Below are 54864 nucleotides of genomic sequence, written 5' to 3'. Positions count from 1 at the left end.
CCGCCGCCGCCCCGGCCGAAGACCCGAACTGGTAACAGGCTCAAGCAACACACAGATGGGGTCAGAGCCCTTTCCCGCCGGGAAAGGGATCTGGCCCCTTCTTGTTTCCGTTCGTGTCGACCATGGTCGACACCCACCAACAGCAGCAGAGATCTGTCGAAGGCGGGGTGGGTCCGGTTGCGGGGGTGTCCGCGGCATGGATGCCGCGGCCAAACCCCCAAGGACGGGTTTACGGCGTCCCCCGCAACCGGACCCACCCCGCCATCCCACCGAATGCCTGCTTCTGCTGTTGCTGTTGCTCCAGCTGTTGCTGCTGCCCTGGCTTCGGCGGGTGCAGGGCGCAGCCCTGCCGAATCCCATTACACTCCAGAGAGATTTCCCTGCTGGAGAGAGCAATGAAGCGAGTAGCACTGGGCCTGCTGGCCTTGTCAGTGTCGAGCGCACTGATGGCGGCCACCCCGAAATTCGATGGCGCGCGGATCTCCGCCGACGTCAAGGAACTGGCCTCCGACGCCTACGAAGGCCGCTCGCCGGCCACCGCCGGCGAAGAGAAGACCATCGCCTACCTCAGCAAGCAATTTGCCGACGCCGGTCTGCAGCCGGGCGGCGACCTCAAGGACGGCAAGCGCCTTTGGACCCAGGCCGTGCCGCTGCGCAAGGGCGACATCGTCGGCACACCGCAGCTGGCGCTGCACCAGGGCGGCAAGACCGTTGCGCTGGAGCAGGGCAAGCAGATTGCCGTGCGCGCCGCCATGAACGGCGCCAGCAACGTTGACATCAGCAAGGCCCCGCTGGTGTTCCTCGGCTACGGCGTGAAGGCCCCGGAGCGCAACTGGGACGACTTCAAGGGCGTGGACCTGAAGGGCAAGATTGCCGTCGTACTGATCAACGATCCGGACTTCGAAACCGGCCAGGGTGATTTCGACGGCAAGGGCATGACCTATTACGGCCGCTGGACCTACAAGTACGAGGAAGGCGCGCGCCAGGGTGCACTGGGTGTGCTGATCGTGCACGAGACCGCACCGGCCTCCTATGGCTGGGCCACCGTGGCCGGTTCCAACACCAACACCATGTTCGACGTGGTGCGCGACAACCCGGCCGAAAGCCACCCGCTGCTGGAAGGCTGGATCCAGCGCGACCTGGCGGTGGAGCTGTTCCGCTCCGCCGGGCAGGACTTCGAGGCGCTGAAGAAAAAGGCGCAGCAGCGCGACTTCACCCCGGTGCCGCTGACCGGCGCCAGCCTGGACGCGAAGTACGCGGTGAAGACCGAAGTGATCACCTCGCACAACGTGGCCGCACGCCTGGAAGGCAGCCGCCATCCGGATGAGACGATCATCTACAGCGCGCACTGGGACCACATCGGCGTGGGCGAGCCGGACGCGCGCGGTGACCGCATCTTCAACGGCGCACTGGACAACGCCAGTGGTACCGCCTCGCTGCTCGAGCTTGCCCGTGGCTTCGCCAAGGAAACGCGCCCGCAGCGCTCGCTGCTGTTCCTGGCGGTCACCGCCGAGGAGAAGGGCCTGCTGGGTTCGGAGTACTACGCCACCCATCCGCTGTACCCGCTGGAAAAGACCGTGGCGGTGATCAACATGGACGGCATGGCGCCGTTCGGCCCGTCGCGTGACTTCGGCATCTACGGTGCCGCGCGTTTCGAGCTGCTGGACCAGCTGAAGGACGTGGCCAAGGGCTGGGACATCCGCTACACGCCGGACCCGAAGCCGGAAGCGGGCCTGTTCTTCCGCTCCGACCACTTCCCGTTCGCCAAGCGTGGCGTGCCGGCACTGTCGTGGTCGGCCGGCCAGGACTGGGTGGACGGTGGCGTGGCTGCGGGCAAGAAGGCCTCCGAGGACTACACCGCCAAGCGTTACCACCAGCAGGGCGACGAATGGCAGCCGGACTGGGTGTTCGCCGGTGCCGCCCGCGACCTGGAAGTGCTGTACACGCTGGGCAACCAGCTGGCCAACTCCCGTGCCTGGCCGAACTGGAGCAAGGACGAGTCGTTCCGCGCCGTGCGTGACGCCAGCGCCGGCCAGCGCAAGTAAGGGCGTTCGGTAGTGCCGGCCGCTGGCCGGCAACCGCACTCGGTCCGGGCAACCGTCCCCTGAGTCAGGGGGCGGCGCCATAGGCGCGGGGATGTGGGTGCTGGTGAGATGGGGCCCACGGCTTGCGCAGGCGAGCCGTGGGAGCGCCAGCGCGAATGCGCAGGCGCGTTCCCGGCATTTCCATAGCGGCTTCCATCCGCACTTTCCGACCCTTCGTCGCAGGCCGCTTGCTTGCCCGGCCGGCCGCCCTATGCTCGGCTCACCCCCTTCCTCCAAGGCGCCGCCGTGTTCGCCAGCCTTTCACTCCTGTTCCGTCACCTGCTGGCCTGGGCTGCGGCGCTGTTCGTCGCTGGCATGGTCTGGAGCGGCATCTTCAGTGGCATGAACGATGGCCCGGGCTGGATTTTCGGCCTGCTGGCGATGTTCCTGATCATTTCCGCGCTGGGCAGTGCCATCACCCACATCCGCCGGGTCTGGCTGGTGGCCGGTCGCCTGGATGCCACCACCCTGTCCGGTCGCCAGCGCCGCCAGATCGAACTGCCGATGGACGCCGGCCACGCCTTTTCGGTGGTGGAGGCGGCAATCTCAGAACTACCCCGCGTGGAAGATGTGGAAAGCTCGGCCGGCAGCCTGCAGGTGCGCGCCTATGTGCGCCGGGTCGACCTCTGGAATGGCCGCCAGCCGTCGCGCTGGAACCTGCCGGCGCGGCTGGCGATCAAGCGCAACAGCGTGCTGGCCACGGTCACGCCGGGGCAGGGCACCAGCACCGTTACCCTGCTGTTCGAACCCGATGCCGGCTGGTGGGCCGACCTGCTGGCGCTGGACGAGGGCAGCAACTTCGAGAACGCCGAAGCAGTCACCCGCGCGATCAGTCGCCGCGTCGCCGACCAGCGCCGCGACGAACAGGCTGCGGCCGAACAGACCCAGGTGGAAAAGGAACTGTCGGTGGCGCGGCTGAACCTGCTGCATGCGCAGGTGGAACCGCACTTCCTCTACAACACGCTGGCCAACGCGCAGGTATTGACCCGCACCGACCCGGCACGGGCCGAACAGATGCTCGGCCACCTGATCCAGTACCTGCGCAGCTCGTTGCCACAGGTGGACGAATCGGTGTCCACGCTGGGCGTGGAGCTGGAACGCACCCGCGCCTACCTGGAGATCCTGCGCATCCGTATGGGCGCACGGCTGGCGGTGGAAGTGCAGGTGCCCAACGAACTGCATGGCGTGCACCTGCCGGCGATGGCGCTGCAGACGCTGGTGGAAAACGCGATCAAGCATGGCCTTGAACCCAAGCCCGGCGGCGGCACGATCTGGATCCTGGCGCGCGGCTTCGACGACCACGTGACGGTGACCGTGGCCGACGATGGGCTCGGCTTCGGCCAGGGCACCAGTGGTACCGGCATCGGCCTGAAGAACCTGCGCGAGCGCCTGCGCCTGACCTGTGGCGAGCAGGCCGGCGTGGCGATCGTCGCCAACTTCCCCAGCGGCGTGGCAGCGACGATGACCCTGCCGCAGTCGCACAAGGAGCGCAGCCATGCCGCTTGAAGCCCTGATCGCCGAAGACGAGGACCTGCTGCGGCAGTCACTGGTGGAGCAGCTGGGCCGGCTGTGGCCGGACCTCGCGCTGGTGGCCGAGTGCGAGGATGGTGCCAGCGCGCTGGAGCAGCTGGCCGAGAAGCAGCCGGACATCGCCTTTCTCGATATCCGCATGCCTGGCATCAGCGGCATCGAGGTGGCACGCTCGCTGTCCGAGCTGAGCCCGCGCACCCAGGTAGTGTTCGTCACCGCCTACGACCAGTACGCCATCGATGCGTTCGAGCAGGGCGCGATGGATTACCTGTTGAAGCCGGTCAGCGACGAGCGCCTGCTGGCCACCCGCGAGCGCATCCTGTCGCGGCTGCCATCGACGCGCCAGGACGATGCCGTGCTGGAGCGCCTGCTGCAGCGGTTGGGCCCATCGCAGGGCGCAGCCGAGCGCCCGCCACTGGCCTGGATCACCGCCAGCAACGGGCGCGAGACGCAGCTGATCATGCTGGAAGACGTGGCCTACTTCCGCGCGGACAACAAGTACACCACCGTGGTCACCGCCACCGGCGAAAGCCTGCTGCGCACACCATTGCGCGAGCTGCTGGAAGTGCTCGATGCGCAGCACTTCCGCCAGATCCATCGTTCGACCATCGTCAACATGAAGGCGGTGGCGGCGGTCAGCCGCGACGATACCGGGCGCGGCGTGCTGCGCCTGCGCGGGCGCACGGAGACGCTGGTGGTCAGCCAGCCGTTCATGAGCCTGTTCCGCGGCATGTAGCCGCAGCAGCATCCCCTTCACCGAGGAACGAACATGCCCCGACTGTTGATTGCGTGCATTGTCGTGCTGGCGTTGGCCGGCTGCGAAAGGTCCCGCAACACCTCGATCACGCGCACCCACGCCAACGGCGTGGACACGCTGTACAGCAAGGCTACCGTCGTCGATGGCGAGGCTCGTTTCCAGTGCATTGCCAGCAGCAGTGGTGCCTGCCACTACCTGGTGCTCGATCCGGGCTGCAGCCCCGATGCGGCGTGTACCGCACCGCCGCTGCGCCGGTTCGCAGTTGCAGCAGGCAAGACCGAGGCCATGCGTGGCCTGCCCGACGGCTTCCGCCAGTGCGTCAGCCAGGACCCGATAGAACACTGCCACCGTGAGTGATCACGGTGGCAGTGTGGGTCCCCCCGCTTCCCTGAAGGCTCAGTAGGCAGGTTGCAGTGTCAGGTCGTGATGGTGCTCGGTCTCGCCCACATGGTTGAGGCGGCCGACCAGTTCGGAGTGCTGCTTCATCCGGCCGATCTCGGTCATGATGCGGATGTCCTCGTGGCGCAGTTCGCGCCTGGCGGTGACCGCCTGCTTGTAGTCCAGCACTTCCGGGTAGTGCTCGGCCAGGTCCAGCGCCTCGGCCACGTGTTCGACGCTGTCGGCCTTGGAACTGATGCGGGCGCGACTGTTGAACGCCTTCATCCAGCGCTCGAAGCCGGCCTGCTGATCGAACATGTTGGCCATGAACCAGATCACGAACAGGATCGAGACCCACGAGCCGAACACGATCACCACGCGGGTGAAGGTGATATGGAAGTCATCGCGCCACAGGTAGTTGGCGATCAGGCCCAGGATCAGCAGCGAGGCCGCCTGCCAGCCGACGATCGAGGCGATCAGCCACTGGCACTTGGCCTGGGCCAGCACCGCCACTTCATCGCGGATCTGCTGCTCGCTCAGGTTGCGCCAGTGCGCCACCTGTTTGTCGAACGGGCTGCTGTAGAGCTCGTTGTCGCGAAGCAGAATTCCCAAACCCTTGAACAAGGCAATCATGGCTGGCTCCTTGTGGAACGTGCGTCGATCAGCATTGGACGGTGTGGCAGGTCCAGTTCTAGCACTTCCAGCGGGCCGTGCAACGGGGGCAATGCCAAGCGGCGCAAGGGTTTGCCCGGCGGGGGTGAAAATTGATGCATTGCATCATCGCAGTCGCAGCCTGCGACAGGATGTCGCAGGGTGAAACGTGCTGCGGCCGCACATGAAACCGTCGCTGAGCGGGGAGGCTCGCCGCCGGAGGCGTGATCGCCGAGAATCGGAGCCAACCGCGCAAGACGCGACTGTTCTTCCGCCTTTCCTGGACCTGTGATGCCGGCTCTGCTGCAGCGACTCTCCCGCCCCGTCACCGCGCCGATCCGACGCTGGGTACTGGACGCCTTCCCGCGCGGCCAGAGCGGCATCGATTACGACCATCCGCAGGGCGACCCGGGCTGGTTCGGCCCGGACAGCGTCACCTGGCGGCTGCACGCCGAATTCCCCTCGATGCTCGCCGGTGGCCTGTGCGCGCTGATGCTGCAGACACTGCACCCACGCGCGCTGGCCGGGGTCTATGACCACTCCAATTTCCGCCAGGACCTGGTGGGTCGGCTGCGCCGCACCACGGCCTTCGTTGCCGGCACCAGCTATGCGCCCAGCGGCGAGGTGGAGGCGCTGGTGGCCAAGGTGCGCCGCATCCATGCGCAGATCCGCGGGCAGACCGCGCAGGGCGAGCCCTACGCCGCCGACGATCCGCAACTGCTGACCTGGGTGCACGTGACCGAAGCCTTCGGTTTCCTGCAGGGTTTCCGACGCTACGGGCGCGAGGTGCCGGCGCACATCGCCGATCGCTATTACGACGAGTACCGTTGCGTGGCCGAGGCACTGGGCGCGGTGGATGTGCCGCGCAGCGAAGCGGAAGTGGCGGCGTACTTCTGTGCACGTCAGCCGGAGCTGCGTGTGGATGAGCGCTCGCGCGAGGTGCTGGAGGTGCTGTCCGGCGTGCGCCTGCCGGTACCGGTGCCGGGGCTGTCGCGCGAGGTGTTCCTCGGTGCGGGCGCGGCGCTGCTGCCGGACTGGTCCGAAGGCATGCTTGAACGCAGTGGCCGCCAGCGCGCGCAGGCGGCGGCGTCTGCGAAGCTGATGCAGGGCATGGCGCCGCTGTTCCGCCGCGCACTGCCCGATGGCCTGGCCAGTCGCGCCTGTGCACGCATGGGCGCTCCGGTGGAGATCCTGCGCGAGTGGCCCGCGGTTGCCTGGTAGGTGCCAAACTTGGTTGGCACGCCCTTCACGCGGTGCCGCGGAAGCGCCAACCAAGGTTGGCAGCTACCCGCAAGTGAAACGGGCGCCTTGCGGCGCCCGTTCCGGTTACATCACCACACCTTGACCCGCTTGTCCGGGGCCAGGTACAGCTTCTGGCCTTCCTTCACCTCGAACGCCGGGTACCAGGCGTCGATGTTGCGCACGGTCAGTGCGCGGAACTGGCCCGGTGCATGCACATCGGTCAGCAGCGAGTTGCGCAGCGCCTGCTCGCGGCTCTTGCTGCGCCAGGCCTGGGCGAAGCCGAGGAAGAAGCGCTGGTCCGGGGTGAAGCCTTCCAGGGTCTGGCCCGGCTTGCCCTGCAGCGACAGCTGGTAGGCGTCGTAGGCGGTGCCCAGGCCGGCCACGTCGGCGATGTTCTCGCCCAGGGTCAGCTTGCCGTTCACATGCACGCCCGGGAACGGCTCGTAGCTGCTGAACTGCGCGGCCAGCGCATCACCGGCGGCGTTGAACTGCTTCAGGTCCTCGGCGGTCCACCAGTTGTGCAGCTTGCCGGTTTCATCGAACAGCGCACCGGCGTTGTCGAAGCCATGGCTGATCTCGTGGCCGATCACCGCGCCAATCGCACCGTAGTTCACCGCGTCGTCGGCGGCGCCGTCGAAGAACGGCGGCTGCAGGATCGCCGCCGGGAACACCAGGCGGTTTTCCAGCGGTACGTTCATCGCATTGATGGTCTGCGGCAGCATCGCCCACTCGCTGTGGTCGACCGGCTTGCCCAGCTTGGCGATGTTGCGCTGGTACTCGAACAGCTCGGCGCGCTGCGCGTTGCCCAGCGGGTCATCACGGCGGATCTCAAGGCCAGTGTAGTCGCGCCACTTCTCCGGATACCCCATGCCCACGGTCAGGCCGGTAACCTTGGCCTTGGCATGTGCCTTGGTCTGCGGCGACATCCACGACAGCGCGTCGATGCGCTTGGCGAACGCGGCGATGATGTTCTTCGCCATCTCGTCCGCGCGCTCCTTGGTCTTGGCGTCGAAGTGCTTCTCGACATAGCGCTTGCCGATGGCTTCGCCGACGGCATGGTTGGCATCATCCACGGCGCGCTTCCAGCGGTCGCTCTGCTGCGGCGTGCCGCTCAGCGCGGTGCCATGGAAGGCGAAGCGGGCATCGGCGAACTTCTTCGGCAGGTAAGCGGCGGCACGGTCCAGCGCGTGGAAGGCCAGGTAGTCCTTCCAGGCGTCCAGCGGCTCGGTGGCGACCAGCCTGGACAGGCCGGCCACGGCCTTGGGCTGCCAGACGATGAAGTCCTGCTGGTTGCCCAGCGCGGCCGCATCGAGGAACGCGCTCCAGTCCATGCCCGGCGCCTTGGCATTGAAGTCGGCCTGGGTCCAGGGGTTGGCGCCCTTGGTCACATCATTGGTTTCTTCCTGGGTGGCATGCGCCTGCGCGATCTTCGTTTCCAGCGCCAGGATGCGCTGCGCCTTGCCAGCCGGGTCGGCCACACCGGCCAGCTGCAGCATCTGCGCGATGTAGGCCTGGTACTGCTTGCGCAGCTCGGCCATGCGGCCATCGCCCAGGTAGAAGTCACGGTCGGGCATGCCCAGCCCGCCCTGCACCAGGTACGGCGCGGTGCGGTCCGGTTGCAGCATGTCCACCGAGACCCACAGGCCGAACAGGCGGTCGGTGTAGAAGTTGGTGGCGTTGAGCAGGTCGACGTCGGCGCGCAGGTCGCCGCCGAGGGCGCGGGCCAGCCCGGCCTTGTCGGCGATCGCATCGATGGCCTTCAGCTGCGGCTGCACCGGCGCCAGACCGCGCTGCTCGATGCCAGCCTCGTCCATGTAGGCGGCGTAGTAATCGCCGATCAGCTTGTCGTCACCGCTGGCCTTGGTGTTGCCGGCGGCACCTTCGAGAATGGCGCGGGTGTCGGCCAGGGTCTTCTCGGCAATGACGTTGAAGCTGCCGAAGCGCGAGCGGTCGGCCGGAATCTCGGTGTTCTTCACCCAGGTGCCATTGGCGAAGCCGAAGAAGTCGTCGCCGGCGGCGATGCTGCGGTCCATGCCGCTGGCATCGAAGCCGAAACTGCCCAGCATCGGCTTGGCCGCAGCGGGGGCGGCATCGGCCGGCGCGGTGGCACCGGCGGCCGGTTCGGCCGGGCGGTCACAGGCGGCCAGGGACAGGCTGGCAACGATGGCCAGCGCCAGGGTGGGACGGCGCAGCTTGGACATGGACTTCTCTTGCAGCGGAAAACCCCAAGTCTAATCCGCTCCGGCGCCACTGGCCGCGTCCTTGCGCCGCCCGTCCTGTGCAGGATCTGGCTGAACGCGCAGACGCGATCTTCACGCCGTCACCGGGGTGGTGCATGCTGGACCCTGGAGCCCTGCGTGGACACGGGGGAGGTGGCCATGCAGGGTGGGGTCAGGCGTCAAGAATGGCGTCCGCCGGCCGTTGAGGTCGGGGACGTGGAGGATTCGTTCGCGCATGAAGCCAGCCGACTGCACAAGGAAGATCAACCGATGCCCGCGCTGAAACGGACGTTGGCACGGCCGCTGCGCGCCATCACCTGGGGCGGTGTGCTGCTGGGCGTTCTGCTGGTGACCGGCCTGACCCTCATGCTGGTCAATGACTACCACCGCCGCCTGGAAGCGGCGCAGCGGCAGAGCCGCGCGCTGGCGGTGGGCAGCGAGCGCCTGCTGGCGCTGGAGCTGCGCAACCTGGAACGCGCCCTGTCCGGCATCGCCGCCGACGCCGTCGAGGTGTTCCGCAGTGTGCCGGTACAGGCGCCGGCCTTGATGGATGCCTCCATCGGCGGCGTGCTGCGCCGGCATGCCGAGCTGCACAGCATCGTCGTGCTCGACAGCCATGGCCGACCGCTGACGGCCGGCACGGGCGACCTGCAGCTGCCGCTGTGGACCGATCCGCAGCGCCGTGGCCTGGGCAGCGCGCTGTACATCGGCCCGCCGCAGCGGGCCAGCGATGGCGGCTGGGTGGTGCCGCTGGCGCTGGCGATGGCCGACGGGCGCTGGCTGCTGGCGCGGCTGCGCTGTGGCGAACTGCAACGCATCGTCGGCGGCCTCGATGTCGGCCCCAACGGACTGGTCTCGATCAGCGATGCCGAGGGTTACATGCTGGCCCGCGTGCCTGATCCGCACGGCACGGTGGGCCGCCGCTACGACCTGCCGCGCCGTGACCTGCTCGGCACGCAGGCGGTGGTCGAGCTGGGAAGCGTGCCGGGCGTGGTCGACGGCGTACCGCGCATCATCACCATCAGCACGCTGGAACACAGCCCGCTGGCGGTGCAGGTCGGCCTGGCCGACGAAGACGTACTGGCGCCGTGGTGGCCGTACCTGCAGGCGTCGGTGGCGATCGTACTGGCTTACATCGCGGTGTTGCTGGTGCTGCTGTACGCCGTGCGGCGCAGCACCCGCAGCCAGCAGGCCATGGCCGAGGAGCTGAAAACAGGCCACGCCGAGCTGCGTCTTGCGCACCAGGTCGGTCGTGTCTGCACCTGGTACGTGGATGAGGACGCCGCACTGCTGCGCTGGTCGCCGCTGGCGCGCGAGATCTTTGGCGTGCAGACCGATGCGCTGCCGGTTGCCGATTTCTTCGCACGCGTGCACCGCGACGATGCCGCGCGCCTGCAGCATGCCTTTGACCAGGCATTCGCCGGCAGCGCCGTGCTCGACCAGGTGTTCCGCCTGGTATTGCCCGGGGGCGAGGTGCGCTGGGTGGGCGCACGTGGGCAGCGGGTGGAAGTGGCCGACAGCGAGCGGCGCATGATCGGGGCGCTGACCGACCTGAGTGAGCGTTACCAGGCGCGCGAGCAGGTGAGCGAGGTCGAGCGCCGCTTCCGGCTGCTGTTCGACCGCAATCCTGCACCGTTCTGGGTATTCGACCCGGATACGCTGCGCTTCATCGAGGTCAACGACGCTGCGGTGCGCCAGTACGGCTACAGCCGCGACGAGTTTCTGTCGATGAGCATCCTCGACATCCGCCCGCGCGAAGGCTGGGACGAAGTGCGTGGTGCCATCCAGCGCGCACAGGTGGGCGATCCTCCGGACGCGACCGTCCGCCTGCACCGGCGCAAGGACGGTAGTGTGTTCGAGGTGCGCGCACACCTGTCCAGGCTCGATTTCGACGGACAACCCGCGTGCCTCGTGCTGGCCGAGGATGTCAGCGAACGGCTGGCCTACGAGCGTGACCTGGCCTATCGGGCACGGCACAACCCGGCCACTGGCCTGCTCAACGTGCGCGCCCTGACCGAACAGCTGGACGAGCAGCAGCAGGGCTACACCATCGCCTTCGTGCAGTTGCGTGGCCTGCAGCTTGTGGCCGATACGCTGGGCCGTGAGATCGGCGATGCGGTGCTGCAGTCGATGGCGACCCGGCTCGGTGGACTGGGGGCGCGTTGCGGCACGCTGGCATTCCAGCCGGCGGAAGACTTCGTGTTCGCGATCGGGGCCGAGCACGATACCCAGCGCGTGCTGGATGACCTGCTGCAGATCGTGTCAGCGCCGATGCGTGGCAAGGATTCACTGCACCAGTTCGAACCGCGCATCGGTGTGGCCGTGCACACTGCCGGTGACGGCCACAGCGCCGAGCAGGTGATCGGCATGGCCGCGCAGGCCGCGCACGCGGCGCGTGCCGAGGGCAACGTGGTGGTCTGGTTCGATGCGGCAGTGACCACGCGGCTGGCCGACCGCCTGCGCCTGGCCGGGCGCATCCATGCCGCCATCGACAACGAGTTCCAGCTGTACTTCCAGCCGATCCGGCACGCCAGCGATGGCAGCCCGGCCGCGCTGGAGGCCCTGCTGCGCTGGCCGCAGGCCGATGGCAGCTTCATCCCGCCCAACGAGTTCATCCAGCTGTGCGAGGACACCGGGTTGATCCTGGCACTGGGCCGCTGGGTGATCCGCGCCGCGGCGAAGGCACAGCGGCGGTTGGTCGAGGCCGGTTGGGGCGAGCTGCCGATTGCAGTCAACGTGTCGGCAGTGCAGTTCTTCAACAGCGACCTGGTGGCCGAATTCACCCGCGTCCAGCAGGAGTTCGGACTGGCCCGCGGCGCACTGCACGTGGAGCTGACCGAGAGCAGCCTGATGCGCAAGCCGGCGCAGGCGATGCAGACCATGCAGCGCCTGCACGAGCAGGGCATCAGCGTGTCGCTGGACGATTTCGGCACCGGCTATTCCAGCATGTCCTACCTGCAGCACCTGCCGCTGGACATCCTGAAAATCGATCGCAGTTTCGTCGCGGACGTGGAAACCAATCCGCGCAACGCTTCGATCTGCCGCGCATTGCTGTCGCTCGGCCACAGCATGGGCCTGACCATCATCGCCGAGGGCGTTGAAACGCCGGGGCAGCTGGACTGGTTGGCTGCGCATGGCTGCGACCAGGTGCAGGGCTACCTGCTGGGGCGGCCGGCGCCGCTGGAGCGGATCATCGACGCGCTGGATGAAGTCCCTGCCTGATCGGGGGCTTCGTATTTGCCGGCCAGCGGCCGGCAGGCACCCGACTCGGCTACACCCCGGCCTCCACCAGGTGGTCGATGAAACTGCGCACCTTCGGCGCCAGGTGGCTGCGGCTGGCATACACCGCGAAGATGCCGATCGGCGAGGCCTCCCATTCCGGTAGCACGCGTACCAGGCGGCCATCGGCCAGCGCGTGTTCCAGCAGGAAGTCGGGTTGCAGGATCACACCCATGCCGGCGATCGCCGCTTCGCGCAGCACGTCGCCGTTGTTGGCGTGCAGCAGGCTGTTCACCGCCACCTTCACTTCACCGCCGGGTCCCTGCAGCGGCCAGTGGTCGCCAGCGGCCCAGTAGCTGTAGCTCAGGCATGCGTGATCCTGCAGGTCCTGCGGCGTCTGTGGGGTACCGCGTGCAGCCAGGTAGGCCGGCGCCGCGCACAGGCTCACCCGCGATTCGCCCAGCCGGCGCGCGATCAGCGCCGGGCTCGGCTCGCGGGTGATGCGGATGGCCACGTCGTAGCCTTCCTCGACCATGTCCACCAGGCGGTCGGACAGGGCCAGGTCCAGTTCCACCTGCGGGAAGCGCTCGCGGTAGCTGGCCAGCAACGGGCCAAGGCGGGCGATGCCCCAGCTGACCGGTGCGTTGATGCGCAGCGTGCCCGAGGGTTCCAGCGCCTGCGCGCCGATGCTGGCCTCCAGCGCGTCGAACTCGGCCAGCAGGCGCACGCACTGGGCGTAATAGGCGGCGCCGGTGCTGGTGGGGCTGACCCGCCGCGTGGTGCGGTGGAGCAGGCGGGTGGACAGGCGCTTTTCCAGTGCCGCGACCTGGCGGGTGACGCCGGCGGTCGACATGCCCAGGGCCTGTGCCGCGGCACTGAAGCCGTTGCGCTCGACCACCGCTACGAACACGCGCATCGCCTCGAGGGTGTCCATTGTTGCGCCTTATGAAATAAATACCGTCAGACGATCGTATTTATCGGCTCGTGAAGTAGCAATAACCTGTATCCACTCCCTTCAAGGTGCTTCCCATGCACACCGCCCCCCCTCCCGTTTCGCCGCTGGCCCCTTACGGCGCCACCCTGCTGCGCCTGGCCCTGGGCGTGCTGTTCCTGGTCCATGCGCTGATCAAGCTGCTGGTGTTCACCCCGGCGGGCACGGCGGCATTCTTCGAATCGTTGGGCCTGCCCGGCGTGCTGGGTTACCTCACCATCGGCGCCGAGCTGGTGATCACCACTGCGCTGCTGCTGGGCATCTACGCGCGCTGGGTCGGCCTGGCCGGCGTGCCGCTGCTGCTGGGCACCATCGTCACCGTGCACGGCGTCAACGGCTTCGGTTTCGCCAATGCCGGCGGCGGCTGGGAATACCCGGCGTTCTGGGCACTGGCGCTGGTGGTGCTGTTCCTGGTCGGCGACGGCAAGTGGACCCTGCGTTCGCGCTGATCGCCGCCTGATCCTGCAACTGGAGCATTCCATGTCCCGCCTGCCTTCGTTGTACATCTCCCACGGCTCGCCGATGACCGCCCTGCATCCGGGCCAGGTCGGCGTGCGCCTGGCCGAGCTGGCGCGCGACCTGCCGACGCCGCGCGCCATCGTGATGGCCTCGGCGCACTGGCTGGGTCGGCAGCCGCTGGTCGGCGCGCATCCGCAGCCGCCGACGATCCATGACTTCGGCGGCTTCCCGCGCGCGCTGTTCGAACTGCAGTACCCGGCGCCCGGCGATCCGGCGCTGGCCGAAGAAGTGGCCCGCCGCATCGCCGCTGCCGGCCTGCCGGTGGCGCTCGAACCTCAGCGTGGCCTCGACCATGGCGCGTGGGTGCCGCTGCGGCTGCTGCGCCCGCAAGCCGACATCCCCGTGGTGCCGCTGTCGATCCAGCCGCTGCTCGGCCCCGGGCACCAGTTCGCGCTGGGCCGCGCGCTGGCGCCACTGCGTGAGCAGGGCGTGCTGCTGGTCGGCTCGGGCAGCATCACCCACAACCTGCACGACTGGGGCGACTACCAGGATGGCAAGGAAGCGTCGTACGTGCGGCCCTTCATCGAGTGGGTCGAGCAGCGCCTGGCCGCCGATGATCGCCAGGCCCTGTTCGACTACCGCCGGCAGGCACCGTTCGCCGAACGCGCGCACCCGACCGACGAGCACCTGCTGCCGCTGTTCTTCGCGATGGGCGCAGCCGGCGAGGACGGCTTCGGTGCACGCCGCATCGATGCCGGCATCGATGCCGGCTTCCTCGCCATGGACCTGTACCGCTTCGACGGGGCATGAGCCGGGGCTGACGCGCGACCGCCCCGGCCGTCGCGCTCATGGCCGCATGTGGTAGTTTTTTCCGGGTTTCCGGCGCTGGCCTTCGAGCCTCCCCGCGCGCCGCTTCCTGGAAGAAGCATGCATACCATTGAAGTCGTCCTGGCGATGCTGGTGGCCGTTGTCGCCAGCGGCTACCTGGTTCGCGTCCTCCCGTTCTCGTTGCCGCTGCCGCTGGTGCAGATCGGCCTGGGCGCGGTCATCGCCGGGGTGTTCAACCGCGGCCACGCGCTGGAGCCGGAAGTGTTCTTCCTGCTGTTCCTGCCGCCGCTGCTGTTCCTTGATGGCTGGCGCATCCCCAAGCAGGGTCTGTTCCGCGACAAGGGCGCGATCCTCGAACTGGCGTTCGGCCTGGTGGTGTTCACCGTCATCGGTGCCGGCCTGCTGATCCACTGGATGATTCCGGTGATGCCGCTGGCGGTGTGCTTTGCGCTGGCGGCCATCGTCTCGCCGACCGACCCGGTGGCGGTCGGCGCGATCGCCTCCAAGGCACCGATTCCCAAGCGACTGATGCACATCCTGGAAGGCGAGTCGTTGCTCAACGATGCGTCCGGCCTGGTCTGCTTCCGTTTCGCGGTGGCGGCGGTGATGACCGGCTCCTTCTCGCTGGCCACGGCCTCGCTGACCTTCCTGTGGGTGGCGGTGGCCGGCCTTGCGGTGGGCGTGGCGGTCACCCTCGGTGTCTCCACCTTCCAGCGCTGGTTGTGGCGCCGCTTCGGCGAGGAACCGGGTGCGGCGATGCTGGTCAACCTGCTGATTCCGTTCGCGGCCTACCTGCTGGCCGAAGAAATCCATGCCTCGGGTATCCTCGCTGCCGTAGCGGCCGGTATCGCGATGAGCTACGTCGAGCTGACCGGCCGTGTCTCCGGCAGCATGCGCGTACAGCGCGCGGGCGTCTGGAACATGCTGCAGTTCAGCTTCAACGGCATCATGTTCGTGCTGCTGGGCGAGCAGCTGCCCGGCATCGTCGAGCGTGCCACCACCACCATGAACGAGTCCGGCCACCAGAGTGCATGGTGGCTGCTGGTGTACGTGGTGGTGATCAACCTGGCGCTGATCCTGTTGCGCCTGCTGTGGGTATGGTTGTCGCTGCGCTGGAACCTGCTGCGTGCACGCCGCCGAGGCCTGGAACGCGGCGAGGCACCGAACTGGCGCATCGTGGTGGCGACCTCGGTGGCCGGCGTGCGCGGCGCGATCACCCTGGCCGGCGTGCTGACCCTGCCGTTGTTCCTGCCTGATGGCAGCGCGTTCCCGGCGCGCGACCTGGTGATCTTCCTGGCCGCGGCGGTGATCCTGTTCTCGCTGGTCGGCGCCAGCGTGGCGCTGCCGCAGCTGCTGAAGGGCCTGCAGCTGCCGGCCGATTCGGGCGAGCGCAAGGAAGAGGACCTGGCACGCCGGCTGTCGTCAAAGGCCGCGCTGGCCGGGGTCGAGCGCATGCGCCAGCAGCTGGTGATGAACCAGAATACCGAGAACGTGCAGCTGTACAACGACGCTGCCTCGCGGGTGAGCCTGCTGTATCAGCGGCACCTGGAGAAGGACAACGACGGGCCCGACGTGGACCCGGAGAAAGTGCGGCGCATGGAGCTGGGTTACCGCCAGCTGCGCAGCGCCGGCCTCAATGCCGAGCGTGAGGAGCTGTTCCGGTTGACCCGGCGCGGGGTGATCTCCGATGAGATCTCGCGGCGCCTGATCCGCAACCTGGACCTGCTGGAATCGCGCAAGCGCGAGTGACTCGGCGGCCATGCGCCGTCGAGCGGGGTCAGATCCCTTTCCGCAGGAAAGGGATCTGACGCCAGGTCGGAACAGCCGGTTATTCCGGCTTCTGGTCCAGGAAATACACTTCGACCTTGCCCTTGACCTTGATCGTCATCGGGTTGCCGCGGCGGTCGCGGGCCTTGCCGGCCTGCACGCGGATCCAGCCTTCGCTGACCGAGTATTCCTCGACGTTGTCGCGCTCGACGTCGTTGAAACGCACGCCGACGCCGCGCTCCAGCGCCTGCGCATCATGGAAGGGGCTGGCCGGGTTGATCGCCAGGTGGTCGGGAGGGGTATCGCTCATCGCTTCATTCACAGTGACGGCCACCAAGGCCGGCTTCAGCGGCACAGGATAAACCGTAGAATGCCGGCCTGCCCCAGAGGACGTTCCGCCATGCCCGACAACAGCGACTATTTCGACTTCGAGGAAGACATCCACGACTTCGACGAGGATGGATTCGAGGCGCGGGTCTGGAACCTGCTGGTGCTGATCAACCCGGGCGACGAAGAGTTGGCCCTGCAGCAGTTCAACCGCTGGCGCGAGCACCTGTCCGAGGACGGGCAGCCGCTGGAAGCGGACAGCGACTGGTTGCCGGCCCTGTTCACGGCCATCGCCTGGCAGTCCGGTTTCGAGGTCGAGCGTGATGATCTGGAATCGCTGCAGTCGGCAGTGAACGAGCTGTCGGCGCGCTTCAATCTGCAGCTGGACTGGGGCGGCGACCTGGATGACGAGGACTTCGCCGAAGACCTGGACGGCGTGCAGCTGATGTCCACCGCCTTCGACCGCCTGCGCGAGCACAACTACACGCTGTGGAGCGTGGATGCCGGCAGTGACGGCTTCACCGGCGTGATGGCGCTGACCCGCGACGACGACGCAATGCTGGCGCTGTGCTCGCTGCTGAACGTGGAAATCCGCCTGGGCAGCGACCCGTTCTGAACGGGCCGGCAGCGCTGCGCATGTAGAGCCGAGCCCGCGCTCGGCTGCAGTCCGCGTAGAGCAGCCGAGCATGGGCTCGGCTCTACAGGAGGCAAACGGCAGCGCGCCTACGGCCGGTACTGCGCCCTGGCGTTGGCAATCACCGCTTTGACCAGGTCACGATCGGTGTGCCGGGAAATCGCTCGCGCGCCAAGCGCGATCGCCTGCGTACGCAGCTCGGCCGTGACATCGTAGTGGGCACCGCTGGCCTTGTTCTGGAAGGCCCGCGGTGGGATGCCGAGCTGCGCCGCCATCGCGTGCAGCTCGGCCAGGGTGTCGGCCATCAGGTGCGCCCAGCGCTGTCCGCGCCAGGGATGCACCGCGTCATCGACGTAGACCGTCACCGCCGCGGCCGGTTCAGGCCTGCGGCTTGCTGTCGCTGTCAGCGGCCGGGCTGGCCTCGGCGTCGGCAGCAGCTTCAACCACATCGCCTTCGGCGGCCTCAGTGGCTTCTTCGCCTTCTTCGGCTTCCACGGTCTCGAACTCGGACACCAGCTTGTCCAGGTACTCGTCAGCGGTCTGGCCGGATTCGGCGGCCAGGGTGTCCAGCAGCTTCTGCAGCAGCTCGGAATACTCCAGGTTGACCTTGCGGCCTTCCTTTTCCTGCACGTTGGACAGGTGCTTGAGCATGGCCAGCATCGGCACCGGGTTCTCGGCGTTGCCCATGGTCTGACCACCGATGGCCAGCAGCCATTCGCGGCCCTGCAGGCCGATGGCGGCGACCACCTGGCCGTCTTCGTTGGTCAGCACGGCATGGTTCTGCACCTGCTGCTGGGCATTCAGGCGCAGGAACGGGCGCTTGGCCTGCTGCTTCTTGCGCTTGTCGCGCTTGGCCTTGGAGTTCTGGGACATGGGGTGGGGTCACCTGGAAACGGAAAGACCGCCATTGTAGCGGCCGCACGCAGGTGGGGTCAGATCCCTTTCCAGGGGAAAGGGATCTGACCCCGGTTCAGTGCGCCTCACCCTGCGCGGCCTGCACGTCCGGGTCGGCGGTCGGCGCCGACAGCCCCACCTGCGGGCCGGCACCGGCCAAGGCGGCAGCTTCGGCGGCCTGGGTCATCACCACGATGCTGATGCGGCGGTTGATCGGGTTCTGCGGGTCGGCCTTGTCGAACAGCACCGATGAAGACAGACCGACCACGCGGGTGATCTTGTTGTCCTCCAGGCCGCCGTCCACCAGCGCGCGGCGGGCGGCATTGGCACGATCGGCGCTCAGTTCCCAGTTGCCGTAGCCACGTGCAGCCGAATAGGCGGTGATGTCGGTGTGGCCGGTCAGGCTGATCCGGTTCGGCACGTGGTTCAGGTAGTTGGCCAGCTCGTGCAGGATCTGCTGCGTGTACGGTTTCAGCGTGGCGCTGCCGAGGTCGAACATCGGCCGGTTCTGCTTGTCCACGATCTGGATGCGCAGGCCCTCCGGGGTCAGGTCCAGCAGCAGCTGGTCCTTGAACGGCTCCAGGGCCTGGCTCCTGCTGATCGCTTCCTGCAGCTCCTTCATCAGTGCTTCCAGCTGCTGCTTGTCGCGCTGCTGCTGGTCCACCGGCTGCGGTACCGCTTCCTTCTGGTTCTGGAAGGGGTCGTTGCTGTTGCCACGCGAAATGTCGGTGGCACCGCCCAGCTTGATCATCGAGGTGCTGGCGCCGCCCGGGCCGGCCATGCCGGGCGCCGGCGTGGCGCTCTGACCGCTCAACGGGCTGGGGTTGCGGAAGTACTCGGAAATGGCCGCACGGTCGTTCTTGTTGGTGGTGGCCATCAGCCACAGCACCAGGAAGAACGCCATCATCGCGGTCACGAAGTCGGCATAGGCCACCTTCCACGAACCACCATGATGGGCGGCGTGGCCGGCCTTCTTGACCCGGCGGACGATGACGGTGGGCTTGGTCTCGGCCATGGCTTACTTGACCGTCTTCAGGTGCTGCTCGAAATCGGAGAAGGCCGGGCGCACGTTCGACGGCAGCGTCTTGCGGGCGAACTCCAGCGCGATCTTCGGGTTGTAACCGCGCAGGCAGGCCAGCAGGGCGGTCTTGACCGATTCGTAGATGCGGCTGTCCTGCTCGGCGCGGGCCTCCATCGCGGCGGCCATCGGGCCGACGAAGCCGTAGCCCAGCAGGATGCCCAGGAACGTACCGACCAGCGCGCCGGCCACGTGGCCACCGACCTCGACGATGTCGCCACCGATCGAGCCCATGGTGATGACGATGCCCAGCACCGCGGCGACGATGCCGAAACCGGGCAGCCCGTCGGCGACCTTGGTCAGCACCTGTGAGGGGGCCATGGCCTCGGCGTGGTGCTTTTCCAGCTCCAGTTCCAGCAGCGGTTCCAGCTCATGCGGCTCGATGTTGCTGCCGATCATCAGGCGCAGGCAGTCGGTGATGAAATCGATCAGGTGGTGGTCGGCCTGCACCTTGGGGTAGTTGCCGAACAGCGCGCTTTCGGCCGGGCGCTCGACATGGTCTTCCAACGCCATGAAGCCTTCGCGGCGGGCCTTGTTGAGCAGTTCATAGAGCAGGCTGAGCACATCGATGTAGTCCTGCTGCTTGTAGCGCGGGCCCTTGAACACACCCACCATGGCCTGCAGGGTCTGCTTGACCGTCTTGGCCGGGGTACCGACCAGGAAGGCGCCGAGCGCGGCGCCGCCGATGATGACCAGCTCATAGGGCTGCCAGAGGGCACCCAGGCGGCCGTGGGCACCGAGGTAGCCCCCGATCACGCTGATGATGACGACCAGGAATCCAACGATGATGAGCATGGGGCGACGCAAGGAGAGGGGATATCTCCTTGTCGGCCCGTCGCCCGGTTTTCTGAAGAGGGAATTCTGTGAAATCGGTCAGCGGGGTGTTTCAGCCCGCCACGCCGCTTTCTGCGCCGCCACGCTGCAACGGATCGGGCCAGGGCTCGCCATTGCCGGTGAACGAAAGTGAGACGGAGTTCAGGCAGTGGCGCTCGTAGGTGGGCGGCGGACCATCCGGGAACACGTGGCCCAAGTGGCTGCCGCAGCGCGCGCAGGTGATCTCGGTGCGCACCATGCCGTGGCTGGTATCACGGATCTCGCGCACATGCGCGGGGTCGAACGGGGCAAAGAAGCTGGGCCAGCCGGTGCCGGAATCGAACTTGGTGCTGGAGCGGAACAGTGGCAGCGCGCACAGCCTGCAGCAGTAGACCCCCTCGCGCTTGTTGTCGAGGAACACGCCGCAGAACGGCGCCTCGGTGCCGTGCTGCAGCAGCACGCGGCGCTCCTCGCTGCTGAGGCCAGCGATCAGCGCCTCGGTCTGGGTGGCAGTGGGGGGCGTCAGGTCGAAAGCGGTCATGGCGGCGCTCCGTGGGGTCGATGGCCTGGGGATGGCGGAAAACGTGGGGGTGAAGACGCGACCTTGCAAGTGTGATGGCCGTTCATGGGCGGCACACAGGGGCGGGCGCAAGCTGAACGCGATCCACGCCGGAGCGTGCCATGAAACCAATCCTTCCCCTGCTGCTGGCCCTGTTGCCCATCGTCGCGCTGGCGCAGGTGCCGACCGCCGACCCGACTGCGACCCGCAGCGCGACCACCGTGGCCCCGCAGCCCGTGGCACCACCGCCACAGGCCGCTCGCCCGCAACCGCAGGTGCTGCCGTCGCCGCAGCCGGCGCAGCCGATCAGATCCACCGGGCCGGCCCGGGTCGCGCCGACGCCGGTGCCGAAGCCGGCCGACAAGGTCTATGACCGCAATGGCCGCATCGTTCCGGGCGTGCGCCCGGCCGGCCCGAACCGCGTGTTCGATTCGCGCACCGGCCGCTATTACGACAGCGTGCCGGCCGGCGATGGGCAGCAGATCAAGCGCTGAGTCCTGGTGCCACCAAGGTTGGCTGCTGGCTGACGCTGAGCGGGCTGAACGCACGAAAACAGCATCCAGCCGATCACTGCTTTTTCGCCTGCGATTAACCGTTGCGGGACCACCGTGGCCCTGCGCCGGCATTCCGCCGCCGCATGTCCTTCGTCCACTGGATCGCGACCATGAAAAACCAGCAGAACCGTCATCCCGGCAAGGAACCGCAGGGCCGCAACCCGCAGCAGCAACAGCAACAGCAACAGATGGAGCCGCAGCCGCCGCACAAGGGCGGCAAGCAGCAGGAACAGCGCACGCAGAAGCATCCGCAGCAGCGCTGACTGTCGCCATGACCGGGGTCAGAGCCCGCTGCGCGGGATCCGACCCCTTGCCAGATGCCGACCGGGGTCGGATCCCGCGCAGCGGGCTCTGACCCCAACCGGTTCCCAGCTTCAATCCGGAATCGGCAGGCTCAGCGTCTCCTTCACCTCTTCCATCACGATGTAGCTCTTCGACTCACGTACATGCGGCAGTGTCAGCAACGTGCTGCCGAGCAGCTTGCGGTAGGAAGCCATTTCACTGATCCGTGCTTTCAGCAGGTAATCGAAGTCGCCCGACACCAGGTGGCACTCCAGCACGTTGGGCAGCTTCAGCGCGGCGCGCCGGAACTCCTCGAAGATGTCGCCGGACTTGTAGGCCAGGCTGATCTCCACGAACACCAGCAGGCTGGCCTTTACCGCGGCCGGGTCGAGGTGGGCGTGATAGCCGGTGATTACCCCTTCGCGTTCCAGGCGGCGCACCCGCTCGGTGCACGGGGTGGTCGACAGGCCGACCCGCTCGCCCAGCTCGGTGAAGGAGATGCGGCCTTCGGCCTGCAGGATGCGCAGGATCTTGCGGTCGATCTTGTCCAGTTCGCGGGTACGGGTGGCCATGGCCGTCAACCTTGGGGAATGAATTGCAGGAGAACATCCTGCCGGTTGATTTCAATTCAGGCAAATCAACTGGTATTGGCTGTCTATACTTCCCCAATTATGGCCCCGGCACGCTCCAGTGCAGGGAATGATCGGGTTGGAGAAGTCCCATGCGAGTCCTAGTTCTCGGCAGCGGCGTGATCGGCACTACCAGTGCCTGGTACCTGCGACAGGCCGGGTTTGAAGTCACGGTCATCGACCGCCAGCCCGGCCCAGCGCTGGAGACCAGCTTCGCCAATGCCGGCCAGCTGTCGTTCGGCTACACCTCGCCGTGGGCGGCGCCGGGCGTGCCGAAGAAGGCGATCGGCTGGCTGTTCGAGAAACACGCGCCGCTGGCGATCAAGCCGGGCATGGACCTGGCCCAGTACCGCTGGCTGTGGCAGATGCTGCGCAACTGTACCCACGAGCGTTATGCGATCAACAAGGCGCGCATGGTGCGCATGTCCGAGTACAGCCGCGACTGCCTGAACGAGCTGCGCGCGCAGATCGGCATCGAATTCGAAGGCCGCGACCTGGGCACCACCCAGTTGTTCCGCACCCAGCAGCAGCTGGATGCCTCGGCGCAGGACATCGAGATCCTGGCCCAGTACGGCGTGCCGTACGAGGTGCTGGACCGCGCCGGCATCATCCAGGCCGAACCGGCCCTGGCCCACGTCGATGGCCTGGTCGGCGCGCTGCGCCTGCCGCGTGACCAGACCGGCGACTGCCAGCTGTTCACCCGCCGCCTGGCGCAGATGTGCGTGGATGCCGGCGTTGAATTCCGCTTCGACCAGGACATCACCGGCCTGGAGTTCGATGGCGACCGCATCACCGGCGTGCGCATCGACGGCAAGCTGGAAACCGCCGACCGCTTCGTGGTTGCGCTCGGCAGCTACTCACCGGCGCTGGTCGCACCGCTGGGCATGCGCCTGCCGGTGTACCCGCTGAAGGGTTACTCGCTGACCCTGCCGATCACCGACCCGGCGATGGCGCCGACCTCGACCATCCTCGATGAGAGCTACAAGGTGGCGGTGACCCGCTTCGACGACCGCATCCGTGTCGGCGGCATGGCCGAGGTGGCCGGCTTCGACCTGTCGCTGTCGCAGCGCCGCCGCGAGACCCTGGAACTGGTGGTCCGTGACCTCTACCCGAAGGGCGGTGACCTGTCGCGCGCGCAGTTCTGGACCGGCCTGCGCCCGGCTACGCCGGACGGTACGCCGGTGATCGGCGCCACGCCGTTCCGCAACCTGTACCTCAACACCGGCCACGGCACGCTGGGCTGGACCATGGCCTGCGGCTCGGGCCGCTACCTGGCCGACCTGATGAGCGCGCGACAGCCGCAGATCAGCACCGAAGGCCTGGATATTTTCCGCTACGGCCAGTACGGTCACGCGCCGCAACACGAGAACCGCACATGCGTCCTGCCCGCGCGCTGATCGATCTGGGCGCCCTGCGCAGCAACTACCGCCTCGCCCGTGAACTGGGCGGGGGCAAGGCGCTGGCGATCATCAAGGCCGATGCCTATGGGCATGGCGCGGTGCGCTGTGCGCAGGCGCTGGAAGGCGAGGCCGATGGTTTCGGCGTGGCCACCATCGAAGAAGCACTGGAGCTGCGCCAGGCCGGCATCCGTGCGCCGATCCTGCTGCTGGAAGGCATCTTCGAGCCCAGCGACATGGCGCTGGTGGCCGAGCATGACTTCTGGTTCGCCGTCGGTTCGCCGTGGCAAGTGGAGGCACTGGCGGCGTTCGACAGCCCGCGCCCGTTGACGGTGTGGCTGAAGCTGGACAGCGGCATGCACCGCCTCGGCCTGGACGTGGACAGCTTCCGCGCGGCGCATGCACGCCTGTCGGCGCTGCCGCAGGTCGAGCGCATCGTGCTGATGACCCACCTGGCACGTGCCGACGAACTGGACAGCGAGCGCACCCGCGAGCAGGCCGCGACCTTCGCGCGCGCCATCGACGGCCTGCACGGCGAGACCAGCGTGTGCAATTCGCCGGCGCTGCTGGGCTGGCCGGAGGTGCGCAGCGATTGGGTGCGGCCCGGCCTGATGCTGTACGGCGCCAACCCGCTGCCGGACAGCACCGCGCTGACCGCGCGCCTGCGCCCGGTGATGACGATGCAGTCCAAGGTGATCGCCGAGCGCTGGATCGAAGCCGGTGAACCGGTGGGATATGGCGCACGCTTCGTGGCCAAGGCACGCACCCGCGTAGGCGTGGTCGCGCTTGGCTATGCCGACGGTTACCCGCAGTTCGCCCCGAACGGCACCCCGGTGCTGATCGACGGGCAGCCCGGCGGCCTGATCGGGCGCGTGTCGATGGACATGTTGACGGTGGACCTGACCGCGCATCCGCAGGCCGGCATCGGCAGCGTGGTGGAGCTGTGGGGTTGCGCGCCGACGCTGTCGGAGCTGGCGCCGCGCTGTGGCGTGAGTGCCTACCAGCTGCCGTGCGCGGTCAAGCGCGTGGCGAAGGTGTACGTGTAGAGCCGAGCCCACGCTCGGCGCCTTGAATGCGTGTCGACCAAGGTCGACACCTACCGATGGGCTTTACGCGTAGCGGTCGCCCGGTACGGGGCGCCGGGCGCGACTCTGGTAGCGGCCGACCTTGGTCGGCGCCCTGTAATGCGTGTCGATCAAGGTCGACACCTGCCGATGGGCCTACGGCCTACCGTGCTGCGGTGGCCTGCGCTGTCAGCTGCCGCTTCACCCAGTCGTCGATCAGGCGCTTCTCGTAGCGCAGTGGATCGCTGTCGCTCTTCAGGCCGATGTTGTGCAGGTAGCCGGTATCGCTCAGGCGCGCGTCGCCCTCGCTGACGATGCGGCCGCTGGCGTCCTTCAGCGTGTACTGCAGGCTGATCCGCGGTGGGTAGATGTCGCGCATGATCCGGATGTCGCGGCCGCGCGGGCCGTGCCACGGCTCGTAGTCACCGGCGCGCTTGATGTCGACCAGGGTCACATCAAGCGTCTGTCCCGGTTGCAGCGGTTTGGCGGCAGCGGTCTGCAGGTAGCGTGCCAGCTGCTGCACCCAGTCGCCACGCTCGGCCTCGAAGCGGTTGGTACTCTGGCGGATCTCGGTGAATTTGGCCGGATCGTCCCACTTCACGCTGACCGGGCCATCGGCCTGCAATGCGCGGGGAGCTTCCGGGTCGGTCACGGTGCGCGGTGCCGCACTGGCGCCGCCCGCCGCCAGGGCGCCTGCCAACAGGGCAATCGCGAGTGAGCGTTTCATCACGGTCTCCTGCGTCCCCTCGATGGGGGCGATGTTGATCACAGATCGAGTGTGATCCTGCTTCCCGGTATCGACAATGGCCGCATGCGTCGTCTGCAAGAGCGGTTGCCGCCAATTCATCGACGTCAACCATGACTGACGGCGCTTGACGCTGTGAATACGCCCTTTGGAAGATGCTGTGCCTCCAACCTGGCCTGCACAGACACCCTTGTCCACACTGCCGCCCCTCGTGGAGCGCCCACCGATGACGGTGCCGGCGCCCGAACCCGACCTGCATCATGGCGTGCTTGAGCGCATCAACGCCGGTTTCTGCGTGATCCAGGTGCTGTTCGAGGGTGATCGTGCGGTCGACTACCGCTTCATCGAGGTCAACGATGCCTTCGAGCGCCACACAGGGCTGAAGGATGCGCGTGGAAAGCGCATGACGGCGCTGGAGCCCGGCCATGAGCAGGACTGGTTCCGCATCTATGGCGAGGTCGCACGCAGCGGCCGCCCGGCCCAGTTCGAGATGGAGGCGCGTGCGCTGGGCCGCTCGTTCGCGGTGGATGCGGTGCGCGTGGGCCGGCCGGGCGAGGACAAGGTCGGCATCCTGTTCTTCGACATCACCGCACGCAAGCAGATGGAAGTGGAGCTGGGCGAAAGCGAAGCCCGCTTCAGTGCGCTGGCCGACGGCCTGCCGATGCCGGTGTGGGTCTTGGACGAGCGCGGCCATGCCCGTTTCGTCAACAGTGCCTTCAGCGAGTTCTTCGGCGGTGACGAGACGCGCGTGCCGGAGGACGTCTGGCGCGGCCTGGTGCATCCGGACGACGCATCGGTCTTCGAGTACGAACTGCAGGAAGCATTGAAGGCGCAGCGCTCCATGCATGCGCTGGTGCGTGCGCGCCGTGCCGATGGCCAGTGGCGTTGGCTGGAGATGAATGCCCGCCCGCGCTTCTCGCGCATGGGCCGTTTCATCGGCCTGGCCGGCAGCAGCCCGGACGTGACCGAACGCCGCGAGATCGAGCTGGCCCGCGAGGAACTGCTGCAGTCCGAGCGTGCCGCGCGCAGTGCTGCGGAAAACATGGCGCGGCTGAAGGATGAATTCCTGGCCACGCTGTCGCATGAGCTGCGTACGCCGTTGACCACCATCCTCGGCTGGAGCGAACTGCTGCTGCAGCGCGTGGACAACACCAGCCCGCTGTACAAGGGCCTGAACGTGATCGCCAACAGCGCCGGTGCGCAGAAGCGGCTGATCTCGGACATGCTCGACCTCAGCAGCATGCTGCTGGGCAAGGTGCAGCTGGAGGTGGAAGTGCTGGACCTGTGCGCGGTGCTGGGTGAGGCGATCGGCGCGCAGGAACTGGTGGCCGAAGGCAAGGCGCTGGACGTGCACCTGCAGCTGCCCACGCAACCCAGCCTGGTGCTGGGCGACGCCACGCGCCTGCAGCAGGTGTTCTGGAACCTGCTCTCGAACGCGATCAAGTTCACCCCGGCTGAAGGCCGCATCGACCTGCAGCTGCGGGCCGACGGCAACCACTGGGAGATCACCGTGCGTGACAGCGGTGATGGCATCGCACCCGAATTCCTCAATCATCTGTTCAGCCGCTTCCGCCAGGCCGACGGCACCACCACCCGCCGCCATGGCGGCCTGGGCCTGGGCCTTGCGATCGTGCAGCAGCTGGTCGAACTGCATGGTGGTACGGTCACTGCGGCCAGCGAGGGCCACGGCCACGGGGCGACCTTCACCGTGCGCCTGCCCCAGCATGTTCCCGATGCCGAACGGCGGCCGCTGCGTGAAGTGATCAGCGGGCCGATCCTGGAGCCGGTGATCGTCGAGCCGTATCCGCTGCGCGGCATGCATGTGCTGGCGGTGGAAGACCAGCCGGAAGTGCTGGAGTACCTGCGGCGCATGCTGGAAGAGCAGGGCGCCAGCGTGTCTGCGGCCAGCTCGGCCGGCGAAGCGCTGGCATTGCTGGCCGACACCGGGCACCTGCAGTACCACGTGCTGCTGACCGACATCGGCATGCCGGGCATGGACGGCTATGGCCTGGTGCGCACGCTGCGCGAGGACATGGGCGTGGATGCGGCGACCTTGCCTGCGGTGGCGGTGACTGCACTGGCGCGTGCCGACGACCGCCGCCGCGCGCTGGCGTCGGGCTTCCAGGAGCATGTGGCCAAGCCGTACTCGGTAGCGCAGCTGGTGGCTGCCGTGCGCAAGGTGCAGGTGCCACGCGCGGACAGTGCGCTGCACTGAACATTCACGGCCGATAGGCGACCCTGCAGTCAGGAGGTCGCCGATGTCCCGTATAGCTCCACGTATCCACACCGATCCGGCGCAGATCGCGCGCCTGGAAGCCCTGCTGCCGCAGCTGGATGGCGAAACGCAGGTGGAACTGATTCTGCACGATGGCCGCCGCCTGCTCGGCACGGTGGCGGTGAGGCCAACTGTGCAGCAATACCGCAACGCCGCTGGTGATGAAGGCAGCAACGGCCAGTTGCGCCTGGATGACTACGACACGCCGGTGCAGCAGCACCATGTGTGGCTGGATGAAATCGCCAGTATCAACCGCCTGCCACCCAAGGCGCCTTGATCCGGTGTAGAGCCGAGCCCACGCTCGGCTCTGCCGCCGCCCGAGCGTGGGCTCGGGCGCTACGGATGTGTCAGTGCTCGAACAACGTCGGCGTCGCCTCGAATCGGCGTGCGTACGCACGCTCCTCTGCAACCCTCGCCACCTCGTCATCGGCCAGGTCCGGTGCCCCATAGACGGCGTAGGCAACGCTGCCGTCGGCACCATGACCGATCTGATGCAGCCGGTAGCGCGAGTGGCCGCCGCCGGTGTCCTCGGGGTAGTGCACGGGCGGATGGCTGCCTTCCAGGTCCATTTCACTGTTGTCGACCACGCCACCGACGAACAAGGCTCGCATGCAGGTTCTCCTGGGTTTCCGGGGGGAGCCTCTACCCTGAACGTTTCAATGTTTCTGGCGGATCAAGGCCCCGTTCGGGTTTCGCAAAGCGGGCCGCCGGGGCCGGCCCGGCCAAGCCGGTACAATGGACGGCCCTCACGCTTGAAGTACCCGCGCCGATGGCCTCCAGCGACGACGCCCCCCTGCAGACCCTGCTCCTGCCGTTCTCCCAAGGCGCCCTGCGCTGGCCGGAGGGCCCGGTGGCCTTCCTGCGTGCCCGCGATGGCTGGCCATTGCGCGAAGTGGCCGGCAACCGCGAGGTGCATTGCGAACAGAGCTTCGCCCCGTTCGCGCAACCGCTGCAGCAGGCTGCCGGTTGGACCGTCAGCGGGCAGCTGGATGACGCGGCCGGCAAGGGCCGCTACCCGTTGGTGCTGGTGCTGCCGCCGCGCCAGCGCGAAGAAGCCCGTGCGCTGTTCGCCCGTGCGCTGGCGCTGGTCGCCGACGGCGGCCGCATCGTTGCCTGCCAGTCCAACAACGAAGGTGCGCGTTCGGGCGAGGGCGACCTCAAGCAGTTGGCCGGCCTCGGTGGCTGCCTGACCAAGAACCACTGCCGCGTGTACTGGACCGCCCCGCTGCAGCGCCAGCACGACGTTGACCTGGCCAGGCGCTGGTCGGCGCTGGATGCGGTGCGCCCGATCGTGGGCGGTCGCTTCCTCAGCCGCCCGGGCGTGTTCGCCTGGGATCGCATCGATCCGGCGTCGGCGCTGCTGGCCGAGCACCTGCCGGCCGACCTGGCCGGACGCGCCGCCGACCTCGGCGCCGGCTACGGCTACCTGTCGCGCGAGCTGCTGGAACGCTGCCCGAAGATCACCGCGCTGGACCTGTACGAGGCCGAGCAGCGCGCACTGGCGCTGGCCGAGCTCAATCTGGCGCCGCCACCGCGCCCGCTGCCGCTGCGCTTCCTGTGGCAGGACGTCACCGCCGGCATCGAGCCGGGCTACGACGTCATCATCAGCAACCCGCCGTTCCACACGCCGTCGCGCGCTGACCGCCCGGACATCGGCCAGCGCTTCATCGCCGTGGCTGCGCAGGCATTGCGCCCGGGCGGGCGCCTGTACGTGGTGGCCAACCGCCACCTGCCTTACGAGCACACCCTCAACGACAGCTTCGGCGCGGTGCGCGTGGTCGCCGAACGCGACGGTTTCAAGCTGGTGGAAGCAGTGAAGGGGAAGGGCAAGTGAAGCTGGTCAAGCACATCGCCAACCTGGGCTATGGCAGCCGCAAGCAGGTGCAATGGATGTTCCGCGAAGGCCGCGTCACCGACGCCGATGGCGAGGTGCTGTATGCCGACGACCAGGTACCGCATGACGCCATCCGGGTCGATGGCGAGCCGCTGGACCCACCGCCGGGGCTGTCGATCGCGCTGCACAAGCCGGCCGGCTACACCTGTTCGACCAAGGACACCGGGCGCCTGATCTACGACCTGCTGCCGCCGCGCTTCCGCGACCGCGATCCGGTGCTGTCCACGGTCGGCCGCCTCGACCGCGAGACCAGTGGCCTGCTGTTGCTGACCGACGATGGTGGCCTGCTGCACCGGATCATTTCGCCGAAGTCGAAGCTGCCGAAAGTCTATGAGGTCGAGTTGAGCGAGGACCTGCGCGGCGACGAGGTGGCGCTGTTCGCCAGCGGCACGCTGATGCTGGAATCGGAGAAGACGCCCCTGCTGCCGGCTGAACTGGAGGTGCTGGATGCGCGCCGTGCGCGGCTGGTGCTGCACGAAGGCCGCTACCATCAGGTACGCCGCATGTTCGCCGCCACCGGCAACCACGTGCAGGCCCTGCATCGCAGCCGCGTCGGCGGGCTGGACCTGCAGGGGCTGGACGAGGGGCAATGGCGGCAGCTCACTTCCACCGACCTGGATACGCTGTTCGCTTCATGACCAACATTGCTGCGCTGCCGTTCCTCCCCGACGCCGTCATCTTCGACATGGACGGCCTGATGATCGACAGCGAGCGCGTTTCGCTGGCCTGCTGGAGCCAGGCCGCCGACGAGTTCGGACTGGGCCTGGATGAAACGGTGTTCCTGCGCATGGTCGGCCTCGGCGACCGCGATTCGCACGCGCTGCTGCGCGCGCAGGGCATCGAGGACAGCGTGATCGATGCGGTGGCCGCACGTTGCCACGACCTGTATGAGGCACGCACACAGACCGGGTTGCCGTTGCGTCCGGGCATCCTGGAACTGCTGGAGCTGCTGAAAGTGCACGCGGTACCGCGGGCGGTGGCCACCACCACGCGGCAGCCGCGGGCCAACCGCAAGCTGGCCGCTGCTGGCCTGCTGCCGTATTTCGATGCGGTGATCACCAGTGGCGACGTGGCGCGGCCGAAGCCGGCGCCGGATATCTACCTGCTGGCCGCGCAGCGATTGGGGCAGGTGCCCGGGCGTTGCCTGGCGCTGGAGGATTCACCGGCCGGTACGCGCGCGGCGCTGGCGGCCGGCATGACCGTGATCCAGGTGCCGGACCTGGTGCATCCGGATGAAGAGCTGCGTGCCCTGGGACACCGCATCGTTGGATCCCTGGTAGACGCGCACGCGCTGCTGCTGCCGTTGCTGCCGAAGTAGCGGTGGGTGCCGACCTTGGTTGGCACTGAGCCGAGCATGGCTCGGCTCTACATCTTCTGGTGGGTGCCGACCGTTGGTCGGCACACCTTTTCAATCACACCCGCCCGAACACCAGCGCAGCGTTGGTGCCACCGAAGCCGAAGCTGTTGGACATCACCGTATCCAGTTTCTCCTCGCGGCTCTCGCGCAGGATCGGGAAGCTCTCCACCTTCGGGTCCAGCTCGCCGATGTTGGCCGAACCGGCAACGAAGCCATCGCGCATCATCAGCAGGCAGTAGATTGCCTCGTGCACGCTGGCTGCACCGAGCGAGTGCCCGGACAACGCCTTGGTCGAAGACAGCGGCGGCACCGCATCGCCGAACACTTCGCGGATCGCGTTGAGCTCGGTGACATCGCCCAGCGGGGTCGAGGTGCCGTGGGTGTTCAGGTAGTCCAGCGGGCGATCGACACCCTGCAGCGCCATCTTCATGCAGCGCACCGCACCTTCACCGGAGGGCGCGACCATGTCGGCACCGTCGGAGGTGACGCCATAGCCGATCAGCTCGGCATGGATGTGCGCACCGCGTGCGACGGCGTGGTCGTAATCCTCCAGCACCAGCATGCCGCCACCACCGGCGATGACGAAGCCGTCGCGGTCCTTGTCGTAAGGGCGCGAGGCACTGGCCGGGGTTTCGTTGAAGCTGGTCGACAGGGCACCCATCGCGTCGAACATCACGCTCATCGACCAGTGCAGGTCTTCGCCACCGCCGGCGAACATGATGTCCTGCGCACCGTGCCGGATCATGTCCGCAGCGGCGCCGATGCAATGCGCCGAGGTCGCGCAGGCAGCCGACAGCGAGTAGCTGACGCCCTTGATCTGGTAGGCCGTGGCCAGGCAGGCCGAGACCGTCGAGCACATCGTGCGCGGCACCATGTATGGGCCGACCTTGCGCACGCCACGTTCGCGCAGCAGGTCGACGGCACCGATCTGCCATTCGCTGGAGCCGCCACCGGAACCGGCGATCAGGCCGGTGCGCAGGCTGCTGACCTGCTCGGGGCTGAGCCCGGCATCGGCGATGGCATCGCGCATGGCCAGGTAGGCGAAGGCCGCCGCGTCGCTCATGAAGCGCTTCTGCTTGCGGTCGATCAAGGCGTCCAGGTCGAGGTCGACGCGGCCACCGACCTGGCTGCGCAGGCCTGCTTCGGCGTGGTCGGCCAGGGCGGTGATGCCCGAGCGTCCTTCACGCAGCGCGGCCGAAACGGTATCCAGATCATTGCCGAGGCAGGACGTGATGCCCATGCCGGTGATGACGACGCGACGCATCAGAAGCTCCCGGTTTCGGTGAACAGGCCGACGCGCAGGTCGCGCGCGCTGTAGATTTCGCGGTCGTCCACGTACATGCGGGCGTCCGACTGGGCCATCACCAGCTTGCGGTTGATGACCCGGCTGATGTCGATCTCGTAGCGTACGAGCTTGGCGTCCGGCAATACCTGGCCGGTGAACTTCACCTCGCCACAGCCCAGCGCGCGGCCCTTGCCGGGTGCACCCAGCCAGGTCAGGAAGAAGCCGGTCAGCTGCCACATGGCATCCAGGCCCAGGCAGCCTGGCATCACCGGGTCGCCGATGAAGTGGCAGCCGAAGAACCACAGGTCCGGGCGGATATCCAGTTCGGCGCGTACCATGCCCTTGCCATGCGGTCCGCCGTCCTCGCGGATGTCGGTGATGCGGTCGAACATCAGCATCGGGTCGTTGGGCAAACGGCCGGCGGCGGTGCCGAACAGTTCACCGCGTGCGCTGGCCAGCAGCTGTTCGCGGTTGAACGCGTGGAGACGGGTCATGAAGCACAATCCTGGAAGCGGAGAACAGGGAAACAAGCGCCCGAGAATGCCCGTGGAAACTGTCCCGATCAAACATTTCAACCGTACGCAACCGTAGTGTTTTCAAGGGAATACGCGCATCCTGTTGATGTGCAACGACCATACTTCGGCGTGTGGCCCACCCGGCCCGGCCCCGCCTTTTCCACCTGACATGACCCGACTGCGCAAGATCATCCACGTTGACATGGACGCGTTCTACGCGTCGGTGGAGCAGCGCGACGATCCGTCACTGCGCGGCAAGCCGGTGGTTGTGGCATGGCGCGGCGCACGCTCGGTGGTGTGCGCGGCATCGTACGAAGCACGCGTGTTCGGCGTGCGTTCGGCCATGCCGGCAGTGCGGGCCGAACGCCTGTGCCCGGATGCGATCTTCGTGCCGCCCGACTTCGCACGTTACAAGGCGGTGTCACGCCAGGTGCGCGAGATCTTCCTGCGCCACACCGACCTGGTTGAGCCGTTGTCGCTGGACGAAGCCTACCTGGACGTGACCGAGCCGAAGAGCGGCATCGAACTGGCGACCGATATCGCCCGTACCATCCGCATGCAGATCCGTGAGGAGACGAACCTGACTGCTTCAGCCGGGATCGCGCCGAACAAGTTCCTGGCCAAGATCGCCTCGGACTGGCGCAAGCCCGATGGCCAGTTCGTGATTCCGCCGCAGCGGGTGGACGCCTTCCTGCTGCCGTTACCGGTGAGCCGGGTGCCTGGCGTCGGCAAGGTGATGGAAGGCAAGCTGGCCGCGCGCGGCATCGCCACCTGCGGCGACCTGCGGCAGTGGGCACTGATCGATCTGGAAGAAGCGTTCGGCAGTTTCGGCCGCAGCCTGTACAACCGCGCACGCGGCATCGACGAGCGGCCGGTGGAGCCGGACCAGCAGGTGCAGTCGATTTCCTCGGAGGACACGTTCGCCGAAGACCTGCTGCTGGAAGACCTGACCGAGGCCATCGTGCAGCTGGCAGAGAAGACCTGGAAGGCGACCCGCAAGACCGAGCGTGTCGGCCATACCGTGGTGCTGAAGCTGAAGACCGCGCAGTTCCGCATCCTCACCCGCAGCTTCACCCCGGAGCGCCCGCCGGAATCGATGGAAGAACTGCGCGACATCGCACTGGCCCTGCGCGCCCGCGTCGACCTGCCGGCGGAGACGCGCTATCGGCTGGTGGGTGTCGGGCTGGGTGGCTTCCGCGAAAAGGAACCGGTGGTGCAGGGGGAACTGTTCGAGCACGACATGATCAATCCCACAGATACCTAATCATCAAACAGCGGGGTCAGAGCCCGTTGCGCAGCAACGGGATCCGACCCACGCAGATCGAAGAGAACTGTCGAAGGCGGGGTGGGTCCGGTTGCGGGGGCGTGAGCCGCATGGATGCGGCGACCGAGCTTACATGGACGTACTTGCAGCGCCCCCCGCAACCGGACCCACCTCGCCTTCCCACCGATAGCCAGCTGTTGCTGTTGCTGTTGCCTCTGCAGGTGCAGGGCGCAGCCCTGCAAAAGAAAACTCCCCACCTCATGGCCACGGCATCTCGCCCTTGGCCACCTTCGCACTCAGCTCCAGCGACGCCACGCCGTCCAGCTTCGGATAGCGCGCCTGCATCGCCTGCACCAGCGCCGCACTGTCCTTCGCCTTTGCCGCCTCGGCGTCGAACGCGCGGATGTAGTCCGCGGTGAAGCGCAACGCACTGGCATCCAGCGCCGCACCCGGCGCGTAATGCCCCGGCACCACCACCTTCGGCTTCAGTGCCTGCAATCGCTGCAGGGTCTGCAGCCAGTCAGTGTGCGACTTCGGCGTCTGCGTGTCGGCCATCCACACGTGCTCGCCGGCCACCACCGGAATGCCGCCGACGATCGCGCGCAGCGACGGCACCCACAGCACCGTGCGGTCCGGGGTCGGGCCATCCAGGCCGATCAACGGCAGGCGCTGGCCTTCCAGCTGCAGGGCATCACCGTCCAGCACCTGCGGCACCACGATGCGGGCCGGCACGTCGGCACCCATCTTCGGTCCCCAGTAGGCCAGCTTGCCGGCCCGGGTCTGCTGGATGTGGGCGACGGTCTGCGCAGTGGCGACGATGCGTGCCTGCGGGAAGGCATCCTGCAGGGTGGCCAGGCCGAAGTAGTAGTCCGGATCGCCGTGGCTGATGTAGATCGTGGTCAGCTGCTTGCCACTGGCGCGGATCCGTTCGACCAGCTTGCGTGCGTCGCTGGCGCCGAACTGCGCGTTGACCAGGATCGCGTCATGCCGGCCTTCGATCAGCACCGAGGATACCGAGAACATCGCCTGCGGGCCGGGATGGAAGGTCTGCAGGTGCAGTTGTGATTTCGTCGCGGCGGCCGGCGCCGCGGTGGCCGGTGCGGCCAGCAGCGGCGCACTGGTGAACGTGGCGGCCAGGGCGAGGGGAAGCAGCAGGGCAGCGGTACGCATGGGAAATTCCTTGTGTAGAGCCTGGCCAATGCCCGGCTGCATGTTCGCGTAGAGCCGAGCGCGGGCTTGGCTCTACAAGGGGCGTAGCTGGATCAGTACGCGGCGGTGATGATCTGCTTCGGGTAAGCGTGCGCTTCCAGCTCGGCGACGAACGCGGCGCCGTAGTCGGCATAGCTGATGCGGCTGTGGCCACTGGCGTCGGCCAGGAAGGCCTTGGGCTGCACGCGATACTGGCCACGCTCATCGCCCGGGCCGATTTCGGCGGCCGGCGAGAAGAAGGTCCAGTCCAGGTCGTCCACTGCCTGCAGGCGATTGAAGGCTTCACGATGGGCCAGCGCGTACGGCTTGTAGGTTTCCGGGAAGTTGGGGGTATCGACCAGCTGCACGCCCGGCGCGACTTCCAGGCTGCCAGCGCCACCCACCACCACCAGGCGCGGTACGCCGGCTTTGCGCGCGGCGGCCGCCAGCTGCGCGGCGATCTCGCCCACGCGGCCGATGTCGTCGCCCGGGCGCGGGCCGTAGGCGCTGGCCAGTACGTCGTGGCCCGCGATGGCGGCGACCAGCGCGTCCTGGTCATCCAGCGAGGCGATCACCGGATGGGCGCCGGCCAGTTCGGCCGGGAGGTCCTGCGCGCTGCGCACGATGACGGTGAGTTCGTGGCCGTGGGCCAGCGCGTGGCGGGCGATCTGGCGGCCGATGTTGCCGGTGGAACCAACGAGGGCGATCTTCATGGCAGGACTCCGTGGGGCGATGTGGGCTGGGAATGGGGCCACTCTAGGCTGCTGCAGTCGCTCGAAAAACAGCGTATAACGCGCTTGTTTGTTGCGTGGATCGAGCATATGGACCGATTGACCGCCATGACCGTGTTTGTCGAGGTGGCCGAGCGCGGCAGCCTCACCGCCGCCGCGGAAGTGCTGGACATGTCGCGGGCGATGGTCAGCCGCTACCTGGCCGAGGTCGAGGGCTGGCTGGGCGCACGCCTGCTGCACCGGACCACGCGCCGGGTCAGCCTGACCGGCCCGGGTGAGGCGGCGCTGGCGCGCTTCCGGCAGATGCTGGCGATCGGCGAAGAACTGCAGGGCGAGCTGGCCAGTGATGATCCCGAGCCGCACGGCACGCTGCGGGTGACCGCCAGCGTGTCGTTCGGGCAGAGCCACCTGGCACGGGCGGTGGCCGGTTTCGTCGCGCGCCATCCAGCGGCGCGCATCGAGCTGCTGCTGGTCGACCGTACGGTGAACCTGGTCGAGGAGCGCGTGGACCTGGCCGTGCGCATCGCGCGCCAGATCGACCCCAGCCTGATCGCGCGGCGGCTGGCCACCTGCCGCTCGGTGCTGTGCGCGACGCCGTCGTACCTGCAGGCGCGTGGCACGCCGACCGCGCCGGAGCACCTGGCCGCGCACAACTGCCTGACCCACCACTACGTCGGCAAGAGCCTGTGGCAGCTGCACCGCGATGGCCGTTCGCTGTCGGTGGCGGTGGGCGGCAACATCAGCGCCAACGAGGCCTCGCTGCTGCTGGAGGCGGTACGCGCCGGTGCCGGGATCGCCATGCTGCCGACCTACCAGGTGGCGCCACTGCTGCGCAGCGGCGAGCTGATCGAACTGCTGCCCGGATTCAGTCTGGACGAGCTCGGCATTCATGCCGTGTACGCGTCACGGCGCCAGCAGCCCGCTATCATGCGGCGATTCCTGGATTACCTGGCCGAGTGTTTCGCCAGCCCGGCCTTCCAGGATCTGGATTGGCGCCCACCGGGCAAGGAGAACACATGAACCATGGACAGGCCTTGATCGACCACAACCGTGCTGCTTGGGACCGCCAGGCCAGCGAAGTGCGCGAATGGTCGCGCCCGGTGGAGAGTTCAACCATTGCCGCCGCGCGCGAAGGGCGCTGGCAGGTGCACCTGACCCCACGCGCGCTGCCACTGGACTGGCTGGGCGACGTGCGCGGCCGTCGCATCCTGTGCCTGGCTTCGGGCGGCGGCCAGCAGGCACCCGTGCTGGCCGCTGCGGGCGCCGACGTCACCGTGTTCGACCTGTCCGACGGGCAGCTGGAACAGGACCGCAGGGTCGCTGCGCGCGACGGCCTGCAGCTGCGCACGGTGCAGGGCGACATGCGCGACCTGCACGTATTCGCCAATGACAGCTTCGACGTGGTGTTCCATCCGATCTCCAACCTGTACGTACCCGACGTGCGCCCGGTGTGGACCGAATGCCGCCGCGTGCTGGCGCGCGATGGCATGTTGATGGCCAGCTTCTACAACCCCGTGCTGTTCGTCGGTGCACGTGATCCGCAGCTGGATGCACAGGGTTTGATCCGGCCGCAGTACGCCATTCCCTATTCGGACCTGGAAGACCTGCCCGCCGCAGAGCGTGAGGCGAAACTCGCCCGCGGCGATGCGCTGACCTTTGGCCACAGCCTGACCGAACTGATCGGCGGTCAGCTGGATGCAGGCTTCGTGATTGATCGGTTCATGGAAGACTGGCAGCCGAAGCCGCGCTTCCTGATCGACCGTTACCTGCCCACCTTTCTGGCCACCCGCGCACGCAGGATCGGCTGAGGCCGATCCCGGGGAAAAAGCGCGGCGTACAATGGACGGCCCCACGTTGTACAGGCGTCGTCCCTTGTCGTATCCCTATCCGCTGGTCGTATTCGATCTCGATGGCACGCTGGTCGACAGCGCAGCCGACATCGCCGAAGCGCTGAACCGCACGCTGGAAGCCATCGGCATGGCACGGGTGCCGGAAGCCACCGTGCTCGGCTGGATCGGCGACGGTGTGCGCCGCCTGGTCGAACAGGCCGTGCACGCCGCCGGTCGTGAGGTCGACCTGGCCGAGGTCATGCCGGTGTTCATGGTGCACTACCGTGAGTGCCTGCTGCGCAGCCCGCGCCTGTTCGATGGCGTGGCCGACGCACTGGCGCAGCTGCGCGCGCGCGCCGTGCCACTGGCGATCTGCACCAACAAGCCCGAAGCACTGGTGCCGCCGCTGCTGCAGCACCTGGGCATCGGTGATGCGTTCGCGCTGGTACTGGGCGGCGATTCACTGCCGCAGCGCAAGCCCAGCGGTGAGCCGCTGCGGCATATCGCTGCGCACTTCGGGCTGCCGGTCGATGCCTGCCTGATGGTGGGTGATTCGCTGACCGACTACCGCGCCGCCGAAGATGCGGGCATGCCGATCGCGCTGGTCCGCTACGGCTACCCGCGCGGTCTGGACCTGGCCACCGCGCATGCGGTGGCGGTGATCGATGACCTGCGTGAACTGCCGGGGTTGCAGGGCTGACGCAGGGGTAGTGCCGGCCGCCGGCCGGCAACCCGGAATGCGTTGCCGAAGGTCATGATGTTGCCGGCCAGCGGCCGGCACTACCATGACCGTCGCGATCATTTCGGCTGGTAACGCACACTCAACTGGTACTCACGGCCCGGCTGGTTGAACCACGCCACCGTCTCATACCTGCGGTCGAACACGTTGGCGGCACGCGCCAGCAGCGACCACGACGGCGTCAGCGCGTACTCGGCGCGCAGATCCAGCGTGCCGTAACCCGCCACCTTCACCGCGTTGGCGGCATCGTCATAGCGCTTGCCCGCTCCCTGAACCGTCAGGCCTGCGCGGAAGGCCCCGAAACGTCGATCGAGGTCCAGGCGCGCGGTCTGCTGTGCACGACGCGGCAGCCAGTTGTCGAACTGGGTGCTGCCGCCGGTGCGGTTGCGTGGGTCGGTGTAGCTCAGCTGGGCGTTGATGTCGAAGCCGGCCAGCAGCACGCCACCGGTCAGTTCGGCACCGCGGATGCGCGCCTTCTCCACCTGCTGCATCCTGAAGGTCGCCGCATCGTAGGTGATCAGATCATCGATGCGGGTTTCATAGACGTCCAGGCCCCAGTGCCAGCCCTGTCCCTGCTGCGAAACGCCCAGGTTGGTGCTCTTGGACTTCTCCGGATTCAACGTCGGCACACCGCTCCACGGGTCGTACAGGTCGCTGAAGGTCGGCGCCTTGAACGCAGTGCCGTAACTGGCATTGACACGCAGGCCGTGGCCGAGCTCCATCGCCCAGCCGAGGCTGCCCGTGGCGTGGTTGCCGAACTGCTGGTTGTCGTCGTTGCGCGCGCTGGCCTGCAGCTGGTGGCGGCCGAAGCGCCCCTGGTACTGCACGAACACGCCGGTGTTGCGGCGGCTGTCGACCCGATATCCGGCACTGCTGCCATCCAGGTTGTCTTCGCTCCAGTCCACGCCGGTGCTCAGCAGCTGGCCTTCTGCCAAGGCGAAGTCACCTTGCAGCGAGGCACTGTCGCGGTGGGTCTGAGCGCTGCCACGGGCACCGAAGTCACCAAAGTTGTCCGACTCGTTGTCACTGCGCCCGACATTGGCGGTGAACGCCAGGCGTTCGGACGGGGTGTAGCGCACCTTGCCGGCCAGCACCTGCTGGCGGGTTTCCGAATAGTTGTAGTAGCCGTCGTAATGGTTCTTTCCGTCGGCACGCAATGCACTGCCTTCCACGTTCCATTGGTCGTTGAAGGTGTAGCCACCGCGCAGGCTCTTGGACAGGTTGCGGTAGCCATCGCGGTCATGTTCGTCGGCAAAGCAGCCGGTGAACAGCGTTGCCGAGCCGCGGCAGGCATCGATGCCATCGGAATGCTGGTAGGCGATGTCGGCGCCGAACCAGCCGCGTTCGGTCCCGCCGCCGATCCCGCCGCTGGCTTCGCGCAGGCCGTTGCTGCCGCCACCGAGCTGGAAGTGCGGGGCGAAATCACCCTGGTTGCGGCGGGTGAAGATCTGGATCACGCCGCCAATGGCATCGGCGCCGTACAGGCTCGACTGCGGGCCACGCACGATTTCCACGCGCTCGATCTGCGCCAGCGGCAGGTCTTGGTACATCGCCAGGCCGAGGTCGGCACTGTTGATGCGCACGCCGTCGACCAGCACCACGGTGTGGCCCGAGTTGGTGCCGCGCAGGAACAGCGAGCTCTGCTTGCCGAGCCCGCCGGCATTGGTCAGGTTGATGCCGGCGCGGCCGCGCAGCAGTTCCTGCAGCGAGGTGGCCTGGCTGGATTCGATCTGCGCGCGGTCGATCACCTGGGCCGGCGCGATGCTGTCCTGCAGGGCGATCGGGGTGCGCGTGGCGGTGACCAGGATCTGGTCGAGCGCGGTGGTGTCATCGGCGGCCTGTGCCAGCGCGGGCAGGGCGGCCAGTACGGCCAGGGACAGCATTCGGGACTGCAGCTTCATGGGGGGACTCCAGGTGCCACGCACGCCCGCGTGGCGAAGGGGAGGAGCCGCGAAGGCAGGCACGCGCCGATGCCGCAGCGCACGCCACGGTCATCCAGCGCCATGCCCACCGCATCGCGACCTGAGGCTTCCGGGCCGGTCTCCGGGCTTGCCGCCGGGTGGCGCGAGGCCACCGTCCAGGCGCCTTCCCATGCCTGCGGCACAGTGGCGGTGTTGCCTGGAACTGACGTGCTTACCGTTGCGGGGGCAGCGCCGGCCTGGCATGGAATCACGCGTCACCGGCTTCCCGTTTCAACCTGCCGGCCACGGCCGCAGGTCACCTGGAAGTGCGCGCAGTCTACGGCATCGCAGGCCGTCCCGTTGCGTCGCGCCTGCGCGGCTGCCTCTGCTGTGCCTTTAGAATGGTTGCTCGATCCCGTGGTGCCGTTACCGATGTCTGCCCGTTCTCCGTTGTACCTGCGTCGCCCGTCCGGGACGCACGCATGATCCTCGACCTGGTCCGCCATGCCGGCAACGGTCGCGATGAGTTCCTTGATGGCCGCAGCGATCCACCGCAGCTGGCCGGCCTGCCGCAGGAGCTGGTCGAGGCCTATGCCGGGCAACGCTGGGAGCGGGTGATCAGTTCACCGCGGTTGCGCGCCCTGCACACGGCGATGGCGCTGGCCACCCCACGCGGGCTGGACGTCGAAGCGGACGAGGAATGGGAAGAACTGGATTTCGGCGATTGGGACGGGCAGTCGCTGTTCGACCTGCCGGAAGATGCGCTGGCCGCCTTCCATGCCGATCCGCATGCGTTCCCGCCGCCGAACGGCGAGAGCTGGGGTCATTTCGAGCGGCGTATCGCGCGCGCGCTGGATCGCCTGCTCGATGATGATGATCCGGTGCCGACGCTGGTGGTCAGCCATGGTGGCCCGCTGCGCATGGTGTTGTCGCAGGTTTGCGGCCTGCCGATGTCGCTGTGCTGGGCCCTGCGCATCGACCACGGCACGCGCCTGCGGGTGTGGCTGGAGCGGGGCGAGGTCGGGCTGGTGGGCGAGCTGCTGGAACTGCAGCAGCCGTAGTCCATCGGTAGTGCCGGCCGCTGGCCGGCAGCCTCAGGAACGTTGCAAGGATCACGCAGTTGCCGGCCAGCGGCCGGCACTACCGGTGCAGTCAATCCTCGTCCGCGCCCTCGGCAACGCTGTCTTCAGCGTCATCGTCGGCATCGAAGCGCTGCTCATGCACCGGGCCCGACGCCGGGCCGGCCGACTTCAGCGGATGCGCGGCGATGCGCGCTTCGTAGTCCTGCACCAGCGCTTCACGCTGCGGCTCGCTCAGCTCCTGCCAGTGGCAGTCCAGCAATGCGCCTTCCAGCGAGTACAGCAGGTTCAGGCTGGGCTTGAAGCCGGCCCGCTTGACCTTGACGAAGGCGCCAACTGCGCCGATCGCAACCAGGTCCTCGCGGCTGCGCAGCCCGACCTGGCGCAGCCACGCTGCACTCTTCGGGCCGATGTTGCGCAGCTTCGGTGCGCTCATCCCAGTGCCTCGACGAACACGCGGGCGATGGCTTCCAGGCCGGCCTGATCGTCGGCGTCGAAGCGGCCGACCTTCGGGCTGTCGATATCGAACACGCCGATCAGTTCATCGCCGCGCAGCAGCGGCACCACCAGCTCCGAACGCGAGGCCGAGTCGCAGGCGATGTGGCCGGGGAAGGCATCGACGTCGTCCACGCGCTGGGTTACGCGCTGGCTGGCGGCGGCACCGCACACACCCTTGTCCAGCGGGATGCGCACGCAGGCCGGCAGGCCCTGGAACGGGCCGACCACCAGTTCCTTGCCGTCATACAGGTAGAAGCCCACCCAGTTCAGGTCGGGCAGGGCGTGATAGACCAGTGCGGAGAGGTTGGCCGCGTTGGCGATGCGGTCGGACTCGGCGTAGACCAGGCCACGGGCCTGTTCCAGCAGCTGGGCGTATTGTTCCGGCTTGCTGCCGGTGAGCGAGGCATTGGCGAACATGCCTGCAGTCTAGCAAGTGCGCCGGGCCGGCGATAATGCGCGCACTGTTGCCCTGTTGGAGCCCATCGATGCCGTTGCCCGCTACGCTGCCGCCCGCCCTGTTCGTTACCGGCACCGACACCGAAATCGGCAAGACCGCGGCCAGCACCGCGCTGCTGCATGCACTGCGCCAGCGTGGCCTGCGCGCGGTGGGCATGAAGCCCGTGGCCAGCGGCAGCGAGGACCTGGGGCAGGGCCTGCGCAACGAGGACGCGCTGGCGCTGCAGGCGGCCAGCTGGCCGGTACCGGAATATGCCGACCTGAATCCCTATGCGCTGCGGCAGCCGCTGGCACCGGAGCTGGCCGCTGCCGAGGACGGCGTGCAGGTGGCGCTGGCGCCGATCGTGGCCGCGTTCGAACGCCTGCGCGCGAAGGCCGATATCGTCGTGGTGGAGGGCGTGGGCGGTTGGCTGGCACCGGTCTCGGCCACGCTGGACCAGCTCGACCTGGTGCGTGCGCTGCAGCTGCCGGTGCTGCTGGTGGTGGGCATGCGCCTGGGCTGCGTCAACCACGCGCGGTTGACGCAGCAATCACTGCAGGCCAGCGGCGTGGACTGCCTGGGCTGGATCGGCAACCACATCGACCCGGCGATGCAGCGCCAGGACGAGAACATCGCCACGCTGCAGCAGCGCCTGCCGATGCCGTGTTGGGGACGGCTGCCGCATCTGCCGAATGCCAGTGGTGAAGTGCTGGCGGCGCACCTGCTCGACGACCTGGGGTAGTGCCGGCCGCTGGCCGGCAACCTCGATGAATCACGTCCGTGCAGTTGCCGGCCAGCGGCCGGCACTACCGTGCTGCAGCCGCCAGCTCCCGCGCGATCGCACCCAGCCGTTCCACCGCACCGATGAAGCGCGCATCCAGGCTCTGGCAGCACGACAGCCGCAGGCAGTGGCGATAGCGCGCACCACGCGAATAGACCTGGCCGGGCATGAACACGATGTCCTCCTGCAGCGCTCGCTCGAACAGCTCTCGCGTGTCAACGCCCGGCAGTTCCAGCCACAGCAGGAATCCGCCCTGTGGTTCGGTGGCGCGGGTGCCTGCCGGGAAATGCTCGGCTACCAGCTGGCGCAGCCGTCCCACCTGTTCGCGGTACAGGCGGCGCATGCGATGCAGATGGTGCTCGTAGCTGCCTGCTTCCAGATACGCGGCCACCGCATCGCCGAGCAGCTGCGGCTCACCGCCGGTGGACTGGAACTTCAGCAGCGCGATGCGCTCTGCGAAGCGACCGCCATCCAGCCAGCCGATGCGGTAATCCGGCGCCAGTGTCTTTGAGAAGCCACCGACCACCATCACCCAGCCATCGCGATCAAAGGCTTTCAGCAACGGGGCCGGTGGCTCGCAGAACTGCAGCTCGGCGTACACCGCATCCTCGATCAGGGGCAGCTGCCGTGCGTTGACCAGCTCGGCCAAGCGTTGCTTGGCGGCGGTCGGCATGGTGCAGCCGAGCGGGTTGTGCACGGTCGGCATCACCACCAGTGCGGCCAGCGGCGTGTGCTCCAGCAGCGCATCCAGTGCATCTACATCCAGTCCGTGCTGCGGGTGGGTGGGTAACTCGATGACCTGCAGGCCGAGGTTGGCCAGCAACGGATACAGGTTGAAGTAGGACGGCGCCTCGATGCCCACCGCATCAGCGGGCTGGGTGACCGCGCGCAACGCCAGCTGCAGGGCTTCCATCGCACCATGGGTCAGCAGGAGTCGCTCGGCGTGGGTGTGCAGGCCCATGCGCGGACTGCGGCGCACGATCTGCGCCAGCAGCCGCGGTGAACCATTCGGGCGCGCGTAGGTCTCCACCGTCTGTTGGCCATGGCGCAGTACCTGCGCGGTGTGCTTGGCCAACTGCGCGCCGGGGTAGAACTGGCGACCACGCGGGCCGGCGAAGGCCAGGTCGACCACACCCGGGCGGCGCTGCGCTTCCAGCACGCGCGCCATCAGCACCTGCTGCAGCGGTGCGGTGGGTGCCGAGGGCGCATCGCGCAATGATCGTTCCGGCACCGACAGCCGCGGCGCCACCTCGAAGCCGGCCTTGGGCCGCGGAATGACCAGGCCCGCATCTTCCAGCTGGCGATAGGCGGCGATCACCGTGTTGAGGCTGAGCCTGCGCTGCGACGCCATCTGCCGCAGCGAAGGCAGGCGGCTGCCGACCGGAAGGCGACCGCCGTGGATGGCCTCAGCCAGTTCGTCGGAGAGCCGCTGGTAGCGTGGAGGGATCATCGTGGCCTGGTCATCTGTATCCATCGAGCATCCCGCCATCTGGTGCTGTACCCATGATGATGGCGAGCCTAGCATGTCGTCGTCGGCCGGGCCTGATCGGGGCGTGGCTGGCGCATTCCAAGCGCACGGCGGGACCGCCGTGCGTCTTTTTTTGTGTGTAGAGCCGAGCACCGATCAGCCCCAGGGCAAATGCCGTCAGCGCATCGGCACCAGCACCGCCTCGCGCCGGTACAGCGCCGGGAACTGCCTGGCCAGGGCCGCCAGCTTCGGTGCGTCGTAGTAGCGGATGTAGGCGGCCTGCGGGTAGTTGGTCATGTAGTTCTGGTGGTAGCTCTCGGCCGGGTAGAAGCGCTGGCCGCTGACCAGCTGGGTGACGATCGGTGCGCGGTAGCTGCCGGCCTGGCTGAGCTGGGCGATGTAGGCACGGCTGGCCGCCTGCTGGCGGGCGTCATCACTGAAGATCGCCGAGCGATACTGGCTGCCGTGGTCCGGACCCTGGCGGTTGAGCTGGGTCGGGTCGTGCGCGACCGAGAAGAACACCTGCATCAGCTGTCCATAGCTGACCTGGCGCGGGTCGTAGTCAATCTTTACAGCTTCGGCATGGCCGCTCTGTCCACCGCTGACGCGCTCATAGCGCGCATTGGCTGCACTGCCACCGATATAGCCGGACACCGCATTGCTCACGCCCTTGACGTGCTGGAACACGCCCTGCACGCCCCAGAAGCAACCGCCGGCAAACACCACGCTGGCGTGGGTGGCGTCATCGCGGAACGCCGCATCGCCGGTGGGGGCCGGCAGTGCCTGGATCTGCGCGCTGGCTTCGACCGGCGCCGCAGCCGCACCGTGATCGACCAGCAGCACCCCGGCAATCAATGCCATGGCCACCAGGCCGGCCACACCGGCGGCGATGCCCTGTTCAAAGGAGAGTTTCATCATGTGCTCCCGGTTCAACCGAAGGTGAAGGCATAGGCCTGCACGCCCGCATCGAGGAATTCGATCTCGAAGCGATGCGGACCGACCGTGCCGCGCTGGCGTACCAGCTGGTACAGGCGATGCTCGTCGACCACGCCACTGCCATCGGCGCCGACATCACTACCGGCATCGGCGGCGGGCAGCGCCTTGCCATCCAGCCAGACGCGGAAGCGCACCGGCCTGCCGTCGCGGCTGGGCGCCAGCACCAGGTGCAGGTCGCGCGCATGGAACTGGAAGGCAATGCGGCCACCGGCCTGCTGCAGCTGTGCGGCTTCATCGGTGACGGTCCAGCGCCCCGACAGTCCCCACTGGTTCAGCGCCAGGGTCGTTGGCAAGGAGTAGTCGAACGCGGCATCACTGCGCTGCCCGCCGGGCGAGGCGAACTGTTCGGCGCGGGCGTGGCCCAGATACGTTTCCGGCGAGCGCAGGTTGCCCATGTCGGCCTGCACGGCCACGCCTTTCAGGTCGGCGGCCGCAGGATCGGCAGGCGGCGGCAGGTTGGCCTGCCCGGCTTCGGTCAGCAGGCGACGGATCATCTGTTCCGAACGCGCGTAACTGCCTTCGCCGAACTGGTGGCCGCGGATGTTGCCCTGCGCATCAACGAAGTACTGCGCCGGCCAGTAGCGGTTGTTGAACGCGCGCCAGATCGTGTACTGGTTGTCGAGCGCCACCGGGTACTCGACCTTCAGCTGCTGCACCGCCTTCATCACGTTGCGCGGGTCACGCTCGAAGGCGAACTCCGGCGTGTGCACGCCGATCACCACCAGGCCGTGGTCGCGGTAGCGGCGCTCCCATTCGTGAACGAACGGCATCGCACGCAGGCAGTTGATGCAGGAGTAGGTCCAGAAGTCGACCAGTACCACCTTGCCGCGCAGCTGCTGGGCCGTCAGCGGTGGGCTGTTGAGCCAGCCGGTGGCCCCGTCCAGCGCGGGCAGGGTGCCCTCGACCGGCAGCGGTGCATCGCCAGCGGCGTTGGCACCGGCCATCATCATCATCATCGGTGGTGCCGCCGGCTGCGCGCCGGGTACCGCGTCCAGCAGGCCCTGCTCGATACGCGCGGTGCTGACCGTGGATAGACGGGTCAGCAGGCCGGTATCCCAGCCCAGGCCGATCGCTACCACCGCCAGCAGGGCGGCCACGCCCAGCACCTTGCGCAGTGCATTGCCGAGTCCAAGCCGCGCCTGCAGCGCACGGAACACCCGGCCGCCCACCCACACCGCCAGTGCCAGCGCGGTGATCGCGCCCAGCGCATACGCCAGCAGCAGGGCACTGGTACCCACGCTGGCACCATGCAGGGCGGCACCGGTCAGCACCAGGCCGAGGATCGGACCGGCGCATGGCGCCCACAGCAGGCCGGTGGCGATGCCGATCAGCAGCGAGGTCCACGCGCCGCCGCGCCCAGCGGCATCCGCGGCATCGGCGCGCGCGCTCAGACGGGCACCCACGCGCTGGAACGGCGCCAGCAGATGGTCGGCCAGTCGTGGCCACAGCAGGGCAACCGCGAACAGTGCCATCAGCAGCAGGGCGATCCAGCGCCCGACCTGGTTGGCCTGTGCCACCCATTGGCTGCCCACCGCGGCCAGGCTGGCAACCACGGTGAAGGTGAGCGCCATGCCCAGCAGCAATGGCAGCGTGCTGCGCAGGAACGGACGGTCGGCACGCGCGAACACGAACGGCAGCACCGGCAGGATGCAGGGGCTGAGCAGGGTCAGTGCGCCCCCCAGGTAGGCAAGCAGCAACAGCAGCATCGTCAGGCTCCGGAAACAGGGGAAGAACCGACCGGCACCCGCCAGCCGTCGGCAGTGCCATCCGTGGCGCCGGGAACGAACACCATCGCTGCACCGTTCATGCAGTAGCGCAGCCCGGTCGGGCGTGGGCCATCGTTGAACACATGGCCGAGGTGGCCGCCACAGCGACGGCAGTGCACCTCCACCCGCAGCATCCCGAAGGTAACGTCGCGGTCTTCGCCGATGGCGTTGTGCAGCGGCGCCCAGAAGCTGGGCCAGCCGGTGCCGCTCTCGAACTTGGTGGACGAGGAAAACAGCGGCAGCGCACAGCCGGCACACGCGAAGGTGCCCTGCCGGTGTTCCTTGTTGAGCGGGCTGCTCCACGGCCGTTCGGTGGCCTGCTGGCGCAGCACCGCGTACTGCGCCGGGGTCAGGCGCTGGCGCCACTCGGCATCACTGTGCATGACCTCGAACTGTCGCGACGGACGCGCTTCAGCGGCGGCCGGGGCGGCGCGGCTGCAGGCCCCCAGGCCGAGCAGGCCGGCGGCGGTGGCAACACCTCCCAGGCCCAGCAGATGGCGGCGGGACAAGGACATGGCGGACTCCGGGAAGGGGATGACGGGGCCATGCTGCGCCCGCCCGGGTCAACGAATCCTCACGCAGGATTCAATTTTTCGTGAGGTATCGGCGGCCGTCCCGCGCCACAATGCAACCCGCCTCCCCACTGGCCTTGAGCTGACGATGTCGACCAAACGCGTGCTGATCGTTGAAGACGATGCCCACATCGCCGACCTGCTGCGCATGCACCTGGGCGATGAGGGCTACGACGTCGCCCATGCTGCCAGCGGCGATGCCGGCCTGCGCCTGCTCGAGCAGGAAGGTCCCTGGGATGCGCTGGTGCTGGACGTGATGCTGCCCGGCGTGGACGGCCTGCAGGTGTGCCAGCGCGCACGCGCGATGGCGCGGTATGTGCCGATCATCATCATCAGTGCGCGCGGCAGCGAAACCCAGCGCATCGTCGGCCTGGAACTGGGCGCGGACGATTACCTGGCAAAACCCTTCTCGATGCCGGAACTGGTGGCACGCGTGCGCGCGCTGCTGCGCCGCGCCGAGGCGATGGCGCAGAGCGCACGCATCGATGCCGGCGCGATCGAGCTGGGGGGACTGCAGTTGGACCCGGTCGCGCGTACCGCCTCGGTGGATGGCAATCCATTGGAGCTGACCCCGCGCGAGTTCGACCTGCTGTTGTTCTTCGCCCGTCACCCGGACCAGGTGTTCGCGCGCATGGAACTGCTCAACCAGGTCTGGGGCTACCAGCACGATGGCTACGAGCATACGGTCAACACCCATATCAACCGCCTGCGCAGCAAGATCGAGCCCGATCCGGCCAATCCGCGGCGGCTGCTGACGGTGTGGGGCCGTGGCTACAAGCTGGTCGACCCGGCCGGAGCAGCGGCATGATCAAGCCGAACCTGTGGCAGAAGCTGGCAGTGGTGACCGCTGCGCTGATGCTGACGTGCTGCATGGCGCTGCTTGCACTGCAGATGCGTGCCAATACCCGCCACGAGCAGGAGGTGGTACAGCGGTTGTCGCTGGGCCTGGCCGAGCACATCGCCCAGCGCAGCGAGCTGATGGATACCAGCGGCATGCGTGATGCGGCGGTGCGGGCGCTGTTCGGCCAGTTGATGGCGGTCAATCCCAGCGTCGAGGTCTACCTGCTGGATGACCAGGGCCGCATCCTCGGCCACGATGCACCCAGTGGGCACCTGGTGCGAAACCGGGTGGACGTGGCGCCGCTGCGCCACCTGCTGGCCGGTGCGCCGTTGCCGATCCTCGGCGATGACCCGCGCAGCCGTGATGGCCGCAAGGTGTTCAGCGTCGCCCCGCTGGTCGTGCAGGGTCGCCAGGCGGGCTACGTGTACGTGGTACTGGTCGGCGAGCACCGGCAGATGCTGGCCGACGATCTTGCGGCCGGCAGCCAGTGGAACACCACGCTGTGGTCGGTGGTGCTGGTCGGTGGCCTCGGCCTGCTGGCCGGGCTGGTGGCGTTCTACTGGGTGACCCGTCCGCTGCGGCGGCTGACCCGACGCATCCAGGCCTTCGACATCGACGCACCCACGCCGTTGCCACCGCCGGAGCCGCTGCGCCCCGGTGAGCGCGACGAGCTGGTGATCCTCGAACACGCGCACGCGCAGATGGCGCAGCGGCTGGGCGAGCAGTGGCAGCAGCTGCGCCAGCAGGACCTGCAGCGCCGCGAACTGGTTGCCAATATCTCGCACGACCTGCGCACGCCGCTGTCGTCGCTGCATGGCTACCTGGAAACGCTGGCATTGAAGGACGCCACGCTGTCAGCGGACGAGCGCCGCCGCTATCTCGGTATCGCGCTGGCGCAGAGCGCCAAGGTCGGCCGGCTGGCGCGCGCGCTGTTCGAGCTGGCGCGGCTGGAGCATGGCGAAGTGCGGTTGGAGTGGGAGGTGTTCGCGCTGCCGGAGCTGCTGCAGGACGTGCTGCAGAAGTTCGAACTGGCGGCACAGGCGCGCGGCCAGCAGCTGCACGCAGCGTTCCCCCCCGGCCTGCCGCTGGTGCGCGCCGACCTGGGCCTGGTCGAACGGGTGTTGACCAACCTGCTCGACAACGCGCTGCGCCATGCACCCGATGGTGGACAGATCGAGGTGCGCCTTTGCGCGACTCCCGACAGCGTGGAGGTCAGCGTGGCTGATGACGGCCCAGGGGTGGCGCCGGCGTTGCGCACCCAGCTGTTCCAGGCACCGGCCGCGCTGGGCGCGCGGCGCGGCGAGAACGGCGGATTGGGGCTGTTGATCGTGCAGCGCATCGTGCAGCTGCACGGCCGCCGCATCGAACTGCGCGACAGCGAGCGTGGCGCGCTGTTCGTGTTTGCCTTGCCGCGTGCGGAACCGGCGGCCTAGCAGGCCGCTTCGCATTCGACGATGCCGCCGCCGTTTTCCAGCGGCAGGTGCAGGCGGATGCAGGCACCGCCCAGCGACGAATCGGTTACTTCGACGTGGCCGCCATGCTTGTCGGCCACCACCTGCACCAGTGCCAGGCCGAGGCCGAAGCCGGGACTGCCCGGGTCCAGCCGGACGTAGGGCTGCAGTACCTGGCCGCGCAGTTCGGGTGCAATGCCGGGGCCGTCGTCCTCCACCTGCAGGCATAGCCAGCCGTCATTGACGCTGCTGGCAATACGGATCTGCCGGCGCGCGTAGCGCAGTGCATTGCCGAGCAGGTTGCGCAGTGCCAGCTCCAGCATATGCCGGTTGACGTTGACCAGACCCACCGGCGACAGCGCCTGCTGCACCGGCATCGGCAGCGGCGCGAACTGGGCGACCACGCCGCGCACCAGCGCCGCCAGCTGCAGGCGCTGGCGGGTCAGCTGATGGCAGCGGCCCAGTGCGGCGTACTCGACGCCTGCATCGGTCAGGTGCTGCAGCCGATCCACATCGGTGCGCAATCCGCCCAGTGCATCGCGCTGCCCATCATCAAGCGCGGTGTCCTCCAGGTCGGCCAGGCCGAAACGCATCCGCGCCAATGGCGTGCGCACTTCGTGCGCCACCGCCTGCGCCAGCACACGCTGGCTTTCCAGCAGCTGCTGCAGCTGCTCGGCCATGTGGTTGAAGGCATTGGCCAGTGGCCGCACCAGCGCGGTGCCCGCACGCGGCGCACGCGTGTCCAACTGGCCATCGCGCATCTGCCTGGCCGCCTGCGCCAGCTGCGAGACGTCGCGCCACAACCGATAGACCATCACGTACATCGGCAATGCCACCGCCACCATCAGGATCAGCAGCAGGATCGCCACGCCCGACACTTCGCTGTCCTGCCAGCCCTCGTCCGGCAGCGCTTCATCCAGCGGCCCCAGCATCACCGCGTAGTCGCTGTCACCGATGCGCTGCAGGCTGCGCATGTGCTCCAGGTCGATCTGCACGCGGCCGTTGTTGAACGGCGGACGTTGGCTGGCCGGCAACGCCTTCACTGCCTCAGCCAGCGGCACCATGCGCAGCGCGTAGGCGAAATCGGCGTCGAGTTCGCGTGCCAGCACCGGCCACTGGTCGCGCGGGGTTTCGGCGAAGCGGTGCTGCAGCAGGGCATGGGTGCCACGCATTTCGGCCTGCAGCCCGGCTTCGGTGCGGTCCTCCAGCAGGGCATCCCAGGCCCACAGGCCCAGCACGATCAGCAACAGGTGGGCAACCAGGAAGCCGATGCCGTAGCGCAGGAAGTGGAAGGCGTGGCCGCGCATCGCCGAGGGCGTGCGCTTCATCCCCATGCCGAGCGGCTGAACAGGTAGCCGCGGCCACGGACGGTCTTGATCCGTTCCGGCTGCTCGGGGTTGTCGCCCAGCTTGCGGCGCAGGCGCGAGATGCGGGCATCGATCGAACGGTCCAGGCCGTCGAAGGCGATGCCACGCAGGCCGCGCAGCAGCGCGTCGCGGTCCAGGATCTGGCCGGCATTGCTGGCCAGCAGGAACAGCAGGTCGAACTCGGCGGTGGTCAGCTCCAGCAGGCTGCCCTGCAGGTGCACGTTGCGGGTGGACGGGTCGATGCTCAGCTCGCCGAAGCGCAGGCTGCCGTCACGCGGTTCGACCCGGCGGTGGCGGCGCAGGTGGGCGCGCAGCCGCGCCAGCAGCACCCGCGGTTCGATCGGTTTGCCGATGTAGTCGTCGGCCCCCAGCTCCAGCCCCAGAACCTGGTCGATGTTGTCGGTGCGGGCGGTCAGCACGCAGATGATGCCGTCATAGAGGGGCCGGATCTGCCGACACACTTCGAAACCATCCTGGTCGGGCAGGCCGACATCGAGCAGCACCAGGGCTGGTTTCTCGGCCAGGATGCGGGCCACTGCGCGCTCGCCGCTGCGCTCGTGGGCCACCTGGTAGCCATGCCGTTGCAGGTAGTCGCTGACCATCGTTCCCAGGCGGGCATCGTCTTCGACCAGTACGATATCCAGCATTTCCAAGGCCTCCGTAGGCGCAAACGTACCGCCACGGCACGAGCGCGGCGATGCTATCCCAGCCATCGGGCCGCCCGGGTCCCGGGGGCGGGCGCCATTCAGCCGGGGTTGCTGGCGCAGGGGCCGGGTCTCAGTCCCGGCAACAACTTGGCGTTCAGCATAGCCTGATGCTGTTACAAAACGTTACCTTCGTGATACGACGGGTGACGATCGCTGACAGCAAAGCGACTGACGCCGCGCGGTCCGGCGCCGAGCATGGAGTCTCCTCCGCTCCGCGTGCCGTCCCCCATGTCGCCCGCCGCCCTCTGCCTGCTGAACCCGTCCCGCCGCCGCCAGTGCGGAGGCTCCCGATGAGCGGCGTGGTCGGGGCCTGGTTGCCGCCTGCCGAGGACGAGCAGTTGCTGCAGCAGCTGGCGCCGATGCTGCGGGCGCTGCAGCAGCGTGGGCGTGGCCGCATCGGCTACTGGACCGACGCCGAGGCCGGCCTCGCGCTGGGCCACTGCCGGGCGCCGACCGATACGCCGTTGCAGCCGCTGAGCTCGGACTGCGGTCGCTACGTGCTGTGCCTGGACGGCCGCCTGTACAACCGCGCTGACCTGCAGGCGCAGTTGCGCGATCTGCCACGCAGCTGCAGCGATGCACGGCTGCTGCTGCAGGCGATCGTCGAATGGGGCGTGCAGCGGGCGCTGTCGCGTATCGAGGGCGCCTTCGGTTTCAGCGTCTGGGACCGCGAGTCGCGCGTGCTGTGGCTGGCCCGTGATCCGGTGGGCGAGAGGCCGCTGTACTACGGCTGGTACCAGGGCCAGTTCCTGTTCGCCTCGGAGTTGAAGGCGCTGCAGGCCTTCGCCGGGTTCGCACCGAGCATCGACCAGGATGCGCTGAGCCTTCTGCTGCGTCACGACTATGTGCCGGCGCCGCACACCATCTACCGCGGCATCCACAAGCTGGTGGCGGGCGCGATGCTGCGCATCGATCTCAGCGACCACGCCGCCGGTTACTCCAGCCAGGCCGCGCAGGGGGGGGCGCGTTACTGGTGCGCACGCGACGCGATGCAGCGTGCACTGCAGGAGCCGCTGCAGCCGGCGCCAAGCCTGGAACAGGCCACCGACCAGCTCGAAGCGGTACTGCAGAAGGCCATCGCTTCACGCATGCACTCGCCATTGGCCTGTGGCGCGTTCCTGTCCGGCGGCACCGACTCATCGCTGGTGACGGCGATGATGCAGGCCCAATCGACCCTGCCGATCGAAGCCTGGACGGTCGGCTTCGACGATCCGGGACATGACGAGAGCGACTGGGCGTCGCAGGTCGCGCGCCATCTGGGTGTGCAGCACCACCTGCACCGCATGGACGCGCGCCAGGGCCTGGATCTGCTGCAGCGCCTGCCGCAGGTCTGGTGCGAACCGTTCGCCGACGCCTCGCAGCTGCCGACGCTGCTGGCCAGTGAACTGCTGGGGGCACGCAAGCCGGTGGCGCTGACCGGTGACGGTGGCGATGAACTGTTCTTCGGCCACCCCAGCTATGGCCGCGCGCTGCGCAATGCGCGCCTGTGCGGTGGCTTGCCGGACTGGGTACGCGACCTGGCGCGGCGCAGCGGCAACCGCATGAACGCCGAGCGTGGTCGTCTCGGTGGATGGCGTGCCTTGGTGGCCGAAGTTGCTGCCAACGATGTGGAAGGCCACTACCTGCAGCGGGTGACCCGCTGGCGGCAGCCGGCGCAGGTGGTGCTGGGCGCGCGTGAACCGGTGACGATCTTCCAGCAGCAGGACTCGGCGCTGCCGGCCGAAGCGCGCATCCAGCTGCTGGATTTCCGCATGGATCTGGCCGAGGGCATCCTGGCCAAGGTCGACCGCGCGGGCATGGCGGCGGGCGTTGAAACCCGTGCGCCACTGCTGGACATGGAGGTGGTGCGACTGGCCTGGCGCCTGCCGCAGCACCTGAAGTACCACGACGGCGAACACAAACTGATCCTGAAGCACCTGTTGGCACGCTACCTGCCCGAGCCGCTGGTGTACCGTCCCAAGCGCGGCTTTGGCCCGCCGATGGCGCGCTGGCTGGCCGGTCCGTTGCGCGATTGGGCGGAGGCGCTGCTGGACCCGCAGCTGCTTCGCAATCAGGGCTGTTTCGATCCGGCACGCGTGCGCGGCATTTGGGAAGCGTTCCTGCGCGGCGAGCGCAAGTGGCACACGCACCTGTGGAACGTGTTGATGTTCCAGGCGTGGCACCAGCACTGGCACGGTGGTCGCGGGCGCTGAGGTTCCTTCGCGGTGTGTTCTGCGTGGCGCGTGGCGGATTCGTTCTGCGTGGCGCAGGGCGGAGACCCTTGCGTACGAATGTCCTCCGGCGCCGGCCGTTGGCCGTCACCTCCCCCTTTACTTCGTACGCAAGGGTCTCCGCCCTGCGTTCGAAATCTATCGGCGCTTTATTGAAGGCAGCCTGCTCGATGCCTTGGCCGCCGCAAGCCGAGCCTCGTCGGGGCGGGCAGGGGCCTGGGCAAAGTAAAGGAGGAGGTGACGGCCAACGGCCGACGCCGGGGGACATTTGCCCAGACCCCTGCCTGCCCCGGCGGGGCCCTTCAATTCGCGGCGAATCGAAACGAAGGCACAATTCGCGGCGAATCGAAACGAAGGCACGCGTGCGGTGGGTTCATTCTGCGTGGCGCAGGGCGGAGACCCTTGCGTACGAATGTCCTCCGGCGCCGGCCGTTGGCCGTCACCTCCCCCTTTACTTCGTACGCAAGGGCCTCCGCCCTGCGTTCGAAATCTATCGGCGCTTTATTGGAGACAGCCTGCTCGATGCCTTGGCCGCCGCAAGCCGAGCCTCGTCGGGGCGGGCAGGGGTCTGGGCAAAGTAAAGGAGGAGGTGACGGCCAACGGCCGACGCCGG

Annotated in this window: 54 protein-coding genes and 1 riboswitch (1 of these 55 only partly in view); of the genes, 29 read left to right on the top strand and 25 right to left on the bottom strand. The window is 67.9% G+C overall.

The annotated features are described in order from the left end of the window. The 5 genes from ACM0O9_RS15220 to ACM0O9_RS15200 form a co-directional block, all read left to right on the top strand. Positions 1–35: the 3' end of a CsgG/HfaB family protein gene (locus tag ACM0O9_RS15220; protein WP_053500757.1), read on the top strand. 1621 nt of this gene lie to the left of the window's left edge; only the last 35 of its 1656 coding nucleotides appear in the window; the start codon falls outside the window, past its left edge; the stop codon is at positions 33–35. 360 nt (positions 36–395) lie between these two features. Beyond that, positions 396–2045, top strand: coding sequence for a M28 family metallopeptidase (locus tag ACM0O9_RS15215; protein WP_235649921.1), 1650 nt, complete (start codon positions 396–398; stop codon positions 2043–2045). A 285-nt stretch (positions 2046–2330) separates the two neighbouring features. Then, positions 2331–3590, top strand: coding sequence for a sensor histidine kinase (locus tag ACM0O9_RS15210; RefSeq protein WP_061478621.1), 1260 nt, complete (start codon positions 2331–2333; stop codon positions 3588–3590). Further along, a complete protein-coding gene (locus ACM0O9_RS15205; protein WP_005415102.1) occupies positions 3580–4350 on the top strand; it encodes a LytR/AlgR family response regulator transcription factor in 771 nt (256 codons plus the stop codon). The genes ACM0O9_RS15210 and ACM0O9_RS15205 overlap by 11 nt, the downstream gene beginning before the upstream one ends. 33 nt (positions 4351–4383) lie before the next feature. Further along, positions 4384–4728 (top strand): hypothetical protein, encoded by a 345-nt coding sequence (locus tag ACM0O9_RS15200; RefSeq protein WP_065179265.1) that lies wholly within the window; start codon positions 4384–4386, stop codon positions 4726–4728. Positions 4729–4767: 39 nt separating this feature from the next. Here the strand turns inward: ACM0O9_RS15200 and ACM0O9_RS15195 are convergent, their stop codons facing one another. Beyond that, entirely contained in the window at positions 4768–5382 is a 615-nt protein-coding gene (locus tag ACM0O9_RS15195) for a hypothetical protein (protein ID WP_049411437.1), read from the bottom strand. A 309-nt stretch (positions 5383–5691) separates the two neighbouring features. Between ACM0O9_RS15195 and ACM0O9_RS15190 the strand changes: the two genes are divergently transcribed. Beyond that, positions 5692–6621: an oxygenase MpaB family protein gene (locus ACM0O9_RS15190; RefSeq protein WP_065196175.1), complete on the top strand. Its 930-nt coding sequence runs from the start codon at positions 5692–5694 to the stop codon at positions 6619–6621. Between the two features lie 110 nt (positions 6622–6731). Here ACM0O9_RS15190 and ACM0O9_RS15185 read toward each other — a convergent pair whose 3' ends face one another. After that, entirely contained in the window at positions 6732–8843 is a 2112-nt protein-coding gene (locus ACM0O9_RS15185; protein WP_065179266.1) for a M13 family metallopeptidase, read from the bottom strand. Between the two features lie 177 nt (positions 8844–9020). Here ACM0O9_RS15185 and ACM0O9_RS15180 point away from each other — a divergent pair, with 177 nt between their 5' ends. Next, on the top strand, positions 9021–12083 hold the full coding sequence (locus tag ACM0O9_RS15180) for a bifunctional diguanylate cyclase/phosphodiesterase (RefSeq protein WP_414603836.1): 3063 nt from the start codon (positions 9021–9023) through the stop codon (positions 12081–12083). 49 nt (positions 12084–12132) lie between these two features. Here the strand turns inward: ACM0O9_RS15180 and ACM0O9_RS15175 are convergent, their stop codons facing one another. Then, positions 12133–13014 (bottom strand): LysR family transcriptional regulator, encoded by an 882-nt coding sequence (locus ACM0O9_RS15175; RefSeq protein WP_414603832.1) that lies wholly within the window; start codon positions 13012–13014, stop codon positions 12133–12135. A gap of 95 nt (positions 13015–13109) precedes the next feature. Between ACM0O9_RS15175 and ACM0O9_RS15170 the strand changes: the two genes are divergently transcribed. The 3 genes from ACM0O9_RS15170 (at position 13110) to ACM0O9_RS15160 (ending at position 16107) form a co-directional block, all read left to right on the top strand. Next, positions 13110–13520, top strand: coding sequence for a DoxX family protein (locus tag ACM0O9_RS15170; protein ID WP_414603833.1), 411 nt, complete (start codon positions 13110–13112; stop codon positions 13518–13520). Positions 13521–13551: 31 nt separating this feature from the next. Next, positions 13552–14340, top strand: a complete 789-nt coding sequence (locus ACM0O9_RS15165) for a dioxygenase family protein (RefSeq protein ID WP_414603834.1) — start codon at positions 13552–13554, stop codon at positions 14338–14340. A 117-nt stretch (positions 14341–14457) separates the two neighbouring features. Then, a complete protein-coding gene (locus ACM0O9_RS15160) occupies positions 14458–16107 on the top strand; it encodes a Na+/H+ antiporter (protein ID WP_005415111.1) in 1650 nt (549 codons plus the stop codon). 79 nt (positions 16108–16186) lie between these two features. On the opposite strand, the gene ACM0O9_RS15155 is transcribed toward ACM0O9_RS15160, so the two are convergent. Then, positions 16187–16435 carry a DUF3297 family protein gene (locus tag ACM0O9_RS15155; RefSeq protein WP_005415112.1) on the bottom strand — a complete coding sequence of 83 codons (249 nt, stop codon included), beginning with the start codon at positions 16433–16435 and terminating at the stop codon, positions 16187–16189. A gap of 90 nt (positions 16436–16525) precedes the next feature. Here ACM0O9_RS15155 and ACM0O9_RS15150 point away from each other — a divergent pair, with 90 nt between their 5' ends. Continuing rightward, a complete protein-coding gene (locus ACM0O9_RS15150) occupies positions 16526–17068 on the top strand; it encodes a DUF6630 family protein (protein WP_049398337.1) in 543 nt (180 codons plus the stop codon). Between the two features lie 107 nt (positions 17069–17175). Here ACM0O9_RS15150 and ACM0O9_RS15145 read toward each other — a convergent pair whose 3' ends face one another. From ACM0O9_RS15145 to msrB (ACM0O9_RS15125), 5 genes are all read right to left on the bottom strand, one after another. Beyond that, entirely contained in the window at positions 17176–17451 is a 276-nt protein-coding gene (locus ACM0O9_RS15145; protein ID WP_005415114.1) for a DUF4031 domain-containing protein, read from the bottom strand. Between the two features lie 13 nt (positions 17452–17464). Further along, complete coding sequence (locus ACM0O9_RS15140; protein WP_005415115.1) at positions 17465–17959, bottom strand: hypothetical protein; 495 nt, start codon at positions 17957–17959, stop codon at positions 17465–17467. A gap of 97 nt (positions 17960–18056) precedes the next feature. Beyond that, entirely contained in the window at positions 18057–18995 is a 939-nt protein-coding gene (gene motB / locus ACM0O9_RS15135) for a flagellar motor protein MotB (RefSeq protein ID WP_065186684.1), read from the bottom strand. A 3-nt stretch (positions 18996–18998) separates the two neighbouring features. Continuing rightward, positions 18999–19853: a flagellar motor stator protein MotA gene (gene motA / locus ACM0O9_RS15130; RefSeq protein ID WP_005407915.1), complete on the bottom strand. Its 855-nt coding sequence runs from the start codon at positions 19851–19853 to the stop codon at positions 18999–19001. 91 nt (positions 19854–19944) lie between these two features. Then, the gene (msrB, locus tag ACM0O9_RS15125; RefSeq protein WP_005415117.1) at positions 19945–20412 is read right to left on the bottom strand and encodes a peptide-methionine (R)-S-oxide reductase MsrB; all 468 of its coding nucleotides are present in this window, start codon (positions 20410–20412) and stop codon (positions 19945–19947) included. Positions 20413–20552: 140 nt separating this feature from the next. Between msrB (ACM0O9_RS15125) and ACM0O9_RS15120 the strand changes: the two genes are divergently transcribed. Further along, a complete protein-coding gene (locus tag ACM0O9_RS15120; RefSeq protein WP_053498066.1) occupies positions 20553–20924 on the top strand; it encodes a hypothetical protein in 372 nt (123 codons plus the stop codon). A 143-nt stretch (positions 20925–21067) separates the two neighbouring features. Beyond that, a complete protein-coding gene (locus tag ACM0O9_RS15115; RefSeq protein WP_065186685.1) occupies positions 21068–21247 on the top strand; it encodes a lana protein in 180 nt (59 codons plus the stop codon). 111 nt (positions 21248–21358) lie between these two features. On the opposite strand, the gene ACM0O9_RS15110 is transcribed toward ACM0O9_RS15115, so the two are convergent. Further along, positions 21359–21838, bottom strand: coding sequence for an Lrp/AsnC ligand binding domain-containing protein (locus tag ACM0O9_RS15110; protein WP_005407919.1), 480 nt, complete (start codon positions 21836–21838; stop codon positions 21359–21361). Between the two features lie 149 nt (positions 21839–21987). On the opposite strand from ACM0O9_RS15110, the gene ACM0O9_RS15105 reads away from it, so the two are divergent. Both ACM0O9_RS15105 and alr read left to right on the top strand, forming a co-directional pair. Then, a complete protein-coding gene (locus ACM0O9_RS15105) occupies positions 21988–23292 on the top strand; it encodes a D-amino acid dehydrogenase (RefSeq protein ID WP_005415120.1) in 1305 nt (434 codons plus the stop codon). Next, on the top strand, positions 23271–24338 hold the full coding sequence (gene alr / locus ACM0O9_RS15100; protein ID WP_053498060.1) for an alanine racemase: 1068 nt from the start codon (positions 23271–23273) through the stop codon (positions 24336–24338). Before ACM0O9_RS15105 ends, alr begins: the two co-directional genes overlap by 22 nt. Positions 24339–24519: 181 nt before the next feature. Here alr and ACM0O9_RS15095 read toward each other — a convergent pair whose 3' ends face one another. Beyond that, the gene (locus tag ACM0O9_RS15095; RefSeq protein ID WP_049412742.1) at positions 24520–25083 is read right to left on the bottom strand and encodes a DUF3016 domain-containing protein; all 564 of its coding nucleotides are present in this window, start codon (positions 25081–25083) and stop codon (positions 24520–24522) included. Between the two features lie 244 nt (positions 25084–25327). On the opposite strand from ACM0O9_RS15095, the gene ACM0O9_RS15090 reads away from it, so the two are divergent. After that, positions 25328–27316, top strand: a complete 1989-nt coding sequence (locus ACM0O9_RS15090) for a hybrid sensor histidine kinase/response regulator (RefSeq protein WP_262222052.1) — start codon at positions 25328–25330, stop codon at positions 27314–27316. Between the two features lie 43 nt (positions 27317–27359). Next, entirely contained in the window at positions 27360–27653 is a 294-nt protein-coding gene (locus tag ACM0O9_RS15085) for a DUF3247 family protein (RefSeq protein WP_019660923.1), read from the top strand. A 70-nt stretch (positions 27654–27723) separates the two neighbouring features. Here the strand turns inward: ACM0O9_RS15085 and ACM0O9_RS15080 are convergent, their stop codons facing one another. Continuing rightward, positions 27724–27987 (bottom strand): hypothetical protein, encoded by a 264-nt coding sequence (locus ACM0O9_RS15080; protein ID WP_005415125.1) that lies wholly within the window; start codon positions 27985–27987, stop codon positions 27724–27726. A 158-nt stretch (positions 27988–28145) separates the two neighbouring features. Here ACM0O9_RS15080 and ACM0O9_RS15075 point away from each other — a divergent pair, with 158 nt between their 5' ends. The 3 genes from ACM0O9_RS15075 to ACM0O9_RS15065 are packed head-to-tail and all read left to right on the top strand — an operon-like array spanning position 28146 to position 30588. Beyond that, a complete protein-coding gene (locus ACM0O9_RS15075) occupies positions 28146–29210 on the top strand; it encodes a class I SAM-dependent methyltransferase (RefSeq protein WP_065186688.1) in 1065 nt (354 codons plus the stop codon). Next, positions 29207–29908, top strand: coding sequence for a pseudouridine synthase (locus tag ACM0O9_RS15070; RefSeq protein ID WP_053498050.1), 702 nt, complete (start codon positions 29207–29209; stop codon positions 29906–29908). Before ACM0O9_RS15075 ends, ACM0O9_RS15070 begins: the two co-directional genes overlap by 4 nt. Then, positions 29905–30588, top strand: coding sequence for an HAD family hydrolase (locus tag ACM0O9_RS15065; RefSeq protein ID WP_065179277.1), 684 nt, complete (start codon positions 29905–29907; stop codon positions 30586–30588). Before ACM0O9_RS15070 ends, ACM0O9_RS15065 begins: the two co-directional genes overlap by 4 nt. 94 nt (positions 30589–30682) lie before the next feature. Here ACM0O9_RS15065 and fabB read toward each other — a convergent pair whose 3' ends face one another. Then, entirely contained in the window at positions 30683–31891 is a 1209-nt protein-coding gene (gene fabB / locus ACM0O9_RS15060) for a beta-ketoacyl-ACP synthase I (protein ID WP_065179278.1), read from the bottom strand. Further along, positions 31891–32406, bottom strand: coding sequence for a 3-hydroxyacyl-[acyl-carrier-protein] dehydratase FabA (gene fabA, locus ACM0O9_RS15055; RefSeq protein ID WP_005415130.1), 516 nt, complete (start codon positions 32404–32406; stop codon positions 31891–31893). Before fabA ends, fabB begins: the two co-directional genes overlap by 1 nt. A gap of 190 nt (positions 32407–32596) precedes the next feature. Here fabA and dinB point away from each other — a divergent pair, with 190 nt between their 5' ends. After that, positions 32597–33691, top strand: coding sequence for a DNA polymerase IV (gene dinB / locus ACM0O9_RS15050; RefSeq protein WP_065179279.1), 1095 nt, complete (start codon positions 32597–32599; stop codon positions 33689–33691). Positions 33692–33949: 258 nt separating this feature from the next. Here the strand turns inward: dinB and ACM0O9_RS15045 are convergent, their stop codons facing one another. Together ACM0O9_RS15045 and ACM0O9_RS15040 are read right to left on the bottom strand one after the other, a co-directional pair. Beyond that, positions 33950–34861, bottom strand: coding sequence for an MBL fold metallo-hydrolase (locus ACM0O9_RS15045; protein ID WP_164093530.1), 912 nt, complete (start codon positions 34859–34861; stop codon positions 33950–33952). Positions 34862–34953: 92 nt separating this feature from the next. Beyond that, a complete protein-coding gene (locus ACM0O9_RS15040; protein ID WP_139726681.1) occupies positions 34954–35592 on the bottom strand; it encodes an NAD(P)-dependent oxidoreductase in 639 nt (212 codons plus the stop codon). 108 nt (positions 35593–35700) lie between these two features. Between ACM0O9_RS15040 and ACM0O9_RS15035 the strand changes: the two genes are divergently transcribed. From ACM0O9_RS15035 to gph, 3 genes are all read left to right on the top strand, one after another. Next, entirely contained in the window at positions 35701–36630 is a 930-nt protein-coding gene (locus ACM0O9_RS15035; RefSeq protein WP_005415135.1) for a LysR family transcriptional regulator, read from the top strand. Beyond that, positions 36627–37418: a class I SAM-dependent methyltransferase gene (locus ACM0O9_RS15030; RefSeq protein ID WP_005415136.1), complete on the top strand. Its 792-nt coding sequence runs from the start codon at positions 36627–36629 to the stop codon at positions 37416–37418. Before ACM0O9_RS15035 ends, ACM0O9_RS15030 begins: the two co-directional genes overlap by 4 nt. 64 nt (positions 37419–37482) lie before the next feature. Further along, a complete protein-coding gene (gene gph / locus ACM0O9_RS15025; RefSeq protein ID WP_139726682.1) occupies positions 37483–38139 on the top strand; it encodes a phosphoglycolate phosphatase in 657 nt (218 codons plus the stop codon). Between the two features lie 98 nt (positions 38140–38237). Here the strand turns inward: gph and btuB are convergent, their stop codons facing one another. Then, positions 38238–40079, bottom strand: a complete 1842-nt coding sequence (gene btuB, locus ACM0O9_RS15020; protein ID WP_065179284.1) for a TonB-dependent vitamin B12 receptor — start codon at positions 40077–40079, stop codon at positions 38238–38240. Between the two features lie 116 nt (positions 40080–40195). Continuing rightward, a riboswitch (cobalamin riboswitch) is annotated at positions 40196–40418 on the bottom strand. 143 nt (positions 40419–40561) lie between these two features. On the opposite strand from btuB, the gene ACM0O9_RS15015 reads away from it, so the two are divergent. Beyond that, positions 40562–41140, top strand: a complete 579-nt coding sequence (locus ACM0O9_RS15015; protein ID WP_065179285.1) for a histidine phosphatase family protein — start codon at positions 40562–40564, stop codon at positions 41138–41140. 91 nt (positions 41141–41231) lie between these two features. Here ACM0O9_RS15015 and ACM0O9_RS15010 read toward each other — a convergent pair whose 3' ends face one another. After that, the gene (locus ACM0O9_RS15010; protein ID WP_065179286.1) at positions 41232–41594 is read right to left on the bottom strand and encodes a TfoX/Sxy family protein; all 363 of its coding nucleotides are present in this window, start codon (positions 41592–41594) and stop codon (positions 41232–41234) included. Continuing rightward, positions 41591–42073, bottom strand: coding sequence for a free L-methionine (R)-S-oxide reductase MsrC (gene msrC, locus ACM0O9_RS15005; protein ID WP_004140850.1), 483 nt, complete (start codon positions 42071–42073; stop codon positions 41591–41593). Before msrC ends, ACM0O9_RS15010 begins: the two co-directional genes overlap by 4 nt. A gap of 68 nt (positions 42074–42141) precedes the next feature. Between msrC and bioD the strand changes: the two genes are divergently transcribed. Further along, entirely contained in the window at positions 42142–42834 is a 693-nt protein-coding gene (gene bioD / locus ACM0O9_RS15000) for a dethiobiotin synthase (protein WP_414603835.1), read from the top strand. A gap of 64 nt (positions 42835–42898) precedes the next feature. Here the strand turns inward: bioD and ACM0O9_RS14995 are convergent, their stop codons facing one another. From ACM0O9_RS14995 to msrB (ACM0O9_RS14980), 4 genes are all read right to left on the bottom strand, one after another. Further along, positions 42899–44347, bottom strand: a complete 1449-nt coding sequence (locus ACM0O9_RS14995; protein ID WP_139726683.1) for an aminotransferase-like domain-containing protein — start codon at positions 44345–44347, stop codon at positions 42899–42901. A 171-nt stretch (positions 44348–44518) separates the two neighbouring features. After that, entirely contained in the window at positions 44519–45256 is a 738-nt protein-coding gene (gene msrA, locus ACM0O9_RS14990; RefSeq protein WP_065179295.1) for a peptide-methionine (S)-S-oxide reductase MsrA, read from the bottom strand. 14 nt (positions 45257–45270) lie between these two features. Further along, positions 45271–47043, bottom strand: a complete 1773-nt coding sequence (locus ACM0O9_RS14985; protein WP_065196196.1) for a cytochrome c biogenesis protein DipZ — start codon at positions 47041–47043, stop codon at positions 45271–45273. Positions 47044–47045: 2 nt separating this feature from the next. Beyond that, positions 47046–47618 carry a peptide-methionine (R)-S-oxide reductase MsrB gene (gene msrB / locus ACM0O9_RS14980; protein WP_065179290.1) on the bottom strand — a complete coding sequence of 191 codons (573 nt, stop codon included), beginning with the start codon at positions 47616–47618 and terminating at the stop codon, positions 47046–47048. 145 nt (positions 47619–47763) lie between these two features. Between msrB (ACM0O9_RS14980) and ACM0O9_RS14975 the strand changes: the two genes are divergently transcribed. Further along, positions 47764–48483, top strand: a complete 720-nt coding sequence (locus ACM0O9_RS14975; RefSeq protein WP_005415146.1) for a response regulator transcription factor — start codon at positions 47764–47766, stop codon at positions 48481–48483. Beyond that, complete coding sequence (locus ACM0O9_RS14970) at positions 48480–49949, top strand: sensor histidine kinase (protein WP_065179291.1); 1470 nt, start codon at positions 48480–48482, stop codon at positions 49947–49949. Before ACM0O9_RS14975 ends, ACM0O9_RS14970 begins: the two co-directional genes overlap by 4 nt. On the opposite strand, the gene ACM0O9_RS14965 is transcribed toward ACM0O9_RS14970, so the two are convergent. Continuing rightward, positions 49946–51295: an ATP-binding protein gene (locus ACM0O9_RS14965; protein ID WP_053498029.1), complete on the bottom strand. Its 1350-nt coding sequence runs from the start codon at positions 51293–51295 to the stop codon at positions 49946–49948. The two genes, ACM0O9_RS14970 and ACM0O9_RS14965, sit on opposite strands and share 4 nt — an antisense overlap. Further along, complete coding sequence (locus ACM0O9_RS14960; protein WP_005415149.1) at positions 51292–51981, bottom strand: winged helix-turn-helix domain-containing protein; 690 nt, start codon at positions 51979–51981, stop codon at positions 51292–51294. The genes ACM0O9_RS14965 and ACM0O9_RS14960 overlap by 4 nt, the downstream gene beginning before the upstream one ends. 350 nt (positions 51982–52331) lie before the next feature. Between ACM0O9_RS14960 and asnB the strand changes: the two genes are divergently transcribed. Beyond that, positions 52332–54233, top strand: coding sequence for an asparagine synthase (glutamine-hydrolyzing) (gene asnB, locus ACM0O9_RS14955; protein WP_065179293.1), 1902 nt, complete (start codon positions 52332–52334; stop codon positions 54231–54233). Positions 54234–54864: the final 631 nt, after the last annotated feature.

The organism is Stenotrophomonas sp. FR012, from assembly GCF_047520565.2.
GTDB lineage: Bacteria > Pseudomonadota > Gammaproteobacteria > Xanthomonadales > Xanthomonadaceae > Stenotrophomonas > Stenotrophomonas sepilia.
This window is presented reverse-complemented; position numbering and strand designations above follow the sequence as displayed.

Excerpts from the sequence above, each read along its gene's own strand:
- ACM0O9_RS14985 (WP_065196196.1), bottom strand. The coding sequence starts at position 47,043 with ATGCTGCTGTTGCTGCTTGCCTACCTGGGGGGCGCACTGACCCTGCTC.
- ACM0O9_RS15065 (WP_065179277.1), top strand. The coding sequence starts at position 29,905 with ATGACCAACATTGCTGCGCTGCCGTTCCTCCCCGACGCCGTCATCTTC.
- ACM0O9_RS15185 (WP_065179266.1), bottom strand. The coding sequence starts at position 8,843 with ATGTCCAAGCTGCGCCGTCCCACCCTGGCGCTGGCCATCGTTGCCAGC.
- ACM0O9_RS15155 (WP_005415112.1), bottom strand. The coding sequence starts at position 16,435 with ATGAGCGATACCCCTCCCGACCACCTGGCGATCAACCCGGCCAGCCCC.
- fabA (WP_005415130.1), bottom strand. The coding sequence starts at position 32,406 with ATGACCCGTCTCCACGCGTTCAACCGCGAACAGCTGCTGGCCAGCGCA.
- ACM0O9_RS15140 (WP_005415115.1), bottom strand. The coding sequence starts at position 17,959 with ATGTCCCAGAACTCCAAGGCCAAGCGCGACAAGCGCAAGAAGCAGCAG.
- ACM0O9_RS15190 (WP_065196175.1), top strand. The coding sequence starts at position 5,692 with ATGCCGGCTCTGCTGCAGCGACTCTCCCGCCCCGTCACCGCGCCGATC.
- ACM0O9_RS15075 (WP_065186688.1), top strand. The coding sequence starts at position 28,146 with ATGGCCTCCAGCGACGACGCCCCCCTGCAGACCCTGCTCCTGCCGTTC.
- ACM0O9_RS15030 (WP_005415136.1), top strand. The coding sequence starts at position 36,627 with ATGAACCATGGACAGGCCTTGATCGACCACAACCGTGCTGCTTGGGAC.
- msrB (WP_005415117.1), bottom strand. The coding sequence starts at position 20,412 with ATGACCGCTTTCGACCTGACGCCCCCCACTGCCACCCAGACCGAGGCG.
- msrB (WP_065179290.1), bottom strand. The coding sequence starts at position 47,618 with ATGTCCTTGTCCCGCCGCCATCTGCTGGGCCTGGGAGGTGTTGCCACC.
- ACM0O9_RS15150 (WP_049398337.1), top strand. The coding sequence starts at position 16,526 with ATGCCCGACAACAGCGACTATTTCGACTTCGAGGAAGACATCCACGAC.
- motB (WP_065186684.1), bottom strand. The coding sequence starts at position 18,995 with ATGGCCGAGACCAAGCCCACCGTCATCGTCCGCCGGGTCAAGAAGGCC.
- dinB (WP_065179279.1), top strand. The coding sequence starts at position 32,597 with ATGACCCGACTGCGCAAGATCATCCACGTTGACATGGACGCGTTCTAC.
- ACM0O9_RS14975 (WP_005415146.1), top strand. The coding sequence starts at position 47,764 with ATGTCGACCAAACGCGTGCTGATCGTTGAAGACGATGCCCACATCGCC.
- ACM0O9_RS15180 (WP_414603836.1), top strand. The coding sequence starts at position 9,021 with ATGCAGGGTGGGGTCAGGCGTCAAGAATGGCGTCCGCCGGCCGTTGAG.
- ACM0O9_RS15095 (WP_049412742.1), bottom strand. The coding sequence starts at position 25,083 with ATGAAACGCTCACTCGCGATTGCCCTGTTGGCAGGCGCCCTGGCGGCG.
- ACM0O9_RS15165 (WP_414603834.1), top strand. The coding sequence starts at position 13,552 with ATGTCCCGCCTGCCTTCGTTGTACATCTCCCACGGCTCGCCGATGACC.
- ACM0O9_RS15045 (WP_164093530.1), bottom strand. The coding sequence starts at position 34,861 with ATGCGTACCGCTGCCCTGCTGCTTCCCCTCGCCCTGGCCGCCACGTTC.
- msrC (WP_004140850.1), bottom strand. The coding sequence starts at position 42,073 with ATGTTCGCCAATGCCTCGCTCACCGGCAGCAAGCCGGAACAATACGCC.
- fabB (WP_065179278.1), bottom strand. The coding sequence starts at position 31,891 with ATGCGTCGCGTCGTCATCACCGGCATGGGCATCACGTCCTGCCTCGGC.
- ACM0O9_RS15110 (WP_005407919.1), bottom strand. The coding sequence starts at position 21,838 with ATGGCCACCCGTACCCGCGAACTGGACAAGATCGACCGCAAGATCCTG.
- ACM0O9_RS15120 (WP_053498066.1), top strand. The coding sequence starts at position 20,553 with ATGAAACCAATCCTTCCCCTGCTGCTGGCCCTGTTGCCCATCGTCGCG.
- ACM0O9_RS15035 (WP_005415135.1), top strand. The coding sequence starts at position 35,701 with ATGGACCGATTGACCGCCATGACCGTGTTTGTCGAGGTGGCCGAGCGC.
- ACM0O9_RS15040 (WP_139726681.1), bottom strand. The coding sequence starts at position 35,592 with ATGAAGATCGCCCTCGTTGGTTCCACCGGCAACATCGGCCGCCAGATC.
- asnB (WP_065179293.1), top strand. The coding sequence starts at position 52,332 with ATGAGCGGCGTGGTCGGGGCCTGGTTGCCGCCTGCCGAGGACGAGCAG.
- ACM0O9_RS14995 (WP_139726683.1), bottom strand. The coding sequence starts at position 44,347 with ATGGATACAGATGACCAGGCCACGATGATCCCTCCACGCTACCAGCGG.
- ACM0O9_RS14965 (WP_053498029.1), bottom strand. The coding sequence starts at position 51,295 with ATGAAGCGCACGCCCTCGGCGATGCGCGGCCACGCCTTCCACTTCCTG.
- msrA (WP_065179295.1), bottom strand. The coding sequence starts at position 45,256 with ATGAAACTCTCCTTTGAACAGGGCATCGCCGCCGGTGTGGCCGGCCTG.
- ACM0O9_RS15080 (WP_005415125.1), bottom strand. The coding sequence starts at position 27,987 with ATGCGAGCCTTGTTCGTCGGTGGCGTGGTCGACAACAGTGAAATGGAC.
- ACM0O9_RS15200 (WP_065179265.1), top strand. The coding sequence starts at position 4,384 with ATGCCCCGACTGTTGATTGCGTGCATTGTCGTGCTGGCGTTGGCCGGC.
- ACM0O9_RS15010 (WP_065179286.1), bottom strand. The coding sequence starts at position 41,594 with ATGAGCGCACCGAAGCTGCGCAACATCGGCCCGAAGAGTGCAGCGTGG.
- ACM0O9_RS15085 (WP_019660923.1), top strand. The coding sequence starts at position 27,360 with ATGTCCCGTATAGCTCCACGTATCCACACCGATCCGGCGCAGATCGCG.
- ACM0O9_RS15215 (WP_235649921.1), top strand. The coding sequence starts at position 396 with ATGAAGCGAGTAGCACTGGGCCTGCTGGCCTTGTCAGTGTCGAGCGCA.
- ACM0O9_RS15195 (WP_049411437.1), bottom strand. The coding sequence starts at position 5,382 with ATGATTGCCTTGTTCAAGGGTTTGGGAATTCTGCTTCGCGACAACGAG.
- ACM0O9_RS15160 (WP_005415111.1), top strand. The coding sequence starts at position 14,458 with ATGCATACCATTGAAGTCGTCCTGGCGATGCTGGTGGCCGTTGTCGCC.
- ACM0O9_RS15175 (WP_414603832.1), bottom strand. The coding sequence starts at position 13,014 with ATGGACACCCTCGAGGCGATGCGCGTGTTCGTAGCGGTGGTCGAGCGC.
- ACM0O9_RS14960 (WP_005415149.1), bottom strand. The coding sequence starts at position 51,981 with ATGCTGGATATCGTACTGGTCGAAGACGATGCCCGCCTGGGAACGATG.
- alr (WP_053498060.1), top strand. The coding sequence starts at position 23,271 with ATGCGTCCTGCCCGCGCGCTGATCGATCTGGGCGCCCTGCGCAGCAAC.
- ACM0O9_RS14970 (WP_065179291.1), top strand. The coding sequence starts at position 48,480 with ATGATCAAGCCGAACCTGTGGCAGAAGCTGGCAGTGGTGACCGCTGCG.
- ACM0O9_RS15015 (WP_065179285.1), top strand. The coding sequence starts at position 40,562 with ATGATCCTCGACCTGGTCCGCCATGCCGGCAACGGTCGCGATGAGTTC.
- ACM0O9_RS15115 (WP_065186685.1), top strand. The coding sequence starts at position 21,068 with ATGTCCTTCGTCCACTGGATCGCGACCATGAAAAACCAGCAGAACCGT.
- ACM0O9_RS15090 (WP_262222052.1), top strand. The coding sequence starts at position 25,328 with ATGACGGTGCCGGCGCCCGAACCCGACCTGCATCATGGCGTGCTTGAG.
- ACM0O9_RS15170 (WP_414603833.1), top strand. The coding sequence starts at position 13,110 with ATGCACACCGCCCCCCCTCCCGTTTCGCCGCTGGCCCCTTACGGCGCC.
- ACM0O9_RS15105 (WP_005415120.1), top strand. The coding sequence starts at position 21,988 with ATGCGAGTCCTAGTTCTCGGCAGCGGCGTGATCGGCACTACCAGTGCC.
- btuB (WP_065179284.1), bottom strand. The coding sequence starts at position 40,079 with ATGAAGCTGCAGTCCCGAATGCTGTCCCTGGCCGTACTGGCCGCCCTG.
- ACM0O9_RS15205 (WP_005415102.1), top strand. The coding sequence starts at position 3,580 with ATGCCGCTTGAAGCCCTGATCGCCGAAGACGAGGACCTGCTGCGGCAG.
- motA (WP_005407915.1), bottom strand. The coding sequence starts at position 19,853 with ATGCTCATCATCGTTGGATTCCTGGTCGTCATCATCAGCGTGATCGGG.
- bioD (WP_414603835.1), top strand. The coding sequence starts at position 42,142 with ATGCCGTTGCCCGCTACGCTGCCGCCCGCCCTGTTCGTTACCGGCACC.